The 57,671-nt window shown below is 61.3% G+C and carries 48 protein-coding genes (1 of these 48 running past the window's edge); 6 read left to right on the top strand and 42 right to left on the bottom strand.

The window, feature by feature from the left end:
• The 4 genes from Q5H33_RS03700 to alr all read right to left on the bottom strand — a co-directional run.
• Positions 1-1,031 (bottom strand): SLC13 family permease (locus Q5H33_RS03700; protein ID WP_302423113.1); only part of this gene is annotated, 1,031 nt, incomplete at its 3' end.
• Between the two features lie 295 nt (positions 1,032-1,326).
• A complete protein-coding gene (gene dnaG / locus Q5H33_RS03705) occupies positions 1,327-3,405 on the bottom strand; it encodes a DNA primase (RefSeq protein WP_193350684.1) in 2,079 nt (692 codons plus the stop codon).
• Between the two features lie 234 nt (positions 3,406-3,639).
• Positions 3,640-4,899, bottom strand: coding sequence for a deoxyguanosinetriphosphate triphosphohydrolase (locus tag Q5H33_RS03710; protein ID WP_033499215.1), 1,260 nt, complete (start codon positions 4,897-4,899; stop codon positions 3,640-3,642).
• A 50-nt stretch (positions 4,900-4,949) separates the two neighbouring features.
• Positions 4,950-6,308, bottom strand: a complete 1,359-nt coding sequence (gene alr, locus Q5H33_RS03715; protein ID WP_302423115.1) for an alanine racemase — start codon at positions 6,306-6,308, stop codon at positions 4,950-4,952.
• A gap of 234 nt (positions 6,309-6,542) precedes the next feature.
• Here alr and Q5H33_RS03720 point away from each other — a divergent pair, with 234 nt between their 5' ends.
• On the top strand, positions 6,543-7,970 hold the full coding sequence (locus tag Q5H33_RS03720) for an amino acid permease (RefSeq protein WP_003808495.1): 1,428 nt from the start codon (positions 6,543-6,545) through the stop codon (positions 7,968-7,970).
• An 80-nt stretch (positions 7,971-8,050) separates the two neighbouring features.
• On the opposite strand, the gene Q5H33_RS03725 is transcribed toward Q5H33_RS03720, so the two are convergent.
• The 10 genes from Q5H33_RS03725 to Q5H33_RS03770 form a co-directional block, all read right to left on the bottom strand.
• Positions 8,051-8,536, bottom strand: a complete 486-nt coding sequence (locus Q5H33_RS03725) for a GNAT family N-acetyltransferase (RefSeq protein WP_229043385.1) — start codon at positions 8,534-8,536, stop codon at positions 8,051-8,053.
• A 128-nt stretch (positions 8,537-8,664) separates the two neighbouring features.
• Positions 8,665-9,150 (bottom strand): S-ribosylhomocysteine lyase, encoded by a 486-nt coding sequence (locus Q5H33_RS03730; RefSeq protein ID WP_003808491.1) that lies wholly within the window; start codon positions 9,148-9,150, stop codon positions 8,665-8,667.
• A 94-nt stretch (positions 9,151-9,244) separates the two neighbouring features.
• On the bottom strand, positions 9,245-11,200 hold the full coding sequence (recQ, locus tag Q5H33_RS03735) for a DNA helicase RecQ (protein ID WP_035010467.1): 1,956 nt from the start codon (positions 11,198-11,200) through the stop codon (positions 9,245-9,247).
• A 105-nt stretch (positions 11,201-11,305) separates the two neighbouring features.
• Positions 11,306-12,487: a cystathionine gamma-synthase gene (locus tag Q5H33_RS03740; protein ID WP_302423122.1), complete on the bottom strand. Its 1,182-nt coding sequence runs from the start codon at positions 12,485-12,487 to the stop codon at positions 11,306-11,308.
• 102 nt (positions 12,488-12,589) lie between these two features.
• The gene (locus Q5H33_RS03745) at positions 12,590-13,600 is read right to left on the bottom strand and encodes a pyridoxal-phosphate dependent enzyme (RefSeq protein WP_021913663.1); all 1,011 of its coding nucleotides are present in this window, start codon (positions 13,598-13,600) and stop codon (positions 12,590-12,592) included.
• A 435-nt stretch (positions 13,601-14,035) separates the two neighbouring features.
• Positions 14,036-14,812 carry an ATP-binding cassette domain-containing protein gene (locus Q5H33_RS03750; protein ID WP_195526579.1) on the bottom strand — a complete coding sequence of 259 codons (777 nt, stop codon included), beginning with the start codon at positions 14,810-14,812 and terminating at the stop codon, positions 14,036-14,038.
• A complete protein-coding gene (locus Q5H33_RS03755) occupies positions 14,805-15,635 on the bottom strand; it encodes an ABC transporter ATP-binding protein (protein WP_055308973.1) in 831 nt (276 codons plus the stop codon). Before Q5H33_RS03755 ends, Q5H33_RS03750 begins: the two co-directional genes overlap by 8 nt.
• A complete protein-coding gene (locus Q5H33_RS03760; protein ID WP_254878211.1) occupies positions 15,632-16,516 on the bottom strand; it encodes an ABC transporter permease in 885 nt (294 codons plus the stop codon). The genes Q5H33_RS03755 and Q5H33_RS03760 overlap by 4 nt, the downstream gene beginning before the upstream one ends.
• Positions 16,517-16,578: 62 nt before the next feature.
• Positions 16,579-17,559 (bottom strand): ABC transporter permease, encoded by a 981-nt coding sequence (locus Q5H33_RS03765; protein WP_217717078.1) that lies wholly within the window; start codon positions 17,557-17,559, stop codon positions 16,579-16,581.
• A 15-nt stretch (positions 17,560-17,574) separates the two neighbouring features.
• Positions 17,575-19,230 carry an ABC transporter substrate-binding protein gene (locus Q5H33_RS03770; RefSeq protein WP_217717079.1) on the bottom strand — a complete coding sequence of 552 codons (1,656 nt, stop codon included), beginning with the start codon at positions 19,228-19,230 and terminating at the stop codon, positions 17,575-17,577.
• Positions 19,231-19,431: 201 nt separating this feature from the next.
• On the opposite strand from Q5H33_RS03770, the gene coaBC reads away from it, so the two are divergent.
• Both coaBC and Q5H33_RS03780 read left to right on the top strand, forming a co-directional pair.
• The gene (gene coaBC / locus Q5H33_RS03775; protein ID WP_117762436.1) at positions 19,432-20,712 is read left to right on the top strand and encodes a bifunctional phosphopantothenoylcysteine decarboxylase/phosphopantothenate--cysteine ligase CoaBC; all 1,281 of its coding nucleotides are present in this window, start codon (positions 19,432-19,434) and stop codon (positions 20,710-20,712) included.
• Between the two features lie 91 nt (positions 20,713-20,803).
• Entirely contained in the window at positions 20,804-21,574 is a 771-nt protein-coding gene (locus tag Q5H33_RS03780; RefSeq protein ID WP_003808472.1) for a type III pantothenate kinase, read from the top strand.
• Between the two features lie 113 nt (positions 21,575-21,687).
• Here Q5H33_RS03780 and Q5H33_RS03785 read toward each other — a convergent pair whose 3' ends face one another.
• The 19 genes from Q5H33_RS03785 to map form a co-directional block, all read right to left on the bottom strand.
• Entirely contained in the window at positions 21,688-23,055 is a 1,368-nt protein-coding gene (locus Q5H33_RS03785) for a sugar ABC transporter substrate-binding protein (protein WP_223108741.1), read from the bottom strand.
• Between the two features lie 255 nt (positions 23,056-23,310).
• Positions 23,311-24,603 carry a serine/threonine transporter SstT gene (sstT, locus tag Q5H33_RS03790; protein ID WP_302423130.1) on the bottom strand — a complete coding sequence of 431 codons (1,293 nt, stop codon included), beginning with the start codon at positions 24,601-24,603 and terminating at the stop codon, positions 23,311-23,313.
• A gap of 108 nt (positions 24,604-24,711) precedes the next feature.
• Positions 24,712-25,437, bottom strand: coding sequence for a pseudouridine synthase (locus tag Q5H33_RS03795; RefSeq protein WP_270555402.1), 726 nt, complete (start codon positions 25,435-25,437; stop codon positions 24,712-24,714).
• A gap of 19 nt (positions 25,438-25,456) precedes the next feature.
• Positions 25,457-27,349 carry a glutamine--fructose-6-phosphate transaminase (isomerizing) gene (glmS, locus tag Q5H33_RS03800; protein WP_302423133.1) on the bottom strand — a complete coding sequence of 631 codons (1,893 nt, stop codon included), beginning with the start codon at positions 27,347-27,349 and terminating at the stop codon, positions 25,457-25,459.
• Positions 27,350-27,578: 229 nt separating this feature from the next.
• On the bottom strand, positions 27,579-28,373 hold the full coding sequence (locus Q5H33_RS03805) for an amino acid ABC transporter ATP-binding protein (RefSeq protein ID WP_026646299.1): 795 nt from the start codon (positions 28,371-28,373) through the stop codon (positions 27,579-27,581).
• A gap of 11 nt (positions 28,374-28,384) precedes the next feature.
• A complete protein-coding gene (locus Q5H33_RS03810; protein WP_055680218.1) occupies positions 28,385-29,368 on the bottom strand; it encodes an amino acid ABC transporter permease in 984 nt (327 codons plus the stop codon).
• A gap of 34 nt (positions 29,369-29,402) precedes the next feature.
• A complete protein-coding gene (locus tag Q5H33_RS03815) occupies positions 29,403-30,332 on the bottom strand; it encodes an ABC transporter substrate-binding protein (RefSeq protein WP_302423136.1) in 930 nt (309 codons plus the stop codon).
• Between the two features lie 187 nt (positions 30,333-30,519).
• A complete protein-coding gene (locus tag Q5H33_RS03820) occupies positions 30,520-31,455 on the bottom strand; it encodes an ABC transporter substrate-binding protein (RefSeq protein WP_302423138.1) in 936 nt (311 codons plus the stop codon).
• A gap of 110 nt (positions 31,456-31,565) precedes the next feature.
• Entirely contained in the window at positions 31,566-32,513 is a 948-nt protein-coding gene (locus Q5H33_RS03825; protein ID WP_302423140.1) for an ABC transporter substrate-binding protein, read from the bottom strand.
• 126 nt (positions 32,514-32,639) lie between these two features.
• Positions 32,640-33,119 (bottom strand): SsrA-binding protein SmpB, encoded by a 480-nt coding sequence (smpB, locus tag Q5H33_RS03830; protein WP_003808431.1) that lies wholly within the window; start codon positions 33,117-33,119, stop codon positions 32,640-32,642.
• A gap of 128 nt (positions 33,120-33,247) precedes the next feature.
• Positions 33,248-34,672 carry a CHAP domain-containing protein gene (locus Q5H33_RS03835; RefSeq protein ID WP_302423141.1) on the bottom strand — a complete coding sequence of 475 codons (1,425 nt, stop codon included), beginning with the start codon at positions 34,670-34,672 and terminating at the stop codon, positions 33,248-33,250.
• Positions 34,673-34,759: 87 nt separating this feature from the next.
• Positions 34,760-35,683, bottom strand: a complete 924-nt coding sequence (gene ftsX, locus Q5H33_RS03840; RefSeq protein WP_003808425.1) for a permease-like cell division protein FtsX — start codon at positions 35,681-35,683, stop codon at positions 34,760-34,762.
• Positions 35,683-36,939, bottom strand: a complete 1,257-nt coding sequence (ftsE, locus tag Q5H33_RS03845) for a cell division ATP-binding protein FtsE (RefSeq protein ID WP_302423142.1) — start codon at positions 36,937-36,939, stop codon at positions 35,683-35,685. Before ftsE ends, ftsX begins: the two co-directional genes overlap by 1 nt.
• A 23-nt stretch (positions 36,940-36,962) precedes the next feature.
• Positions 36,963-38,093, bottom strand: coding sequence for a peptide chain release factor 2 (gene prfB, locus Q5H33_RS03850; protein WP_003808420.1), 1,131 nt, complete (start codon positions 38,091-38,093; stop codon positions 36,963-36,965).
• Positions 38,094-38,277: 184 nt separating this feature from the next.
• Positions 38,278-38,409 (bottom strand): hypothetical protein, encoded by a 132-nt coding sequence (locus Q5H33_RS03855; RefSeq protein WP_003808418.1) that lies wholly within the window; start codon positions 38,407-38,409, stop codon positions 38,278-38,280.
• A gap of 57 nt (positions 38,410-38,466) precedes the next feature.
• Entirely contained in the window at positions 38,467-38,946 is a 480-nt protein-coding gene (rlmH, locus tag Q5H33_RS03860; protein WP_035010471.1) for a 23S rRNA (pseudouridine(1915)-N(3))-methyltransferase RlmH, read from the bottom strand.
• 49 nt (positions 38,947-38,995) lie between these two features.
• The gene (gene dapD, locus Q5H33_RS03865; protein WP_003808416.1) at positions 38,996-39,988 is read right to left on the bottom strand and encodes a 2,3,4,5-tetrahydropyridine-2,6-dicarboxylate N-succinyltransferase; all 993 of its coding nucleotides are present in this window, start codon (positions 39,986-39,988) and stop codon (positions 38,996-38,998) included.
• 141 nt (positions 39,989-40,129) lie between these two features.
• On the bottom strand, positions 40,130-41,425 hold the full coding sequence (locus Q5H33_RS03870; RefSeq protein ID WP_302423143.1) for a citrate synthase: 1,296 nt from the start codon (positions 41,423-41,425) through the stop codon (positions 40,130-40,132).
• Positions 41,426-41,565: 140 nt separating this feature from the next.
• Entirely contained in the window at positions 41,566-42,339 is a 774-nt protein-coding gene (gene map / locus Q5H33_RS03875; protein WP_003808410.1) for a type I methionyl aminopeptidase, read from the bottom strand.
• 130 nt (positions 42,340-42,469) lie between these two features.
• On the opposite strand from map, the gene Q5H33_RS03880 reads away from it, so the two are divergent.
• On the top strand, positions 42,470-44,560 hold the full coding sequence (locus Q5H33_RS03880; RefSeq protein WP_021913637.1) for a M13 family metallopeptidase: 2,091 nt from the start codon (positions 42,470-42,472) through the stop codon (positions 44,558-44,560).
• Positions 44,561-44,598: 38 nt separating this feature from the next.
• Here Q5H33_RS03880 and Q5H33_RS03885 read toward each other — a convergent pair whose 3' ends face one another.
• Both Q5H33_RS03885 and Q5H33_RS03890 read right to left on the bottom strand, forming a co-directional pair.
• Positions 44,599-45,177, bottom strand: a complete 579-nt coding sequence (locus Q5H33_RS03885) for a single-stranded DNA-binding protein (RefSeq protein ID WP_003808407.1) — start codon at positions 45,175-45,177, stop codon at positions 44,599-44,601.
• Between the two features lie 393 nt (positions 45,178-45,570).
• Positions 45,571-47,406: a proline--tRNA ligase gene (locus Q5H33_RS03890; protein WP_085407574.1), complete on the bottom strand. Its 1,836-nt coding sequence runs from the start codon at positions 47,404-47,406 to the stop codon at positions 45,571-45,573.
• Between the two features lie 162 nt (positions 47,407-47,568).
• Here Q5H33_RS03890 and Q5H33_RS03895 point away from each other — a divergent pair, with 162 nt between their 5' ends.
• On the top strand, positions 47,569-47,955 hold the full coding sequence (locus tag Q5H33_RS03895) for a hypothetical protein (protein ID WP_042990081.1): 387 nt from the start codon (positions 47,569-47,571) through the stop codon (positions 47,953-47,955).
• Between the two features lie 14 nt (positions 47,956-47,969).
• Here the strand turns inward: Q5H33_RS03895 and Q5H33_RS03900 are convergent, their stop codons facing one another.
• From Q5H33_RS03900 to Q5H33_RS03915, 4 genes are all read right to left on the bottom strand, one after another.
• Positions 47,970-49,382, bottom strand: a complete 1,413-nt coding sequence (locus Q5H33_RS03900) for a PIF1 family DEAD/DEAH box helicase (protein ID WP_130081997.1) — start codon at positions 49,380-49,382, stop codon at positions 47,970-47,972.
• Positions 49,383-49,426: 44 nt separating this feature from the next.
• A complete protein-coding gene (locus Q5H33_RS03905; protein WP_021913632.1) occupies positions 49,427-50,326 on the bottom strand; it encodes a Cof-type HAD-IIB family hydrolase in 900 nt (299 codons plus the stop codon).
• 27 nt (positions 50,327-50,353) lie between these two features.
• On the bottom strand, positions 50,354-51,007 hold the full coding sequence (gene orn / locus Q5H33_RS03910; protein WP_003808399.1) for an oligoribonuclease: 654 nt from the start codon (positions 51,005-51,007) through the stop codon (positions 50,354-50,356).
• A 238-nt stretch (positions 51,008-51,245) separates the two neighbouring features.
• Positions 51,246-53,003 carry a glycoside hydrolase family 13 protein gene (locus Q5H33_RS03915; RefSeq protein ID WP_124917091.1) on the bottom strand — a complete coding sequence of 586 codons (1,758 nt, stop codon included), beginning with the start codon at positions 53,001-53,003 and terminating at the stop codon, positions 51,246-51,248.
• Between the two features lie 331 nt (positions 53,004-53,334).
• On the opposite strand from Q5H33_RS03915, the gene Q5H33_RS03920 reads away from it, so the two are divergent.
• A complete protein-coding gene (locus Q5H33_RS03920; protein ID WP_033499235.1) occupies positions 53,335-54,369 on the top strand; it encodes a LacI family DNA-binding transcriptional regulator in 1,035 nt (344 codons plus the stop codon).
• 163 nt (positions 54,370-54,532) lie between these two features.
• Here the strand turns inward: Q5H33_RS03920 and guaB are convergent, their stop codons facing one another.
• The 3 genes from guaB to Q5H33_RS03935 all read right to left on the bottom strand — a co-directional run.
• Entirely contained in the window at positions 54,533-56,077 is a 1,545-nt protein-coding gene (gene guaB / locus Q5H33_RS03925; protein ID WP_034984214.1) for an IMP dehydrogenase, read from the bottom strand.
• Positions 56,078-56,214: 137 nt separating this feature from the next.
• Positions 56,215-57,393: an MraY family glycosyltransferase gene (locus Q5H33_RS03930; protein ID WP_003808389.1), complete on the bottom strand. Its 1,179-nt coding sequence runs from the start codon at positions 57,391-57,393 to the stop codon at positions 56,215-56,217.
• Positions 57,390-57,671 carry the 3' end of an L-threonylcarbamoyladenylate synthase gene (locus Q5H33_RS03935; RefSeq protein WP_003808388.1) on the bottom strand. 381 nt of this gene lie beyond the right edge of the window, so the window shows 282 of its 663 coding nt (coding positions 382-663); its start codon lies off the right edge, out of view; its stop codon occupies positions 57,390-57,392. Before Q5H33_RS03935 ends, Q5H33_RS03930 begins: the two co-directional genes overlap by 4 nt.

Here is a 57,671-nt window from a genome sequence, read left to right on the forward strand (position 1 = left end):
AGGTTGGTGCCGATGATCAGTTCACGCCACTGGTCGCAGAAGCCGGACAGCAGCAGCGTGGTCGGCACGTTGGAGATGAACTGGCTGGACACCACGGCCACTTCCAGCGGATGCGCGCCCACCAGCGAGGCGGCCAGCTCGTAGAATTCCGGCACGCGTTTCATGTTGCCGATGAAGATGAAGAACATGCAGAACGTGAGCGGCAGTCCCCAATCGACGTTGCGGAACACGCGGCGGTCGCATAGCAGGAACGCCACGAACACGATGACGCACATCAACCACAGCGGAATGAAATCGCTCACCGCCAGCAAGCAGACGACGAACAACGCCGTGTATACGATCGTACGCCAGCCGCCATAACCGGCACCGTAGCCGGTCACGCGAATCTCGTCAGGCTGCGGCCGGTCGGAATGCGGGGCGAGTACGTTCTGTTCGATGTCGGAACCATCGATCGCGGAAAATTCGGAAACCGATTTGCTGCCGAAAATCACGCAGGTGATGATTATCAGCAGAACGGCTGCGGTAGCGGAATACGGGGCCATGATGCCGATCATCTCGGACGTCGGCATGCCCGTCAACGCTTTCAGATACAGGTTGTGCGCGTTGCCGATCGGGGTGAGCATGCTGCCCACGTTCGCGCCGATGGTCATCAGCGTGCCGACAAGCACCGCATGCTCTTCCATGTGCGCCATCGTCAACACCGCGATTGCGAACGGCACGAAGGTGACCAACGCCACATCATTGGTGATGAGCATGCCGGAGAAAAACGGCAATGCGATCAACGTGAGCACCAGGCCACGCGCGGTTTTGACGTGATGCAGCAGGCGCGAGCCGATGATGCGGAACACGCCGATGCGCTGGAAGCCGCACACCACAAGCATCAGGCAGATCAGCTGTGAGATGGTGCTGGCGTGGATGTAGCCGGCGTATTCCTTGTCTGGCGGCACGATGAAGCACGATATGAGTGCGAGTATGGAAGCGACTACGAGAATGGTCTCGTTCTTCAGGACCTTGACGACCAATCGCCGCATGCATTCCTCCGTCAATCCCGTTTGCAACCGCCTTGCACACCTTGCAAAACCCAAGCGATTTTCATGCAAACGCCTAGACCACTTTACCCAAAAATGCGACTAGCACGAACCCTCGGCGTGCTGCTTTTCCGACCATTCCAACGATTTTCATCCACTATTGCTTACTGCCGCATGCTTTTGCAAACCGGCAAAAGCGAAAATAAGACCCGCAAATCTTCACAAATTAACCCCGCGTGCGCCAAGATTTTGTCTAAAAATCATCTTCCGTTCGCCTTCGATTCACCATATGGGCGTGTCACGCAACGTTGTTGCCGAAAACACGCGACTGCAGGTCCTTGCGCAGCGTTTCCAGTTTGGTGATCTGTCCGAGCAGTTCGATTTTCTCTGCACCGTCCGGCAGTTGCGCCATGCGGCGCTGGGCCGCGCCGATTTTGCGCATGATGCCGGTATCAAGCAGTCTGACGATCAGTTCGGACGCGTACCGCCGCTCCTCCTGCGTCGGCTTGCGCAATTGCGCCGATTGTTCCTGCGACTCGCCTGCATTGCGGTTCGTGTCCGCTTCGCTCGGCGGCAATGGCAGCGGCATGACGGCCAGCTCGTTGATGACCGAGTCGAGCATCGGACCGCCCGCCTTCGTCAGATTGTGCATCCACAGTCCCTGCGGCACGTCTTCCCCTGGAAGCCCGCCCGCCGCGGCGACCGCTTGGAACAGCGTGCGGAACACCGGCGTCATGAAACTCGACAAGGTCAGGCTGGCGAACATCGTCGGATCGACTGCCAACGGCACCTGGATCAGCGTGGCCATGAACTGCTGTTCGCAGATGAACACGGCGTCGTCGATGCGATAGTAGCTTTGCTCGGCCGCGTCGCGATGCTCCAACGCCTTGCGTGCGGCGGGATTCGCATACGGATTCGCGCCACGTTCCGCATATGCTGGTTCAGCCGACGGCCCCGCATTGTTTTGGAATCGACGTTTCGGCGCGTACGCGTCCTCGTCACGCACGTTCAGTTTGCGACGCTGGTACGCCACTTCGCGTTGCATGATGTCCAGATCGACGCCGATGCGACGCACCGCCTTGCGTGAGTACAGGTCGAGCAGCGAACGGTCTCGGATTTGCGCGATCAGCGGGGCGACCGCCTTGACCGCGCCCATCTGACCTGTCGCGTACGTGGTGTCGAAACGGTCGATTGCCGAATCGATCACGAAATCGTACAGCGGCCGTGCATTGGCGATCAGCGCACGCACCGCCTCGTTGCCGCGTTTGATGCGCAGATCGCACGGGTCGAGGTTGTCTTCGGCGACCGCGACGAACGCCTGCGTCGAAAACGCGGCGTCCAAACCGAACGCGTGGATCGCGGCCTTCTGCCCAGCCGCATCGCCGTCGAATGTGAACACGACACGCGAGCTCAACGCCTGCCCCTCCACCTTCAGGGGGCCAACCAGCTGCACCGCGCCCAACGAATCGTCCGCGATCAATCGGCGAATGATCTTCGCATGCTCGGCGCCGAATGCGGTGCCGCACGTGGCGACCGCCGTGTCGATGCCGGCCAGATGCATGGCCATCACATCGGTATAGCCTTCGACGATCACCGCCTGGCGTTTCTTCACAATCGCCGATTTGGCAAGGTCGATGCCGTACAGCACCTGTGTTTTGCGGTACAGCTGCGTGTCGGGCGTGTTGATGTATTTCGCGTTGATCGTGTCATCCTCGTACAGCTTGCGCGCGCCGAAGCCAAGCGTACGACCGGTCGAATCACGAATCGGCCATGTCACGCGGCCACGGAAATAGTCGTATACGCCATGCTGGCCCTGACGGGCGAGTCCCGCGTCGAGCATCTCCTGCTGGGTGAAGCCTTTGCCGGCAAGGTGCCGCACCAGGTTATCCCATCCTTGGGGGGCATATCCGCAGCCGAACCGCTGGCAGTCGGCCTGGCTGAAATTGCGGCCGTCCAACAGCTTGCGCGCGGCGAGCGCCTCCTTGGTCATCAGCTGGGAGACGAAGTATTCCTGCGCCGCCTCGTTGGCTTCGAGCAGGCGTGCGCGTTTCGAACCGGTGTGCGCGGGCACGTTGTCGGCTTTGTCGTAATGCAGTTCGATATGGTATTTGTCGGCGAGCAGCTCCACCGCGTCACGGAAATCGATGTTCTCCTGATGTTCGACGTAGCCGAACACGTCGCCGCCGAGACCGCAGCCGAAGCAATGCCACACGCCGAGCGCGGGACGTACGGAGAAGCTCGGCGTCTTCTCGTCGTGGAAGGGGCACAGGCCTACGTATGTGCCGGTTCCCGAGGGTTTGAGCGTGACGGTCGCGGATACGATGTCATACAGGTCGGCGGTGGCGCGGACCTTTTCTATGTCTTCCTTCTTGATCATTCCCGGCATACGGTCCAGCCTACCAGCGATGCCATAGGTTATGGCTACGCGGCGTATGCAACGCGCGACACACTCAACTTTGCCTTAGGCACACAGCCAGCCGCTCCACGCCATGTATGTCATCCGACACACTCAAGGCCGTTCGGCCAAGCCTACGGTCGGACAACATACATGGCGCTACGCGGCACTTATGAATCTCATTGACTCGCCACACAGGAAACGGGGGTATACGCGTCAGCAGAGAAGGGAGTGGAGAGTCAGGGCGGACGTGTCGGTCAGGCTCGCCACCTGGTCGATGGCCACGCGCAGGCGTTCGTCGTCGCCGCCGGCCTCACGCCAATCGTCGAGGAACACATTCTCCAATGCGCTTGACGGTTTGGGATTGTCCGCCATGAACACGTCGACCAGGTCTTTGACGATTCGCTGTTCTTCGCCGTGCATCGGCTCACGTTCGCCGGGCTCCATGACGAAATGCACGGCGATGCCTTTCAAAACCACGATTTCGTAGCTGGTTTCCTCGGGAATCACCAAATCGCCGTTGTATCGCGTCAAAGGCTCGTTGCCGTACGTATCTCTTGTGGCATGTTCCACGGAACCGGCGAACCGACCGATCAGATCGCTGGTCATGTTCTTCAATGCGGCGAGCGCGCGGCGCGAACCGTCGAAATAGCCGGGAAACGTGTCGCGCCGGTGCATTCGTGCGAACGCGTCCACCAGTTTGTCGGCGTCCCATTGCGGACCATACCAGGCGCGCGCGTCCTCGACGACCGCGTCGATCACTCCGTTTTCGTGCAGTTCGCCCGGATTGAACGCGCCGGTGGCGATGGCGTCCTCCACGTCATGCACGCTGTAGGCGATGTCATCGGACAGGTCCATCACCTGGCATTCGACGGGACGGCGGGTGGTGTCGGGCGCGTGTTGTTTGAGCCAGGCGAACACGTCCGTATCATCCGGATAGACGCAGAATTTCGCACTGCGCTCCCCTTTCGGATGCGCGGCGGCTTCGGCAAGCGTCCACGGGTATTTGACGGCCGCATCGAGCGCGGCACGCGTCAGATTCACGCCTGCGGAACGTCCGTCGGGAAACAGTATTTTCGGTTCGAGGCGCGTCAATAATCGCAAGGTTTGCGCATTGCCTTCGAAACCACCGATATTGCCGGCGATTTCGGCAAGCGCACGTTCCCCATTATGGCCGAACGGCGGGTGGCCGAGGTCGTGCGCAAGGCAGGCGCAGTCGACCACGTCGGGATCGCAACCGAGCGAAGTGCCGATCTGTCGACCGATTTGCGCGACCTCCAACGTGTGTGTAAGCCGTGTACGTGCGAAATCGTCCGTGCCGGCCACCAGAATCTGCGTTTTCGCGCCGAGCCTGCGCAATGCGGACGAGTGGATGAGTCGGGCGCGGTCGCGTTGGAAGGCGGTGCGGGAGCTGGATTTGGGTGGTTCCGGAGCCCAACGCTCCTCGTCGAACGCGCTGTATCCTTCGCTCGTCATGATGCACCGCCTTCCTATGGGTGCGGCGGCTGCCGCCGCTTTTTACGGGATTACAGGATGCTTGCCGGGTCGAGCTTGGCGAGGTCCTCGACGGACAATACGTCCGTGACATGCTCGTACAGGCGCGGAATGCGGTTGCGCAGGCAGGTGAAGATCTCGTAGCTGATGGTGTCGGCGGCACGACCCCAATCGTCCGCGGTCGGTTCGGCGTAATCCTCGCCACGGCCCGGACCGAACAGTTCCACATTGTCGCCTTCGTGGATGCCGAGTTCGGCGGCGGAACCGTGCAGGTCGAGGATGAACTGGTCCATGCACACGCGGCCGGACACGTGGTACAGGCGTGGGCCTTCCGCGGTCATCACGCGCACCGGACCACCGGGCTTGGTCACGTGCTTGGCGCCTTCCATGTCGAATCCGGAGGCGGAGCGGTGGATGCCGTCCGCATAGCCGAGCGGCACGATCGCGGTGGAGGTGTCGGACGGGGTCAGATACGTACGGCCGTAGGAGATGCCATGGCCGGCTTCCACGTCCTTGACGGTGCCGAGCTGCGCCTGCAGGGTCATGGCGGGCTTCAGGCTATACGTGGACGGCGTGCCCATGGCCGGATCGGCTTCGTAACCGTACAGGCCGATGCCCGGACGGGTCAGTTCGAAGTGGATTTCCGGACGGGACAGCGTCGCCGCGGTGTTGGCGAGGTGGCGGATTTCCGGCGGAATGCCGGCCGCCTCCATACGACGGGTGAAGTCCTTGAACGTTTCGACCTGCATGTCGGTGGAGGCAACGAATTCCGGAACGTCCGGTGCGTCGGCGACCGCCAGATGGCTCCACTGGCCGACGATGTGCAGCACGCCTTCCTTGGCGAGCGGCACCAGTTTGGCGAGCGCCGCGTCGAAACCGGCGGGCGTGAAGCCGTTACGGCCGAAGCCGGAATCGACCTTCACATGCACGCGCGCCGTCTTGCCAAGCCTGCGTGCGGCCGCGGCGACACCGTCGATGCCGGCGAGCGAGCCGACGGAAATGTCGATGTCGTTGTCGATCAGCTCGTCGAACGGCACTTCGGCGCCGCTGTAGACCCATGTCAGAATATGGCAGCGATCGGGGCCGATGCCCGCCTTGCGCAACAACAGCGCTTCATGCGATTGCGCGGTGCCGAGCCACGTGGCGCCGCCTGCGAGCGCGGCAAGCGCGGCGGGGATCAGGCCGTGTCCGTACGCGTCGGCTTTGACGATGCCCATGACGGCGGTGCCGGAATGCGGTCCGCCGACGACACTCACCAGATGGCGCATGTTGTCGCGCAGTGCGGCGAGGTCGACGATGGCCTGCGCCGGATACCGCCGCTGGGCGGCCTTGTAGTTCGCTTTGCCTTGTTCGGAGGAGAAATCCCATTCACGTGTTGCGCTCAAAGTCATGGCTCCCATTGTCGCGCCGCTATGTGACAGGTATGGAACATCAGGGACATATGGTGAGACGATTCACGATGTTTTCACGATTTTGTCCGGCAGTGTTTTTTACACTTTCCATACACAAGGCTGTTGCGCATATCGCCGCGGCCTTTCTGATTTCTGGCGTTAAGGCGTGCCAGAGTCCCGGAAATCCGTCCGGTCCAGCCCATTTTTGAAACAATCACAGGGAATCTGACGACCATGGATCTATTTCGCAAGAAGTCGGTGGACCAACTTGTCTCCGAATCGACTCCGCTGAAGCGAACACTGAAAACCTTCGACCTGACCATGCTGGGCATCGGCGCCATCATCGGCACCGGCATCTTCGTGCTCACCGGCAAGGGCGCGCTCACCGCGGGACCGGCATTGTGCGTGTCCTTCCTGCTCGCCGCCGTCTGCTGCGGTTTTGCGGGCCTGTGCTATGCGGAGTTCGCCGCGATGGCACCGGTTTCCGGCTCCGCCTATTCGTACGCGTATCTGGCGTTCGGCGAGTTGATCGCCTTCGTGATCGGTTGGGATTTGATTTTGGAATACGCGTTGCAGGCGGCGACCGTGTCCGCCGGCTGGTCGGGCTATTTCAACAAGCTGTTGGAAGGCTTCGGCCTGCATCTGCCGGTCGAACTGACCGCCGCGTACGGCACCACGCCGGGAGTCACCACGTATTTCAATCTGCCGGGCTTCGTGATCGTGCTTATCATCACGTGGGTGCTGTCCATCGGCATCAACCAGACGAAGAAGACCAACGACATCATGGTGATGATCAAGCTGGCCATCATCGTGCTGTTCATCGTGTGCACCGTCTGGTACATCAATCCCGCCAACTGGAAACCGTTCTCCCCGTATGGCATCTACACGTTCCAGCCGGGTTCGACGCAGCCGTACGGCATCGTGCCGGCCGCGTCGATCGTGTTCTTCAGCTTCATCGGCTTCGACGCCGTCTCCTCCTCCGCCGAGGAGACCATCAATCCGAACAAGACGCTGCCGCGCGGCATCCTGATCTCGCTGGCCGTGTCCACCGTGCTGTACATCATCATGACGCTCATCATGACCGGCGTGGTGCCGTACAAGGAGTTCGCGAAGTTCATCGACGCTCCGGTGGCGGGCGTGATTCTCGAGACCGGCCTCAACTGGCTGGCGTTCATCGTGAACCTCGGCGCGTTGATCGGCATGACCACCGTCATGCTGGTGCAGCTGTACGGCCAGTCCCGCATCTGCTATGCGATGAGCCGCGACGGACTGTTCCCGAAGTTCTTCGGCGAAGTGCATCCGAAGTACCGCACACCGTTCAAGGGCACGTGGTTCTTCGGCATTCTGACGGCCATCGCCGGCGGTTTCATCAACATCAACGTGCTGTTCGAGCTGGTGAACATCGGCACGCTGTCCGCGTTCATCATCGTGTCGGCCGGCATCCTGTGGATGCGCAAGACCCAGCCGGACGCGCATCGTGGCTTCCGTGCGCCGGGCGTGCCGTTCACGCCAATCTGCGCCATCATCTTCTGCCTGATTCTGATCTTCGGTTTGAATTGGGAGACGTGGGTGCGTTTCGCCGTGTGGTTCGCGCTTGGACTGGTCGTGTATTTCACGTACAGCCGCAAGCATTCTCAGCTTAACGAGCCGGGACTGTTCTAATCATCCCTTCATATGGAAAAGGACGTCTCCCGCAGTTTTACGGGAGACGTCCTTTTTTCTACGTTTCTATGTATGCGCAATCACCATTCGTGACGCTGGTAGGCGATACGCGTGGTATCGGTGGGGCGGTCAAGCAGTTGGATCAGGCCGCAGCGGGCGAATCCGTTCGATTCGAGCACGTGCTGCATGGCCTTGTTGTTCGGATGCGTGTCGGCGCGCACGTTGCCGTAATGTTCGATGCACCAGTTGATGCAGTCCTTGGCCGCGCCTTTGACGATTCCCGACGAGGCGATGCGGTGGATGGTCACATACGAGTCGCCGTCCAGCCAGGCGCCGTCGATATGCGCGTAGGTGGGATCCTCGCCCGTGCACAGGGCGAACTGGGCGAGCACACGCTCCTTGCCGTCAGCCTCGTCCACCAGCAGCATGGTGCGCTGCTGGCGAATGTCGTCAAGGATCACTTCCTCACGTGGGAACGTGTTTCCCCATTGCGTGGGATTCCCGTTGGCCGCCATAAGCTCACGCGCATGCTGGTAGATTTTCAGCATGACAGGCAGATCATCCATGGTGGCACGACGGAACCGACGTTCGGAAGTGGTTTCGCTCAACCCTTTCACCTCAATTCGACTGTGTACCTCTCTCAAGCATTCCAGTCGTCCAAACTACCACGCCCACCGCACAGGCATGGTAACGCTCACACAAGGCGGCGTTCGAACGGGTCGGAGCTGATGCCCTTGGCGAGGATGTCCTTGCACCATTCCTTGGCGGTGAACAGGCTGTGGTCGCGGTAGTTGCCGCAGCTTTCGATGGTGGTTGCCGGCACGTCGTCCCATGTGGCCTCGTAGGCGATGAATTCCAACGATTCCTTCAATGCGCGAGCCACATCCTCGGTGGAATGCTCGCCCCACGTCAGCAGGTGGAAGCCTGTGCGGCATCCGAACGGCGAGCAGTCGATGTAACCGGGGATGCGTTCGCGCAGCAGCACCGCGATGGTGTGTTCGATGGTGTGCAGTCCGCCGGTCGGAATGGCGTTCTCGTTCGGCTGCACCAATCGCAGGTCGTAGTTCGAGATCACGTCGCCGTGGGGGCCGGTTTCCGTATCGATGTAGCGCACATACGGCGCCTTTACTTTGGTGTGGTCCAACTGGAAGCTTTCCACCACCGGCTTGTCTTCCGCCATGTTCTGTCCTTTCGTTGTTGTGTTCACATTCCACTATTCACGGTTCGCGGGCTCAACGTCAACCGTCGTGCCATGCGTGTCGGTTATGGCCGGTTCAAGCCTCGTCGCCGGAATCCTCCCGAATCGCGGCCATGAACCGTTCGCCGTACTGTTTGAGCTTGCTTTCCCCCACACCGTTGACGGCAAGGAACTGGTCGTCAGTGATCGGCTTGACCCGTACCATGTCACGCAACGTCTTGTCGGAGAACACGATGTACGGCGGTTTGCCGAGTTCGCGCGCGATGTCCAGTCGCAGTGCACGCAGCTTCTGGAATAGCGCCTCGTCGCCGTCATCCGGCACGTACGATCCGACAGCGGGAGTGGACACGTCGGGCGTTCGACGCGCACGGGCGTCAGCACGTTTGATCTTCTTGATGTCGTAATGGAATTCGGGTGCGACCGTTTCCGCCGCACGGGGTCCGAAGCCGACGATCGGCAGGCGTCCTTCCGCGATCGTCAGGAAGCCGTCGGTGGCCATCTGGCTCAGCACGTCGCGGATGCGCGCTTCCGGCACTTCGTCGAGCATGCCGAACGACGGCAGGCTTTCGGGGTTGAGATAGCTTAGATCCTGTGCCTTCGAGCCGCGCAGCACCTTGACGATTTTGCCGCTGCCGACATGCTGGTTCACATCGTGCACGCAACGGCTGATGGCTCGGGCGATGTCGGTGACGTCGATGGTTTCGAATGTGTGCTCGCAGTTGGCGCAACCGCCCACGCATTTGCCGTCCGTTTTCGCCGCCGCGCCCGCGGTTTCGCCGAAATACCGGGTCATGTACGCGTGCAGGCAGTCCGTGGTACGGCAGTAGCCGACCATCGCGTCGAGCAGCCGGCGTTTCGACGCGCGTACGGCCTCCTGCTCTTCGGGAGTCAATCGTTCGTTTTCGTAATCCGAATCGAGCAGCCGGCGGCGGGTGACGATGTCCGATTCGTTCCACAACAGCGTGCAGCGGCTTGGTTCGCCGTCTCGTCCGGCGCGACCCGCCTCCTGGTAGTACGCTTCGATGGATTCGGGCATGTTGTGGTGGATGACGAACCGCACGTTGGATTTGTCGATGCCCATGCCGAACGCGTTGGTGGCCACGACCACGGGCACACGGTCGGTGACGAAATCGCGTTGCGCCTTCTCTCGTGCGTCGGCGCTCATACCGCCATGGTAGGCGACGGCGATGGTGCCGATATCCGACACATCCGCACCCCCTGCGGCACGCAATTCGGCGACGGCGCTGTTAAGCGATTCGGCGAGCGCTTCCGTTTCCTTGCGCGTGGCGCAGTAGACGATGCCGGATTCGTCCGGATGGCTGGCGATGTAGGACGCCACCCAGGATGCTTTGTCTTTGCGTGGCATGCTGATGACGTCGAAATACAGGTTCGGCCGGTCGAAACCGGTGACGGTGATGGACGGTGTGTGCAGGCCCAGAATCGAAACGATGTCGCGGCGCACGCGTTCGGTGGCGGTGGCGGTGAACGCGGCGACCGTTGGACGTGTGGGCAGTCCGGCGATGAATTCGCCGATGCCAAGATATGAGGAACGGAAGTCCTGCCCCCATTGGGAGACGCAGTGCGCTTCGTCGACGGCGACGAGCGAGATCGGCACACGGACGGCGAAGTTGCGGAATCGTTCGGTTTCCAAACGTTCCGGCGCCACGTACAGCAGTTTGATCTGGCCGGAGAGCGCCTGCGCGAAGACGAGATCCTGTTCGTCCGGCGTCTGAGTGGTGTTGATGAACGCGGCCGGAAGGCCCACGTCGTTCAGGGCGTCGACCTGGTCGCGCATGAGTGAGATCAGCGGCGAGATGACGATGGCGACGCCCGGCAGGATCGCTGCGGGAATCTGATAGCAGATGGATTTGCCGGCGCCGGTGGGCATGACGCCAAGCACGTCGTGTCCGGTGAGGATGGCCGAGACGATGCCGGATTGTCCAGGACGGAACGAATCGTAGCCGAAATAGCGGTTCAGCGCCTCCAATGCGCGGGGGTCTACGGAATCGGCGGAATCAACAGCTTGCGTCATGGTTTCCAAGTGTAGCAATGCCGTGCGTTGACCGCGGAGAGCGAAACGGCCGGCGCGGGTCTTGCCCATGCCGGCCGTTTCATGCTTCTATCGGAAATAGGGAATTCAGATCTGGCGGAACGCCTGCTCCAGGTCGGCGATCAGATCGTCCGCGTCCTCAAGGCCGACGGACAGGCGGATCAGGTTGGCGGGCACTTCGAGCGTGGTGCCGGCCACGGAGGCGTGGGTCATGGCGCCCGGATGCTCGATCAGGGATTCCACGCCGCCCAGGGATTCGGCCAGGGTGAACACTTCGGCGGCTCCGGCGAACTTCTTGGCCGCTTCGAAACCGGCGGCGATCTGGATGGAGATCATGCCGCCGAAACCGCCGTGCATCTGGCGTGCCGCGATGTCGTGGCCCGGGTGGGATTCGAGCCCCGGATACCATACGCGTTCCACTTCGGGGCGGGTCTCCAGCCACTGGGCCACCTTCATGGCGTTGCGGCTGTGCTGCTTGACGCGCAGGTCGAGGGTTTTGAGGCCTCGGATGTCCAGCCAGGAGTCGAACGGGGACGGAACCGCGCCGGCCGCGTTCTGCAGGAAGGCCACCGCGTCGCGTGTTTCCTTGTCGTTCAGGACCACCGCGCCGCCGACCACGTCAGAGTGGCCGCCGATGTACTTGGTGGTGGAGTAGACGACCACGTCGGCGCCGTCTGCGAGCGGATGCTGCAATACCGGGGATGCGAAGGTGTTGTCCACGACCACTTTGGTGCCGTGCGCGTGCGCCACGGCCGCGGTGGCGGCGATGTCGGTGATGTTGAGCAGCGGGTTGGACGGGGTTTCCACCCAGATGTACGCGTACTGCTTCTTGGCGAGCGCGGCTGAGACGGCGGCCGTGTCGGTGATGTCCACCACGTCGAGGCCGATGCCCCACGGCACGAACACCTTGGACAGCAGACGGTAGGTGCCGCCGTACACGTCGTTGCCGAGCAGGATGTTGTCGCCGGGCTTCAGGGTGGAGCGCAGCAGCACGTCGATGGCGGCAAGTCCGGAGGAGAAGCTTAACGCGTATTTCGCGCCTTCCACGGCGGCGAGCTGCTCGTCGAAGCTGTTGCGGGTCGGGTTGATGGAACGGCTGTAGTCGTAGCCGTTGCGCAGGCCGCCGACACCATCCTGCTTGAAGGTGGAGGTCATGTAGATGGGGGTGACCACGGCTCCGGTGGTCGGGTCGGGTTCCTGACCTGCGTGGATGGCGCGGGTGGCGAGAGCGGTGGCGTTGAGGGCTTCGGTGTTGGTCGAGATGGTCATGATGGGAACTCCTTGGAAGTATCGGATGGTTTGGGTTGTTCGGATGATTGGCATTGGTTTCAAAGGTGCGATCGGGCTGCCGGACAGTCGTTTGACGGTCTTTTACAGGTACTGTTCGGCGAGGCTGGGCTTGGTGGTGCGTTCCACGACGTCGGCGAATCCGTTGGCGCGCATCCAGTCGTCGTTGAAGATCTTCTCCATGTAGCTGCGGCCGGAATCGGGCATCAGCACCACGACGAGCTGGTTTTCGTCGAGGTCGTGCTCGCGGGCGTATTTCAGCGCGGAGAACACGGCCATGCCGGATGAGCCGCCGACGAGCAGTCCTTCCTCGTTGGCAAGGCGTCGGGTCATTTCGAAGGCTTCCGCGTCGGTGACCTGCACGATCTCGTCGGGAAGGCTCCGATCAAAGGCCTTCGGATAGAAGTCCTCGCCGACGCCTTCGATCTGGTATTGGTGCACATCGTTCGGGTCGGAGTAGATGGAGCCTTCCGGATCGGCGCCGATGACCTGCACCGCGCCGTTGGACACGTCCTTCAGATAGTGTCCGGTGCCGGAGATGGTGCCGCCGGTGCCGATGCCCGCCACGAAATGCGTGACCTTGTGGTCGGTGGCCTCCCAGATTTCCGGACCAGTGGTGTGATAGTGGCTTTCGGGACCGTTCGGATTGTCGTACTGGTTGGGACGGTAGCCGCCGGGAATCGCCTTGGCGAGACGGTCCGCCACCTGGTAGTAGGAGCGCGGGTCGTCCGGGCCGGCGTCGGTGGGAGTCACGACCACTTCGGCGCCATAGGCGCGCAATACCGCACGCTTGGCTTCGGACACCTTGTCCGGCAGGGTGAAGATCGCACGGTATCCGCGCTGCAAAGCCACGAGCGCGAGTCCGACACCGGTGTTGCCGGAGGTCGGTTCCACGATCACGCCGCCGGGCTTCAGTTCGCCGCTACGTTCGGCCGCGTCGATGATGCGTTCGGCGATGCGGTCCTTGGACGAGCCGCCCGGGTTCAGGTATTCGACCTTCACCGCGATGGTGGCTTTGATGCCGTCGGTCACGTGGTTGAGTTTGACGAGCGGGGTGTTGCCGATGAGTTCGGACAGGGAATTGTGGATGGTCATGACGTTTCCTTTGCGCGGTGCGGTTCGTGGGCTTTTCGAATGGTTTTGGTTTCGTATGTTCGAGAAGCTCGCGTCCGTCGCGTGCAGTTGTTGAAACGGGACCTGTTGCGATGCTGCCTTGCTCATTCGCGTGCGTCGCGTGCGCCAACCTCGGCTGATGCGCTGTTTCGAATGATCGTTTGGCGATTCGCATACGGCCTGCGATATGCGCGGCCGCTTGTTGGAATGTCCTATCTCAAGTTATGCGTCGATGAACCACGCGTCCCTCGGGCGGTTGGTTAGCGACAGCAACAACATGAGAAATTGAACATGGCTCATACGATAGCACGGACGTGGACACCGGCATGTCGCGCCCGTCCACGATATGGAACGCCCGACGTCCGGCACATAACGACGTCAATCGTTTGACGCCATGTGCGGCAGGAGATGGCGAAATTACAGCGAAGCGGCTTCCACCAGGCGTTTCGTGTATTCATCCCGCGGATGGCCCAGCACCTGGTCCGTCGGGCCGACTTCGACCGCGCGCCCGTCGTGCAGGACCAGAATGCGGTCCGCGATGTGTTGCACCACGCCCAGATCGTGGGACACCATGATGATCGCCATATCGGGTTCAGCGTTGCGGATGGCTTCGAAGGATTCAAGGATCCGGACTCTTGCGGCCACGTCGATGGCGCTCATCGGCTCGTCGGCGAGCAACACCTTCGGCCCGTCCACGATGGCGCGGGCGATCGCCGCGCGCTGCGCCTGCCCGCCGGACAGGTCGACAGGGAAACGGTTGGCGAACGTTCCCGGATCGAGGCTCACCATTTCCAGCACTTCGGCCACGCGTTCCGCGACGCGTTCCCGTGGCCAATCCGGATGATGCATTCGCAATGGCTCGCCTATGGATCGGCCGATGCGCCATCGCGGATCCAACGAATCGAACGGGCTTTGGAACACCAATCCGGACTGCATGCGCAACTTGCGCGCCACATCGCCACGAACCGGCTCGCCGCAGTATTCGACGCTGCCGCCGTCCGCGGATTCAAGTCCCAGCAGCACGCGGGTCAGCGTGGTCTTGCCCGATCCGGAGCCGCCGATCACGGCGAGGCACTCCCCCGCACGCACGTCCACATCCACGCCGAACAGCACCTGACGGCGCTCATGTTTCGCGCCATACCATTTGTCGAGGCCGCGGCCGCACAGCACCATGTCCTCATCTGTGTCAGTCATGGTCCACCTCCTTGTGCATGGGATTCCGCACGGGTTTCTGCCCGACATCCTGCCCTGCGTGCAACGACAATGCGCGTGCCGACTGGACCAGCCTGTGTCCCGCGTCGGTGTGCGGATGGTCCAGAAGCGCGGTCGTATCGCCGGATTCCTCAATCCGCCCGTTTTCAAGCACGTAACAGCGCGTGGTGGCCCTGTTCAGCACCGCGAAATCGTGCGTGATGAACAGCATCGACGCGCCCGACTCGTCCACCAGCGACGTGAGCAGGTCCACGATCTGCCGTTGCGTGATCGAATCCAATGCGGTGGTCGGTTCGTCGGCGATGATCAGCCGTGGCGAGGTGACGAGCGCCGTGGCGATGCCGACGCGTTGGCGTTGGCCGCCCGACAGTTCATGCGGGTATTTCGCCAGCACGTCCTCGCCGAGGCCGACCTTGGCAAGCATCGCTGTGACGCGTTCCGACCGTTCGGTAAGCGACAGATCGTAATGCAGGTACAGCGGAAGACCGACCTGTTGCGCCACGGTCATCACCGGATTCAACGCGGCGGACGGATTCTGGAACACCATGCCCACGTACCGTCCGCGCAGGTCGGCGACCGCTGCGTCCGACGCGCCGACAATCTGCGTACCACCCAATTCGACGCTGCCCGTCACCTGTGCGGTCGCCGGCAGCAGACCCATCATGGCGCGGGCGATCATCGATTTGCCGGAACCGGACGAGCCGACCAAGCCGACACGTTCGCCGTCGGCGATGTCCAAATCGACATCATCGACGATCGGCTTGCCGTTGATGGCGATGTTCAGATGGCGTATGACGGCGCTCATGCGGCCTCCCTCAACGCGGGATTGGTTAGCGGATCGAGCGCGTCGCGCAACGCGTCGCCGAACAGGTTCAACGCGACCACCACCATGGTGACGACCAGGCCGGGCCATAGGACGGCCATGGGATAGATGCTGATGAATTTCACGGACGTGGACAGCGAATGCCCCCAACTGGGCACGCCGGCTCCGACGCCGACGCCCAGATACGTGAGTCCCGCCTCCGCCAGCAGCGAGGTGCCGGCGCTCATGGACAGCTGCACGCACAATACCGGCAGCGTGTTCGGCACGATATGTGTGAAGAACACGCGCACGGAGCTTGCCCCCGACCATAATGCCGATTCGACGTATGCCGAACGTGCGGCGAGCAGTGCGGAGGGCCGTAGGATGCGTGCCAGGTTCAGCCCGTACGCGCAACCGCAGGCGGCGATGACCACCGCGGCGGACGCGCCGAACGGCACGGAAAGAATCAATGCGATGAGCACCGTCGGAATGGAGATCAGCGCGTCGACCACCACCACCGATGTGGACGCGAGCGCACCGGAACGCGATACCATGGCGGCGACCAGCAGCAGTCCGATCGCGGCGGCGACGATGACGGTGAGCACGGCGATCATGAGATTCGTGCGGGAGCCGGCCATCAGCCAGCTCAGCACGTCGGCACCGGTGCCGTCGGTGCCCAACGGGTGCGCTGCGGACGGGGAAGCCCACGCGTTGAATCCGTTGGTGTCGAGCAGCGAATACGGCGTCCATACGAGGGACAGGGCGGATACGAGCAGCCATGCTCCGATGACGATCAGCGCGTATTTGCCGCCGGCCTTGGCCCAGATGGTCGAAAGCACGGTTTTCATGGTGGCAGTGGATGTCACGTCGGTGACGGATCGCATGGGTCTCGACGTAGTTTGCGCGGACGACGCCGGTTGCGAGGATGGTGCGGGTTTCGATGCGTTCATGCTTCCGCCTTTCCCGAAACGACGCCGGAATGCTTCAACCGCGGGTCGAGCGCGCGGTGCGTCAGATCGACCACGAGACCCAGCAGCAGGAAGAACGCAGCCAGCAGGAACAGTTCGCTTTGCACTGCGATCAGGTCGCGGTTGCCGACGTCGGTGACCAGCATGGCGCCAAGACCCGGCAGGGCGAACAGGTTTTCCACCACCATCACGCCGGTGATCATTTGCGCGAAGGTCAGGCCGACCACCGACACCAGTTGCGCAGTGGCCAGACGCAACGCCACGCGCAATACCGCCTGTTTGCGGGTCATGCCGCAGGCCATGGCCATGTCCACCGCCTGCGATGAGGCCATATCCCCCACTGCGGCACGCGTGTAGCGCATGATGGACGCGCCGGCTGTGATGCCGGTGGTGAGCGCCGACATCAGCAGACAGGACAGGGCCTTTCCCGGCGTGGCCCAGCCGGTGTCGGGGAAGCCTTGCGCGGGCAGCAATCCCAACAGTCCCGTGCCACGGGAGAACAGCAGGATCAGCAGTAGGCCGCCCCACAATGCGGGCACCGCGCCGCCCACGATCGCAATGCCGTGAAACAGGCCGCGCAGCCGCGGATTGCGAGTCAGGACGGCCGCGCAGCCAAGCGGCAGGCCGATCGCCAGCGCGATCAGCAGGCTCAGCACAATCAGAGGGAACGTTACGGCGGCGCGCATGGCGATCTGCCGCGCGACCGGCCGTCCGCCGACTGTGGACACGCCGAGGTCGCCATGCAGCAGGCCCGCCATCCAATCGCCATATTGTGCGACGAGCGGCTTGTCCAAGCCGAATTCGGCGCGCAGCGACGCAATGCGTTCGGGGGTGGCGTTCGTGCCGGCGATGACCGCGGCGACGTCTCCCGGCAATACGCGCAGCATCACGAACACCAGCGCGGACAGGCCCACCAAAGCCGCTACGAACAGCGCCAGCCGCTTTCCCACGAATCGCATGGAAATACCGTTCCCTTACTTATTCTTGGAGATCTGCCACAACGGCAGCACCGTCTGGCTGAGCTTGCTGGGGAAGCCCTGCACGTGCTTGTCGACGGCCACCGTCACGCGGTAGCCGAACAGCCAGTCCGCCGGCGCGTCCTCGCTTACGGCCTTCGCCGCCTGCTTCAGGTATTTCGCGCTGTCGGCCTCGTCGGTGGCTTCCAAAGCCTTGGCGTACAGTTCCTGCGCCTGCTTGCCGTCGTAATGGTAGTAGTAGTCCGGCGTGGTCCACTTGTAAAAGTCGTGGCTTTCGGCGTGGTCCACCAATGACAGCTCGTAGTCGCCGTTGGCGTGCACGTTCTGCAGCCATGTGGAGAATTCCACATAGTCGATCTTCAAATCGATGCCGATTTTGGCGAGCTGGCTTTTAAGCTGGTCGCCCAGTTCGGTGCCGTACGTGTTGGCGTAGGTGAGGGTGAGCCGCAACGGCTTGTCGGTGGTATAACCGGCTTCCTTCATAAGTTCCTTGGCCTTGTCCACGTTGTACGGGTACAGGCCGGTCAGGTCCTCGTAACCGGGGTCGACGGACGGGATCGGACCGCCGAGCGCGTAGTCGACGTTGCCTCGGGAGGCGATAATCTCCTTGTGGTTGATGGCGTAGCGGATGGCCTGACGGACGCGCTTGTCCTTGAGTTTGGCGTTCGTGCAGTTGAAGGCGAGGACGAACTTGTCGCTGCCGTCGGCCGCGGACACCGTGTATGTGCTGGCATCCAATGATTTGGCGAGCGTGGCGTTCACCGGGGAAAGCACGTCGACGTCACCGCTTTTCAGCGCGTTGACCGCTGCGTTGTCGTCGGTGAGGAAGCGGATCACCACGTTCTGGGTGGCGGGCTTGTGTGCGGTTCCCCAATATTTCGGATTGGCTTTGAGCACCATTTTGCTGGCCGAGTCGAAGGATTCGACGGTATACGGGCCGGAGCCGACCGCTTCGGTTTTCGCGTTGTATTTGGCGTTTTTGTCGAACACGAGGCCAGGACGTCCGGTCAGATACCACAGCAGGTTGGAGTCGGGGGTGGAAAGGGTGAGCTTGACCGTGTTGGCGTCCACCGCTTCGGCTTTGCTCAGGCTTTCCACCTGGTTGGCGTTGTAGTACTGCTTCTCCTTGAGCTGGTTGATGGACCAGGCCACGTCGTCAGCGTCGAGCTTGTCGCCGTTGGAGAAGGTCATGTTCTGGTTGAGATGGAAGGTGTAGGTCTTGCCGTCCTTGGAAATGTCCCAGGATTTCGCGAGGCCCGGCTGCACTTTGTTGTCGGAGTCGCGCGACAGCAGCGCTTCGTAGACGTTGCCGATCAGCACCTGTTCGATGGCCGATCCGGACTGGTGGCGGATGTCGAGGCTGACCGGGGCGAGTTTGAGCCCGATGGTGACGGTGTCGGCTTTAGTTACGCCGGAAGTGTTCGCGTCATCGTTTTTGCCGCGCGTCACTGCAATGGCGACGATCACCGCGACGGCGGCGATGATGGCGATCAACGCGATAAGCCACTTCTTCGGGCCTTGCGATTTCGCGCCGTTCGACGATTTCGCACGCGCGTTCAGAGTGGCGTCGGTGCTTGCCGTGGACTGCGGCTGCTGTTCGTTCTCCTGTTTGGTTGCGTCGGCTTCGCCGTGCGCACCGGTAGGTGACGACATGGGATTTCTCCTCTTCGTATTTTCGATTATGTGTTGTGATTGCGGTTGACCGCCTGCGTGAGGTCGATCACCACGGCCTGATTCTACTGTCCGCCATACCCGCGGCCCGTTCGGATTCGCCTGCAAAGCGCGCGGAGGCTTCGGCCCGGTTATATACTTGACGCAGTCGCGGCAGGTCACAACGAGAAGGACGGTTGATCCATGGCGCATATTCTTTTGGGGGTCACCGGCAGCATCGCCGCGTTCAAGGCCTGCCATCTCGCCTCCGATTGGAGCAAGCAGGGGCATGAGGTGCGTGTGGTGATGACCGCCGCCGCACAGGAGTTCGTCACTCCCCTGACGTTCAATTCCCTCACCCACACGCCGACACGCACGTCCATGTTCGCCGCCGGACATCGTCCCGGCGCTACGGCCGACGTGGCACCCGGACCGGACGGTCCGCTGCAGATCAGCCACGTGGCCGACGCGAAGTGGGCGAATCTGCTGGCAGTCGCTCCGGCGAGCGCCGATATCATCGCGAAAATCGCCTGCGGCATCGCCGATGACCAGCTGACCAGCACCATACTCGCGTACGACAAGGGACCGAAGATCCTGTGCCCCGCCATGAACGTGCATATGTATGAAAACGCCGTGACGCAACGCAATCTCAATACCTGCCGTGAGCTCGGTTGGACGATTGTGGAGCCGGAAAGCGGCATGCTGGCCTGCGGCGACGCCGGCAAGGGACGTATGGAGGAGCCGGCACGCATCGAAACGGCGGTGGAAGCGCTGCTGCTTGCGAATCGTCCGGAAAGTGAGCTGCCGCTTAAGGGACTTGCCGTGCTCGTCACCGCCGGCCCGACGCAGGAGCCGCTTGATCCGGTGCGGTTCCTCACCAACCATTCCACCGGCAAGATGGGGTATGCCTTGGCCGAACAGGCACGCGATCTGGGCGCGCAGGTGACGCTTGTGTCCGGTCCGGTGGCGTTGGACGCCCCGTATGGCGTGGATGTGGTCGATGTCACGACCGCACGGGATATGTTCGATGTGGTGACGAGCCGTTTCTCGGACACGGACATCACCGTCATGGCCGCGGCCGTCGGCGATTTCCGTACGGTCGAGCAGGCCCGGGACAAGATCAAGAAGAACGGGCGCAGCGGCATCGAGCTCGAGCTCACGTCGAATCCGGATATTCTGGCTTGGGCCGGCGAGCATAAGCGGCCGGACCAGACATTGTGCGGATTCGCCATGGAGACGCGCGACCTTGAGGCCAACGCGGCGAAGAAGCTTAACGGCAAGCATTGCGACATGCTGGTGGCCAACAATCTGCGCACCCCCGGCGCCGGTTTCGCAGCGGACACGAACGTGGTGACGGTGCTGACGCCGGGCGAAACCGCAGACAGGCCAAGCATCGAACGATGGAGCAAGATGGGCAAGGACGCACTTGCGAAACGTATTCTTGTCAAGCTCGCAGCCATGCGTGCGGACGGCGAACGGCGCTAACCGCAGCATTTTCGAATCGCAATAACCGTATCAATCGCAATAATCGCAATATTTCAACGGAACTTCCGCAAAACGCGAAGGAGAACGCAACATGCTTCTGATGGCTGTGGATATCGGCAACACGAACGTCGTGATCGGTTTCATCGACGATGGGCGCATCGCGGGCACGTACCGCATCACCACGAAGGCGAACCACACGTCCGACGAATACGGGCTGATGATCACGCAGTTCCTGGCTTTGAGCGGCTACAAGCCGGCGGATGTCGATGATGTGATCATTTCGTCCGTGGTGCCGAAGGTCATGCATTCGTTCCGTGCGAGCATCGTGAAGTTCCTCGACATCGATCCGATGATCGTGGGACCGGGCATCAAAACGGGACTCAACATCCGCATGGACAATCCGCAGAACATGGGCGCGGACTGCATCGCCGACTGCGCGGGCGCGTATTACGAGTATGGCGGGCCGATTCTGGTGGCTGATTTCGGCACGGCCACCACGTTCAACTACGTCACCGCGGACGCGTCGGTGATTTCCGGACTGATCACCACCGGTATCCGCACCGCCGCGGCCGCACTGTGGGAAGGGACGGCGCAGCTGCCGGAAGTGGAGATCACCCGTCCAAAGTCGATTCTGGCGAAGTCCACGAAACCGGCCATGCAGGCGGGCCTGTACTACAACTTCCTCGGCGGCATCGAACGCACGATCGCGCAGTTCCATAAGGAGATCGACGAGGATTTCCGTGTGGTGGCGACGGGCGGATTGAGCCGCGTGTTCGCCGACGACACGAACATGATCGACATTTACGATCCGGACCTGATTTTCAAGGGCATGCGGCACATCTACGACCGAAACGTCCGCTGATTCAAGAGCCAGCGACGCGAACCGGCGATCATAGCCCGGCAATCTGAAAACCGACGGCCTGCGGATAATGCGCTATCCGCAGGCCGCAATCGATTAAACCAATTACACAGACGCTATTGGATGGTGAAGCCCTGGTTGGCTCCGTATTCTTTCAGGTCCTTCTGCCATAGGGCTATGCCGCCCTTAAGTTTGATGCGGTCGGACGATTCGGTGTTCTTCAACGCATCGCCGATGTTGGAGGTGTCGGAGACCTGACCGCCTGCGGCGATGATGTTGAGCCTGTTCTGCTCTTTGCGCAGCAGGCTCGACCATTTGTAGGCCTTGCCCACCGTGGACCGGAAGTCGCTGCGCGCATACACTTCGAACGGCAGATACTGGTATCCGGTCGACACGTTCTCCGCGGCCTGGGACAGCACGCGGTTGTATTCCTGCCCGCCGAAATAGGGCACTTCGATGCCACGGTCGTCGGTCACCGTGGTCTTGCTGAGGAATTTCGAATCGGATAGGGTGTTTTTGTCGGCTGGGAACGCGCCGCCATCCACGCGGGTTGTGATGCCTTTGGCATTGTGGCAGGCGTATTCGATGAAACGGTATGAGGCTTCGGGTTTGCGGGAACGTTGCAGCACGGCAAGGGCCGAACCGCCGTTTTCCGATGTGGTGGCCTTGCCGTCGGGCGTCGGCATCTGGGCCACGCGCCACAGGCCGGCCGCGCCGGGAATGTCGGACATGAGCAGCGAAGGCAGCCATGCGCCGGAGAACAGCGAGGCGACTTTGCCTTGTCCCACGGCCGATTTCCATCGATCCGACCATGACGTGAGGTTTGTTGCCACCAAACCCTCATCGATCATCTTCTGCCAGAATTCGGTGAATTCGCGGGTGCCTTTATCTTCGGTGAGTCTGATGGTCACGTTCTTGCCATCGTTGGACGTGGAGAACGGGCGTCCGCCGGCGAGCCAGATCATCGTGTCGTAGAAGCTGGCGTCGCCGGAATCGGCGGTGATGTACACGCCGATTTTCTTGAGTTTTTTGGCGGCCTCGTAGTAGTCGTCCCATGTGCGGATCTTGGACGCGTCCACGCCAACCTGTTCGAACACGCTGTTGTTATAGAAGAAGGCCATCGGGCCGGAGTCCATGGGAAGCCCGTACACCCGTCCGTTGAGCTGCACCGACGCCCAGGTGCCGGGCGTGTAGAAATCGGCATAGCCTTCGGTTCTGCCGGTGATGGGCACGAGCTGGCTGCTGACCGCGTACTGGCGCAATGCGTAATATTCCAGCTGCACCACGTCGGGAATGCCGTAACCGTCTTGGATGGCGTTGTTGAGTTTGTCGTAACCGCTGGTGTTCTTCCAAACCACGTGGATGTCGGGATTGTCTTTTTCGAAGCCGGCGATGACCTGTTTCATGCTCGGCTCCCACGACCATACGGTGATCTGTGTGCGTGTGTCCGTATTGGCCCCGCATGCGGCGGCGCTGGCCGCCATGACGCCCGCGCAGCAGATGGCGATGAGCTGCTTCACCAGTTTCGCCGATTTCAGCACCACGCCCACGGACCTCCGTTTTGTATTTCGCCTGCGATTACCACCATAAGATTATACGGGTCATGCGGAAGCCACGCACAAGCCTGGAAAGACTCCCCATATCCACCCAAATACGCCGAATGCGGAAGAACCGCTCCGGAAGCGAACTTCCAAAGCGGTTCCCTGCGATATCGCATCGGCGGCTAAGCCGGTACGCAATCAAGCTTCGATGCCGAGCTTGGCGCGTTCCTTCTTGGAATACATGAAGGCCGGCAGCTGACGGCCCTGCTTGAGCCAGGCATGGTATTCGGCGGTGGCCGCGAACTCCACATCGGACGCGGAGTTCAGGCAGGTTTCCACGGAATCCTGGATGACGCCGATGATGAAGCCGACGCCCACCACCTGCATGGCGATGTCGTTGCTGATGCCGAACAGCGAGCAGGCCATCGGGATGAGCAGCAGCGAGCCGCCTGCCACGCCGGACGCGCCGCATGCGCCGAGCGCGGAGACCACGGACAGCAGGATGGCCGCCGGCAGGGAGATCTGGATGCCGAGCGTGTTGGCGGCAGCCATGGCCATGATGGTGATGGTGATGGCCGCGCCGTTCATGTTGATGGTGGCGCCCAGCGGAATGGACACGGAGTACATGTCCTTGTCAAGCCCGAGCTTCTCGCACAGCTGCATGTTGACGGGGATGTTCGCAGCGGAGGAGCGGGTGAAGAACGCGGTCAGGCCGGATTCCTTGAAGCAGCGGTAGACCAGCGGGTACGGGTTGCGGCGCAGGAAGATGAAGATGACGAACGGGCCGAACACGAGCACCATGAGCAGCATGGTGCCGACGAGCAGGAGCAGCAGGCTGCCGTACTTGGTGAACGCGGACAGGCCGTTGTCGGCCACGTTGGTGAACACGAGGCCCATGATGCCGAACGGGGCGAGGTTGATGACCCAGCGGATCACCTGGGACACGGCGTCGGCCACGTTGGCCATGAACGCTTTGGAGCTTTCGTTGGCGATGGACTTCATGGCAAGTCCGAACAGGCAGGCCCACATCAGGATGCAGATGTAGTTGCCATCGATGATGGCCTGGATCGGATTGGCCACGATGTTGGTCAGCAGCGTCTGGATGACTTCGGAAAGGCCTTGCGGCACCACGTCGGCTTTGGCGGCCTTGCCCAAGGACAGGGTCTGCGGGAATAGACGGGATGTCAGCACGGCCACGACCGCTGCCAGGAACGTGGTGAACAGGTACAGGAACAGCACGGTGCCGAAACGGCGGTCGAGTTTCGACGTGCCCTGCGCAAGGGCGCTGGCCACCAGTACGAACACCAGAATCGGTGCCACGGCCTTCAACGCGGCCACGAACAGGGTGCCGAATTCGCCGATCCAGGTCACGTGGGGCATGGCCAATGCCAGCACGGTGCCGATGATCAGGCCGACGATGATACGGACGATCAGCGATGCGCCGTTGTAGATGTCGGCGACGCCGCGGACGGCTTTCGAGATTTTACCCATGGTTCTCTCTTACTCTCGTGATGCCGGAAACGCTCCGGCAAGTCAACAGAACGCCATGATAATCGGGCGTGTCGGACGAGATAGGGGAATGTCCAAAATCGTGGGTTTCTATAAGCCCGCGCCCAACGGCACGTGCGATACGAATCGACGTGGCTCGCCGTTGAGCGGGTCATCGAATCGCAGTTCGCGCGCCACCAATTCCAAGGGTTGCGAGAAGTCGTCGTACGCGCGCTGCACGATGTCCGGGTAGAAATCGTCGCCAAGAATCGGCAGACCGAGCGAATTCATATGGACGCGGAGCTGATGCGTCTTGCCGGTTTTTGGATGCAGCGTGTAATTCACGTACGGTCTGCCGGCAACGAAGCGGATGCCGCTTCCCCGTTCGATCAGCGTTTCCGCGTTGGGCACGTCGGCGCTTTCGTACGCCTGCAATCGTCCGCGATCCTTGTTGATATGCGACCTGCGTACCAGCGGAAACGGCAGGTGCCGGTCGATGCGCACCGCCGTTCCATATCGCGGCCGCTGCGTCGGGGCGAGCGGTGCCAGGCATTCGTAGGTTTTGACGGTTTTGCGATTTTGGAACAGCATCTGGTACGCGCCTCGCGCAGACGGATTACGTACGAACACGACGACGCCTGCGGTCAGTCGGTCCAAACGGTGCGCCGGCGTGATGTTCGGCTCGTCGTACCGCTCGCACAACCGGACCAGCGCGGTTTCGCGATACCACATGCCGCGTGGCGTGGTGGCGAGGAAATGCGGCTTGTCGATGACGATGATGTTCTCGTCCTCGTACAGAACCTCATATTCGAAGGGAATATGAGGTTCCTCGAGCACGTAACGGTGCCTGCGTTCGTTACTCAACGGTGACTGACTTGGCGAGGTTGCGCGGCTTGTCCACGTCGTAGTTCTTAAGCTTGGCCATGTCCATGGCGAACAGCTGCAGCGGCACCACGTCCACCAGCGGGCTCATCAGCGTCGGGCATGCGGGACGCCAGAACACCACGTCGGCGTAACGCTCCACATCCGGATCGTTCTCCTCGGCCACGGCGATGATGTAGGCGCCGCGGGCCTTGACCTCCTCGATACCGGAGATGACTTTGGCGTGCAGCACGTTGCGTCCGCGCGCGGGCGGCACGATGAACACGACCGGCTCGCCCTCGTCGACCAGCGCGATCGGACCATGCTTGAGCTCTCCCGCGGCGAAGCCCTCGGTGAAGGTGTAGGCGATCTCCTTGAGCTTCAGCGCGCCTTCCATGGCGACCGGATACCCCACATGACGTCCGAGGAACAGGAAGGACTTCGCGTCCACCATCTGCTTGGCGGCCTCCTGCACGGTCTTGGTCTGGGTGTCGAGGACCCACTGGATCTTGCGGGGCATGTCCTTCAGAGAGTCCAAAGTCTGGGCGATTTCGTCTCGATACATGGCACCCTTGACTTGGGCCAGATACAGGCCGAGCACGTATGCGGCGGTGATCTGCGCCACGAACGCCTTGGTGGAGGCGACCGCCACTTCCGGACCGGCGTGGGTGTAGAGCACCGCGTCGGATTCGCGTGGGATGGATGCGCCCTGCGTGTTGCAGATGGCCAATACCTTGGAGCCCTGCTCACGGGCGTGACGCAACGCCATCAGCGTGTCCATGGTCTCGCCGGACTGGGAGATGGCCACCACCAACGTTCGGGGGGTGAGGATCGGGTCACGGTAGCGGAATTCGTGCGCGAGCTCCACCTCCACGGGGATGCGCACCCAATGCTCGATGGCGTATTTGGCCACCATGCCCGCGTACGCGGCCGTGCCGCAGGCGATGACGATGATCTTGTCGATGGCTTTGAAATCATGCTCGTCGATGCGCACCTCATCGAGGTTGATGTTGCCGTTCTCGTCGAGACGTCCCAGCAGGGTGCGCTGCACGGCGGCCGGATCCTCGTGGATCTCCTTGTCCATGAAGGAGTCCCAGCCGCCTTTTTCGGCAGCCGAGGCATCCCAATCCACGGTGTAGGTCTTCGGATGTTCCACGATGTTGCCCATGAAGTCGGAGACGACGACCTTGTCTGCGGACACCATCACGGCCTGGTCCTGGTCGATTTCCATGGCGCGCTTGGTGTAGGCCACGAACGCGGCCACGTCGGAGCCGAGGAAGTTCTCGCCTTCGCCAAGACCGACCACCAGCGGCGAATCGTGACGGGCGCCAACCGCGATGTCCGGCTGTCGCACGTCCGTGGCGAGGATGGTGAACGCGCCTTCCAGCATGCGGGCCAGACGGCGGATGGCCTTGAACAGGTCAGGCTTACCGGTTTCCTCGATGATCTTGTCGCTGATTTTGCCCAGCAGCTTCGCCGCGACCTCGGTATCGGTTTCGGAGACGAAACGATAGCCCTCCGTCTGCAGGTCGAGACGCAGCTGGGACGCGTTTTCGATGATGCCGTTGTGGATGATGGCGACCTTGCCGTCACGCGACGTGTGCGGATGCGCGTTAGTGTCGTTCGGCACGCCGTTCGTAGCCCAACGCGTATGGCCGATGCCCACGGTGGCGTCCGGCATCGGATCACGTTCGATGTCCTGCACCAGGTTGGCCAGACGTCCGGCCTTCTTACGGACGGCCACACGCTCCATGCCAGGCGCCGTCAGCGCCACGCCGGCCGAATCATATCCGCGGTATTCCAATCGCTGAAGTCCTTGGAGACACACCTCCAAAGGCTTGCCGCACGCGGTCCGAACATTTCCTGCATATCCTACGATTCCACACATAGCTCCTTAGCCTATCGGGTAAGGATGTCAATCATGAAACCAAGCCGCGCGTCCTTACAAATCTTTGCCATATATGCGAAATCCCACTCCCCCAGGGAAATCGTGCGAACCAGTGGCGCACGCAACGCGCCCATCGTCGGCAGCAAAAAGAAAACCCAACCCACCGGACGTCTGCGGACGCTTGACGTCAGTGGATTGGGAATTTACGGCAGTACGACAGCCTTACTTGCTACAGGACGTGCTGCAGGAAGTCCTTGAAGCGCGGCTCGCTCGGATGGTCGATGATTTCCGGACCGCCTTGTTCGACGACCACACCACCGTCCATGAAGACGATCTGGTCGGCGACCTCGCGCGCGAAACCGATCTCATGGGTGACGACCACCATGGTCATGCCTTCCTTGGCGAGGTCGAGCATGACGTTGAGCACTTCGCCGACCAGTTCCGGATCAAGCGCGGATGTCGGCTCGTCAAACAGCATGATCTCCGGCTTCATGGCAAGCGCGCGTGCGATGGCCACGCGCTGCTGCTGACCGCCGGAAAGCTGCGCCGGATAATAATCGAGGCGCTCCCCCATGCCGACGCGGTTCAGCTCCTCGATGGCGAGCTTGCGAGCTTCCTTCTTGTCCATGTGCTTGACGTGGACCGGAGCCTCCATGACGTTTTCAAGAGCCGTCATATGCGGGAACAGGTTGAAGCGCTGGAACACCATGCCCAGTTTGGAACGCTGTTCGGCCACTTCCTTGTCGTTCAGGGTCTGCAGCACGCGTTCGCCGCCCTTGTCGACGTATTTGTAGCCGATCATCTCGCCGTCAACGTCGATTTCGCCGCCAGTCAGCGTCTCCAGCTGGTTGATCAGACGCAGGAACGTGGATTTGCCGGAGCCGGACGGACCGAGGATCACGGTGACGGTGCCCGGCATGACGGTCATGTCGATGCCTTTGAGCACATGCAGATTGCCGAAGGCCTTATGAACCTGCGTCGCCTTGACTGCAGGAACGATTTCGTTGGTTGTGATTTCGCTCATGGTCGTTCCCCTCACGCGGTCATTCCCGCGAACGTGGCTTCGTTCTGCTTGTCGATGTCATCCTTGGGCTCGCCGAAGGTCTTGCCTGGCAACGGCGTGCGCTTGCCGCGGGCGCCGGCCGGACGGGCGTCGAAGCCCTTGCCGAAGTGCTTTTCGAGTCGGGACTGGATGACCATCAGGATGGACGTGATGACCAGATACCAGATGCAGGCCACGATCAGCAGCGGGATCGGCTTGTACAGACGGGTCGCGATCGCCGTGGTGGCGAACTGCAGTTCCAGCGTGAACGGCACGGCGTTGACAAGCGACGTGGTCTTCAGCATGCCGATGAACTCGTTGCCGGTCGGCGGGATGATGATGCGCATGGCCTGCGGCAGCACGATGCGACGCATGATGAGCGTGCGCTTCATGCCGAGGGCCTTTGCGGCCTCCGTCTGCCCCGGGTCGACCGCCTCAAGTCCGGCGCGCACGATTTCAGCCAGGTAGGCGGCCTCATTCAGGGCCAGGCCCAGCCATGCGGCGTTGAATGCGGTGATGACAGACTGGGAGTCAATGCTCCAGAATTCGATTGAGGTGAACGGGATGCCCACGCCGATGCGCGGCACCAGCACCGCGAACAGACCCCAGAAGACCAGCTGCGTGTACACAGGGGTTCCGCGGAAGAACCAGATGTAGAACCAGCTCACGCCGCGCAGCACCGGGTTGATGGATTTGCGCATGACCGCCAGAACGACCGCCAGAATGATGGCGATGACCATCGAGATGACGGTCAGCAGCAGCGTGTACTTGATGCCTTCCAGTACGTTCTCGTTGAACAGGTATTTCCAGACCACATTCCATTCGAAACGCGGATTGGTGACCAAAGCCTGCACCAGCATCGCGGCGAAGAGCGCGACGATGATGGCCGCCACGATCGGACCCGTACGCTTGACAGGCAAGGCTTTAATGCGATTGGGAATATCGAGGCCGTCGCCGTCGACTTGTTTCTTCGCCATGATGCTGTTTCCTTTTTCTATCTATCTGATGAGATCAGTTGAGGTCGGTCGGATTGATCTCAGCCTTGTCGAGAGCGCCGGACTCGACGCCCCAATGCTTGAGGATCTTCATGTACGTGCCGTCATCCATCAGCTTCTGCATGGCCGCCTGCACCGCCTTGGCCGTGTCGGAATCACCCTTCTTGATGGCCACGGCCTCCTTGGTCACGCCGACGTCCTCACCGAGGGCCTCAAGCTGGTCGTCGGTCTGGGAGATCGCATAACCCGCGACCGGCGAATCGGCGTAGAACACGTCGGCCTTACCGGTGGCCACTGCGGTGGCGGCTTCGGCCTGACGCTTGTAAGACATCACTTCGGCCTTCTTGTCGGCCTTGCAGCCCTTGGCGATCTTGTTGGCCTCGTCCTCCTGGACGGTGCCGGTCTGCACTGCGATCTTCGCGCCGCACATGTCGGAGGTGTCGAGCTTCTTCGGGTTGCCCTTCTGCACGGCCCACGTGGAGCCGGCGCGGTAGTAGCTCACGAAGTCGACGGACTGCAGACGCTCTTCGGTGATGGTCATGGCGGTGATGCCCAGATCGTACTTGGAGCCGATGGACGGGACGATGGTGTCGAACATGGAGGAGACGATCTTCGGCTTCAGGCCCAGCGTCTGGGCGATGGCCTTGGACATGTCCACATCGTAGCCGACCGGGGTCTTGCCGTCTTCGGCGTAGAATTCGGCCGGAGCATAGGACAGTTCCATGCCGACGGACAGCTCGCCGTCCTTGACGGTCTTCGCAGAGGCGGCCAGCTTGGCCAGCTCGTCATCCTTCTTGATGGTGCTCACATCGTAACCAACGGTGGTGTTCTTCGCCTTCGAGTCGCTTTTGGCGTCACCGGAATCCGTGGTGCCGCATGCGGCGACGGAGAACATCATGGCCGCGCTCAGCGCGAGAGCGGCAAACGATTTGAATTTCAACGACATAGTGGGTTCTCCTTCTATTCTCTTCCCATCCACTGAACGGTAATCGTCCATTTGCCAATCAGACGTCCAGTATTCCAAAGGCACACGATAAAACCGCAATGCTACGCTGACGTTAATCGGCAAAAAGCGTAGGGGCATCGATCTATATACATCCGATGCCCCTACGCCCGCAGCGTCAGTGCGCCGATCAGCCCAAATCGGTCGGGTTGATCTCGGCCTTGTCGACGGCGCCGGATTCGACGCCCCAATGCTTGAGGATCTTCATGTACGTGCCGTCATCCATCAGCTTCTGCATGGCCGCCTGCACCGCCTTGGCCGTGTCGGAATCACCCTTCTTGATGGCCACGGCCTCCTTGGTCACGCCGACGTCCTCACCGAGGGCCTCAAGCTGGTCGTCGGTCTGGGAGATCGCATAACCCGCGACCGGCGAATCGGCGTAGAACACGTCGGCCTTGCCGGTGACGACGTTGGTGGTCACATCGGTCTGCAGCTTGTTGGACAGGATCTGGACGTCAAGCTTGTTGTCCGCCTTGCACTGTTCGGCGCCCTTGTTGACTTCCTCCTCCTGTGTGGTGCCGGTCTGCACCGCGATCTTCAATCCGCACAGGTCGGACGTGTCGATCTTGCTTGGGTTGCCCTTCTTGACCACCCACGTGGAACCGGCCTTGAACATGCTGACGAAGTCGACGGCCTTCATGCGTTCCGGGGTAATGGTGAACGACGAGACGCCGATATCGTACTTCGAACCGATTGATGGAATGATCGAATCGAAATTCGACGTCTGCGGATCCGCCTCGAGGCCGAACGTTTTCGCCAACGCCTTGACGATGTCCACGTCGAAGCCGACCGGCGTCTTGCCGTCCGCGGCCAGGAACTCGGCCGGCGCGTACGACGTATCCATGCCGACGGTCAGCTTGCCGTCCTTGGTGACGGAGGACGGCAGCATCTTGGCGATCTTCTCGTCCTTCTTCACGCCGGACACGTCGTAACCGGTGGTCGACGACGAATTCGAATCGACGGAAGCTTGGGAATCCGTTTTGTCGGAGGTTCCGCAGGCTCCCATCGAGACGACCATCGCCGCGCTCAACGCGAGCGCCGCCCAACCTTTCAGGTTCCTCATCATGGCAAGTCCTCTCTTCAACCCAGCCAAATCAACCAGCCAAACGTGGCTATGGCATAACCTAAGAGCGGATTGCTACGAGCGTATTAACGGACGCAAAAGTTCCGAAACATTCACTCGTTGATGCCGGGGGTGTTGATCTCCGGCTTGCTGATGGCACCGTCCTGAACACCCCAGTACTTGAGGATCTTCATGTAGGTGCCGTCGTCGATGAGCTTCTGCAGGGCCTTCTGCAGGGCCTCGTCCATCTGCTGGTCGCCCTTCTTGACGACGATGCCTTCCGGGGCGATGCCTTCGGTCTTGCCAAGCGTTTCGAGTTCGCCGTCGGTCTGCGCGATCGCGTAGCCGGCGACCGGCGAATCGGCGTAGAACACGTCGGCCTTGCCGGTGACGACGTTGGTGGTCACATCGGTCTGCAACTTGCTGGAGATAACGTCCATCTCCGCCTTGCCGTCGGCCTTGCATTGCTTGGCCATCTTGTTGGCGGCGGTCTCCTGCATGGTGGCGGTCTGCACGGCCACCTTCTTGCCGCACAGATCGGACGTGTCGACCTTGTTCGGGTTACCCTTCTTCACGGCCCATGCGGAGCCGGCGTTGAAGTGGCTGACGAAGTCGACCGCCTCGAGGCGTTCCTTGGTGACGGTGAACGACGAGATGCCGATGTCGTACTTGGCGCCGACGGCCGGAATAATCGAATCGAAGTTCGCGGTTTCCGGATCGGCCTCAAGACCGAACACTCCGGCCAGCGCCTTGGCGATGTCCACGTCGAAGCCAACCGGCGTCTTGCCGTCCGCGGCCAGGAATTCGGCCGGCGCGTACGACGTATCCATGCCGATGGTGAGCTTGCCGTCCTTGGTCACATAATCCGGCAGCATTTTGGCGATCGCGTCGTCCTTCTTCACGCCGGAAACATCGTAACCGGTCAGTTCGCTGGACTTCGAACTGGATTTCGACGCCGAGGCGTCGCTGTCGTCGCTGGTGCCGCATGCCGCGCCGGTGGCGAGCATGGCCACGCTCAACATGAACGCGGCGGCGGTTTTCAGGGCTTTTCCTGCTTGCATGTTCCCTCTCCTATGGATTCATATCGGCCTGTTCAGCCGAACCGTATCCTAGCGTAAAGAGGGTGTGTTACAAAAATTTTCCTGAATCGGCGTTCTTTCACTATGTGAAACCGGAATTTTTCCGATTTATCGCACCTGCTTGTTGGCGTATCGCATGGCTCGCAGCGCCTCACGCTTGTCCTGCTCCTCGCGAAGCGACTGGCGCTTGTCGAATTCCTTCTTGCCTCGGGCGAGCGCGATCTCGACCTTGACGCGGCCGTCTTTGAAATACAGGCTCAGCGGAATGATGGTGAATCCCTTGGCCTGGGTTTGGCGGGCCAGCTTGTCGATCTGCGCCGCATGCAGCAGCAGCTTGCGCTTGCGTTTGGGTGCGTGGTTGTTCCACGTGCCGTTGAGATATTCGGGAATGTTGGCTCCCTCAAGCCACATCTCCCCACGACGGTCGATGGTGATGAACGATTCGGCCAGCGACGCCCGTCCTTCACGAAGCGACTTCACTTCGGTGCCGGTCAACACGAGACCGGCCTCATACTTGTCTTCGATGGCGTAGTCGTGACGCGCCTTCTTGTTCTGCGCGATCGGTTTGGTTCCCTGTTCTTTGGCCATGTCGGACCTCCTTCCCGGTTCTTTCGATCAGTGTATGCAACGCGACTCCGTCGACCATATCACGAAAGCGCGTCGCCCGACGATGCGGACGGCGCGCTTGCCGTGGTTTCATGTCTGGAACGGAACCGTCAGTAGTGGACGTACTGGTAGGCTCCGGCGTTGGAGATCGTTTCCCAAGCCGGGAACGTCGCGAAGCCAGTGCCGCCTTCGGAGATCAGAACCGAACCGTCGGCGTTCACGCGTTCCACGACGGCCACGTGGCCGTACTGCCAGTCGGCGGTCCAATGTCCGCCTACGCTTTGGCCGCGCGCGAACACCATCGCCGCGCCGACATGCGGGGTGTTGTTCACCAGGTATCCGAGTCCACGAGCGGTATTGGCCCAATCGGCGCCGTTGCCCATGTAGGAGCCGACCGGAAGGCTCAGCTGGGAACGCCTCAGGTATGCCCACAGCGTGCACTGGCGGGACGGATACGCGGCACCGCCGACCGTGTTGCCGGTGTTGTGTCCGTAGCAGTATCCGGAACCGGCCGGGCAATTGCCGGGCACCGCATAGTTCATGCCGCTGGCGCCGCCGGAATTGTTGTTATTGGGCGTCGGAGCCGGCGCAGGTGCAGGCGCGGGAGCGGGATTGTAGTTCGTGTTGTTGTTCGGACGCGACTGCTGCTGGTTGTTATTGGGGTTGACAGCGGCGTTGTTGGAATTGTTGTACTGGTTGTTCCATGAATCGATCTGCGATTTCATGGCGACGATGTCCGCCGCTTCCTTGGCGCTCTGCGTTGTCAGCTGGCTCTTCTGCGATTCGAGCTTCTCACGTTTCGCCGTGCCCTCGTCACGCAGCTTCTGCAGGGCGGTCTGCTTGATGCTGGCCTCGCTTGCCGCCTGCTGGGCGCTTGCCGCCTGCTGGTCGGCCTGCTCCTTGAGCTGGGTGATCTTCTGTTCGATGGCGCCCAGACGGTCCTTGCGGTTCATCGACGTGTTCAGCTCGTTCGCCGCGTCGGTTGCCGCGTTGGATTCGCTTCGCGTGACCGCGGCCTGCGACTGCATCTTGTTGACGAAATCGTCGGCGGTCGTCGAATCGGTGACGAAATCCAGCACATCCGACGTGCTGGAGCCGTGGAAGCTCTCGCGGGCGAGCTGCGCGACGGCGGCCTTGGCGTCATCATAGTCGGAGCCGGTCTGCTTGATCTGCTCCTCAAGGTTCGCCTTGTCCTGCTGGGCCGCTTGCAACCGCTGCGTGGTCGCTTCCGCCAGGCTCTGCGCCTGTTCTGCCGCCTGCTGGGCAGATTCCGCGGCCTCGACCGCCGCAGGAATCTGGTTGTCGTTCAAATCGGCCAACTGCAGAATCGTGTCGGCGAGATCGCTGCTCACGCCGGCAAGCTGCGACTTCAGCTTGGCGTGGTTCGACACCTTCGCCTGGTATTCCGACATGCTCACGGCATGCGCCTGCGGAGCCGGCGCGGCGACGACCGCGACGCCGCCGGCGCAGAACATAGCCGAAGCAAGCATCAGTCCAACGATGGGCCGCACCTGTCTCGTCATTTTCCTAGACATGTATTCCCTTCCCGAAATCCACCTATTTCGACATTGTATCCAGCAAACTTCAAATATGCTGAACATCTCGTTCAGCACCCCGCCGGTTTATGCCTTCAGGTACTTCCTCAGCGAGATGCTGGACGCGACGATCGACAGCACGACGGCTCCCACCACAAGGGCCGGTGCAAGCAGCCATACCGTCTTCTGGTTGATCAGAGGCATCCACTGCACGCTCTTCGACAGCCAATCCGTGATGAACAGCTTCACCATGGCGCTCAACGTTCCGCAGGCGAGCAGCGAACCAATCAGCGACGCGAACACGCCTTCCAACACGAACGGCAGGCGGATGGTCCAGTTCGAGGCTCCCACCAGTCGCATGATCTCGGTCTCGTTCTTACGCGAGGCGGCACTCATGCGAATCGTCGTGCCGGTCAGCATGATGGCCACCAGGATCATCACGCCGGCGAGCGCCACGGTGACCGCCGTCGCACGGTTCAGCACCGAGAAGACCGGGTCGAAGATCTTGCGTTGATCCTGCACTTCCTCGACACCGGTGCGGCCGCTCAACACTTCGGATACCACTTGGTATTTGGTCGGGTCCTTCAGTTTCAGACGCAGCGACCCCTGCATGTCGGCGGCGGTGAGCACGCGTCCTTGGTATTCGCCGTTCGGATACTGCTTGAGGAAGGTGTTCTTGTAGAAGTCCTCACGGCTCACATATGTGATTTTGGAGACGATGTTGCCGGCTTCCTCGTTGATCACGTTCTCCAGATCGACAATCTCCTGGTTGGAAGGCGCCTTGCCCGACGAGCAGGACGCCGCCTGGCTGGCACCGTCCGGGCACAGCCATACGACCACTTCGACCTTGTCGTACCATTCGCCCTTCGCGGCGGTGATCTGTGCCTGCATCAGGCCGGATACGCCGATGAACAGGAAGGAGATGAATGTGACCAGCATGACGGAGATGATCATTGAAACATTGCGCTTGAGGCTGTTCCATGTTTCGGAAAGGATGAAACGAAAACGCATCAGTCGTGCTCCTTGGTGTCCTCAGGGTTTTCATCGGACGGTGCCGGCGGGACGGGCGGTTCGGACGGTACCGGAGGCTCGGGCGGTGTCGGAGGCTCGGTTTGGGTCGGTGGAACGGGCGGTGCAGGCGGAGCGGACAGCGCCGATGCTTCGTCGGCACCAGTCTCGGAGGCATCATTTTCAGCGGAGGTCTTGGCCTGTTCGTTCCGTTCGGTTTGCTCGGCCTGTTCCTGGTCGGCCATCTGTTCGAGGCTCAGTCCCTTGCCCCAGGTCAAGGTGGTCTCCACTGACGCGAAGGCCTCGCCGTAACGGCCGGTGCGTCCGGAATGCACGGATTTGGCAAGACGGGCGATGCCGTCGTTCCCCTGTCCGTCATGGACGGCAGCGGCGACCACATCCACGGCGTTCACCACGGTTTCGGCGCGCGTCGCGCCTTCCACGTCGACGGTGTCGTCAGGAGCGTTCGTTGAATCGATGGCGTTCTGTCGACGGTATTTCGCGTTCGGGTCGGAAGTGCCCAATGCCTGGTGCGATTTCGACTCGACTTCGGCGTCCGGGAAATACAGCGCGGAATCGTAGGATCCCTGCTGCTCGTCGCGCACGATCTTGCCGGTGTGCAATTCGACCACGCGTTTGCGCATGGAGTTGACGATCTCTTCGTTGTGTGTGGCCATGACGATGGTGGTGCCGGTACGGTTGATGGCGTCTAACACTTCCATGATGCCCAGCGATGTGGTCGGGTCGAGGTTGCCCGTAGGCTCGTCGGCGAGCAGGATCTGAGGATGGTTCACATACGCCCTTGCGATGGCGACGCGTTGCGCTTCGCCGCCGGACAGCTCATGGGGGTAGTTGTTTTCCTTGCCCGTGAGCCCCACCGTCTGCAGTACTTTGGGCACCAGCGATTTGATGGTGGAACGGCTTGTGCCGATCACTTCAAGTGCGAAGGCGACGTTCTCCCATACCGTCTTGTTGTTGAGCAGCTTGTAATCCTGGAAGATAAAGCCGATCTGCCGGCGATAATGCGGCACCTGCCGTGCGGACAGGCGTCGCAGATCGTTGCCGGCGACGCGGATCTCGCCATCCGTGGCTTCCTCCTCGCGAAGCAGCAGGCTCAGCAAGGTGGTCTTGCCGGAACCGGACGCGCCCACAAGAAAGACGAAATCACCTCGATCGATGTCAAGATTGATGTCATCCAATGCGGGACGCGTGCCCTTTGGATAGACTTTGCTCACATGTTCAAGCGAGATCAGCGCCATCGTGTTTTCCCTCCGCCTATCGCTTAGGCTTCTTGTTCCTCGGCTGCCGCGCGACGCTGTTCGTGACGCCAGCGGATGCCGGCTTCGATGAACTCGTCGATGTCGCCGTCGAAGACAGCCTGGGTCTGCGAGGTCTCATACCCCGTGCGCAGGTCCTTGACCATCTGGTACGGATGCAGCACATACGAGCGCATCTGGTCGCCCCAGCTGGCCTTGATGTCTCCGGCGAGCTCCTTCTTCTTCTTGGCTTCCTCCTCGTGGCGCAGCACCAGCAGTCGGGACTGCAGCACGGCCATGGCGGCGGCACGGTTCTGAATCTGAGAGCGTTCGTCCTGCATGGTCACCACGATGCCGGTCGGAATGTGGGTGATGCGCACCGCGGAATACGTGGTGTTCACGCCCTGTCCGCCAGGACCGGACGAGCAGTAGGTGTCGACGCGGATTTCGGAATCCGGCACGTCGATGTGATCGGTCGCTTCGACCAGCGGCACCACTTCCACGGCGGCGAAGCTGGTCTGACGGCGGCCCTGGTTGTCGAACGGGGAGATACGCACCAGACGGTGGGTGCCACCCTCCACGCTCAGTCGCCCGTATGCGTACGGGGCGTCCACCTGGAACGTGGCCGACTTGATGCCGGCTTCTTCCGCGTAGGAGGTGTCCATGACCTTGGCCTTGTATCCGTTGCGTTCCGCCCAACGCAGGTACATGCGCAGCAGCATCTGCGCGAAATCGGCCGCATCCACGCCGCCGGCGCCGGAACGGATCGTCACCACGGCGGAACGTTCGTCGTATTCGCCGTCAAGCAGCGTCTGGATCTCCATATCGTCGAGATCCTTTTGGATGCTTTCGACTTCGGCCTTCGCCTCGGCCAACGTGTCGGCGTCCTCTTCCTCCTGGCCAAGCTCGACCAGGGTCTCCACGTCCTCGATGCGCTGGTCGGCGGATGCCAGACGCTTGAGCTGCGACTGCACCGCGGACAGCTTGCTGGTCACTTTCTGTGCGTTTTCCGGATCGTCCCACAATCCGGGTTCGGCCGCTTTCACTTCAAGGTCCTTGGCCTCGGCGGTCAGTCGATCGACGTCGAGGGCCTTGGAAATGGACTCGTATTTGGCGCGCGCTTCGCTGATCGCCTCGGAGTAATCAAATTCTGCCATCGTTTACACCATACATTTCTATTACGTTCCTGACTATTCTGACATGGAGCCGTCCACGGCTCCCGCACAATCCATAAGGTTTTTCCACGTGCCCACATCCATTTCCCACATGGACGGACCGCGAACCTGTCCGCACGCATACGGGAAACCGGGGCCCGTTTCGGATCATACGGGCCCGAAGGCGTCAAAGCCCCGCGTAGATCGCAGGAATGACCAGACTCAGCAGCATCGCCGCGGCGATGACGATGCACACCGTGCGCACCATGGTGCGGCGACGGCGTTCTCGCTGCTCGCGTTCGTCCCTGTAGTCACTCATACGCGCCACTATACCGGCTCGCCCCTACTTAGCGTTTCTTGCGAAACGCCTCGAAAATCACTTGTGGTAAGGTTCTCCGGCGTTGATTTTGTATGCGCGATAGATCTGCTCCAGCAGAATCACCCGCATCAGCTGGTGCGGGAACGTCATTTTGGAAAAGCTCAGCAGGTAGTCGGCTCGTTTGAGGATCGCGGGGTCGAGTCCCAATGAGCCGCCGATGATGAGCTGGATATGGCTGGTGCCGTGAAGTCCGAGGTCGTTGATTTTCGCGGCGAGCTGTTCGCTGGTGAGCTGCTTGCCTTCGATGGCGAGGGCGATGACGAACGCGTCGTCACGAATATGTTTGGCGATGCGTTCGCCCTCTTTGGCCTTGATCTGCCGTTCGAGTCCGTCGCTGGCGTGCTCCGGTGTCTTCTCGTCGGCCACTTCGACGATGTCGAGCTTGCAATACCGGCCCAGTCGTTTCGAATATTCCGCGATGGCGTCGCGCAGATACTTCTCTTTGACCTTGCCGACGGTGATCAGTGTGATTTTCACGAGTTTCCTCTTGCGGAGAGCGCGGATGACGCTCTCCGCCATTCCGTTTTCAGTTCTTGTGGAGTTTCTCGTTGAGCTCGATGCCGGTCTTGCGGTAGCGCGCCTCGATGCGGCCGGACACGGAGTTGCGGATGAACAGGATGTTGTCCTTGCCGGACAGTTCGGCGCCCTTGACGGTTTCGAGCGGTTCGCCGGCTGCGACCTTGGCCTTGTCGTAGATGGTGACCTTGGTGCCGGCGGTGACGTACAGGCCCGCTTCGACCACGCAGTTGTCTCCCAGGGAGATGCCGATGCCGGCGTTCGCGCCGAGCAGGGAGTGCTCGCCGATGGAGTTCTTGAGCTTGCCGCCGCCGGACAGGGTGCCCATGATGGACGCGCCGCCGCCGATGTCGGAGCCGTTGCCGACCACGACGCCCTGCGAGACGCGGCCTTCGACCATGGAGACGCCGAGGGTGCCCGCATTGAAGTTCACGAAGCCGGCGTGCATGACGGTGGTGCCTTCGGACAGGTGCGCGCCCAGTCGCACGCGGTCGGCGTCGCCGATGCGCACGCCGGTCGGCACGACGTAGTCGACCATACGGGGGAACTTGTCAATCGACAGCACGTTCACATCGACGTGCGGCGCCAACACGGCTCCGGACTGTCGGGTGGCGGCCATCACGTCAAGCTTGCGCAAAGCGAAATCGTCGACGGCGAACGGACCGTAGTTGGTCCACACCACGTTGTTGAGCTTGGCGAAAATGCCGTCGAGATTCAACGTGTTCGGCTTGGCCAGACGCATGCTCAGCAGGTGCAGACGCAGATAGGCGTCGGCGGCGTCCTCGATCGGCTCGTCCAGCTTGGACACGGTGAACACGGGCATGCGGCGCACGCCACGCGCGTCGGCCTCGTCATGCGCGATGGCGCCGAAGTTGTGATTCGGACGCGAGGTTTCAGCCGGAGCCTCGCCCAACGTGAGTTCCGGATACCACACGTCAAGGGTGTTGCCGGCCGCATCGATGCTTGCCAGACCCCAACCCCATGCGGTGCGCTGTTCAGTCATGTGTACGCTCCTTTGACCATGCCGGAGCCGTAGACCGGTTCCAGCGATTCGTTAGGTTCTTTCGTTCCTTGAAACACTGTAGCGGCAAGCCATGGCAGGCGCATGCGCACGTCCGAAACCGGAGCCGCGTGTCAATATCGTTCAGTGGCGCTGGTCCATCGGCACGTAATCGCGTTCCGTGTAGCCGGTGTACACCTGGCGCGGACGGCCGATCTTCGTGTTCGGATCGGCGAGCATCTCACGGTACTGCGCGATCCAGCCGGGGATGCGGCCCAACGCGAACAGCGTGGTGAACATGGACGGATCGAAGCCGATCGCACGGTAGATCAGTCCCGTGTAGAAGTCGACGTTCGGATACAGATGACGAGACACGAAGTAATCGTCGCTCAATGCGATCTGCTCCAGTTCGGTGGCCACGTCGAACAGCGCGCGCTCGTCCGCCGGCAGCTTCAACGTGTCGGCGCGTTCCATGATCTTCTGCAGATAGGTCTTGGCGATCGCCGCGCGCGGATCGTACGACTTGTACACGCGGTGGCCGAGGCCGGAAATGCGATACCCGTTGGCCTTCGCGTCCTCCACGAATTCCTTGACGGTTTTGCCGGAGTCGCGGATGGCTTTGAGCTGGCGGAGCACCGCCTCGTTGGCGCCGCCGTGCAGCGGGCCGGACAGCGCGTTGATGCCGGCCGCGACCGCGGAATACAGGTTGGCGTGCGCCGAACCGGCGATGCGCACCACGGACGTGGAGCAGTTCTGCTCGTGGTCGGCATGGATGATGAGCAGACGGCCAAGCGCGTGCACATACAGAGGATCGGATTCGAACGGCTCATACGGCACGGCGAAGCACATGCGCAGGAAATCGTCGACATAGCCACGCGAGTAGTCCGGGTACAGCATCGGCTCATCGCGACGGCGGCGGAAGATGTAGCTGACGATGGTGCGCGCCTTGGCCATGATGATGGTCGCCGTTTCGTCCAGCTGGTCGGAATCGTTGATGTCCGTGGTGTCCGGGTAGAACGTGGCGAGCGCGTTGACCGCGGACGCCATCACACTCATCGGATGCGCGGTGCGCGGGAAGGAGCCCATGAACGTACGGAAGTCCTCCCCCACCATCGTGCGGTGGTTGATGTCGGAGATGAAACGGTCGTACTGGTCCTTGTTCGGCAGTTCGCCGTGACGCAGCAGCCAAGCGACTTCAAGGAAGTCGGACTGTTCGCACAGCTGCTCGATCGGATAGCCGCGATAGCGCAGAATCGAGTTCTTGCCGTCGATGTACGTGATTTTCGATTCGCATTGCGCGGTGGTGAGGAAACCGGGGTCGAGTGTGACCCAGCCATCATTGCGCAGCGTGGACACCACGATGCCGTCCGCGCCCGCCGTGGCTTCGACCACCGGCAGGGTGAAGTCCTTGGATTCCACACTCAGATTGGCTGTGGCCATACTCGTTCGCTCCTTACCAGTTCAAAAAGTACCGCCCACTATATGGCATGCGCGTTTCGATATGTGGGTTCCGTCTCAAAACGGGCATGAAAAAACGGGCTGTGCGTAATCGCACAAGCCCGTTTTCATAAGGTTTTGGACTAGTCGCGGACGGTGAGGATCACCGGACCGTTTTCGGTGATGGCGATGGTGTGCTCGCTGTGTGCGCCACGGGAGCCGTCCTCGCTCTTCAGCGTCCAGCCGTCCTTCGGATCCTGGTAGATCTCGTCGGTGGTCTTGAGGAACCACGGTTCGATGGCGATGACCAGGCCCGGACGCAGCTTGTAGCCGTGATGCGCCTTGCCGTCGTTCGGCACGTGCGGATCGCCGTGCATGATATGGCCGACGCCGTGTCCGCCGAACTCCAGGTTGATCGGGTAGCCGTATTCGCGTGCCACGTCGCCGACGGCGCAGGAGACGTCGCCCAGACGATTGCCCGGCTGAGCGGCTTCGATGCCGGCCGCCAAAGCCTCTTCGGTGCACTTGATCAGGCGCAGGTCGTCGGGATGCTGCGTGCCGACGCAGAAGCTGATGGCGGAATCCGCGACCCATCCGTCGACGTTGATCGCCAGATCGAGGCTGACCAGATCGCCGTCCTTCAGGTTGTAGTCGTACGGAACGCCGTGCAGCACGGCGTCGTTCACGGACGTGCAGATGTAGTGCGCGAACGGACCGGTGCCGAAATCAGGCGCATAGTCGACGTAGCAGGACGAGGCGCCCTTGCGGTCCACGATGCGCTTGTGGACGAATTCGTCGATTTCCAACAGATTGGTGCCGACCTTGGTGAATTCCTTCAGGTCGCGCAGGATGCCGCCGACGAAGCGGCCTGCGGGCTTCATCGCTTCAATCTCTTTAGGGGTTTTCAGTTCGATCATGCCTTCAACCCTACTTCGCGGGCCATACACCGGCGAACGATGTTCTCCTTTCTGTATTCCACCTTGCGTTCCACCCGAATATTCGATTCGAATACACGATGTTGTCACCAAAGATGGATAGTGTGAAGCCATGAACAACACTTCGAATTCTTTGGTTTCGGGTATCGATCCGGCATCGTTCTCCGCCGTGACCGGCCCGTCTCAGGACTTGTTCCGCTTCGTCAACGGCCCGTGGGTCGACATGTACCGTCTTCCCGACGACCGTTCCCGGTATGGTTCCTTCGACAAGCTCGCCGAGGATGCGGAAAACCAGATCCGCGACATCCTTGAAGAGGATGATTGCCCAGCCGTCAAGTCGCGCGCTTTGTACCATAGTTTCCTTGACGTCGATGCCATCGACGCGGCCGGACTCGCCGCCATCGAAGACCAGTTGGCTTCCATCGACGAGGCCGAAGACAAGGCCGCGCTCACCCGCGCGCTTGGCGCCATGAACCCGACCGGCGGTCCAGACCTGATCGGCATCGCCGTTTACGGAGATCCGGGAGCGCCGGAGACCAATGTCGTGCACATCGAACAGGACGGTTTGGATCTGCCGGACGAGGCCTACTACAGGGAAGACCATTACGCGCCAATCCGTGAGGCGTATGTCGAGATGGTCGCCAAGCAGCTGAAGAACGCGCATCTTGCGGCCGATGACGAGGATGCCCATGCGCAGGCCAAGCGTTTCCTTGACGTGGAGACGCGCATCGCGGCGAACCATTGGGACAACGTGTCCACGCGCGATTCGGTGAAGACCTATAACCCGACGGATTACGCCGACCTGTGCGCCATGCTCGCCGATGTTGACCTGGACGCTTGGATCGACGCCTGGCAGAACGCTTACGACGCGACCACCGCGGCTGCCGTGCAGCCGTTGGATTTCCGCGGCTGTTTCAGCCACACGATCGTGCATGAGCCAAGCTTCCTCACCGGACTCAACGCGTTCTGGAAGGAAGCGTCGCTGGATGATCTCAAGCTGTGGGCCCGCGTGCATGTGGTGATCGGCTCCACATTGGAGCTTCCCCACGAATTCGACGAAACGAATTTCGACTTCTACGGCAAGACGCTGTCCGGGCAGAAGGAGCAGCGTGTGCGTTGGAAGCGTGGCGTCTCGCTGGTCAACGGCATCTGCGGCGAGGATGTCGGCCGCGAATACGTGAAGCGTCACTTCCCCGAAACCTCCAAGCAGCGTATGGAGCAGCTGGTCGGCAATCTCATCGACGCCTACCGTGTGTCCATCTCCAATTCCACTTGGCTTGGCGACGAGACCAAGGCCAAGGCATTGGAGAAGCTGTCCAAGTTCGTGCCGAAGATCGGCTACACGAACCATTGGCGTGACTATTCCGCGCTGGATGTGCGCGAGGACGCCGGCTTCGCCCAGAACATGCGTGCCGCGAACCTGTATGAGACCGGCTACCAGCTGGCCAAGGTGGGCAAGGCCGTCGACAAGGACGAATGGCTGATGAATCCGCAGACGGTGAACGCCTACTATGAGCCGTCCATGAACGTGATCGTGTTCCCGGCCGCCATTTTGCAGCCGCCGTTCTTCAACCCGGATGCCGAGGATGCCGCGAACTACGGCGGCATCGGCGCGGTGATCGGCCATGAGATCGGCCACGGTTTCGACGACCAGGGCTCGCAATACGACGGCGACGGCAAACTCAACGACTGGTGGACCGAAGAGGACAAGGCCAATTTCAAGGCGCTCACCCAGAAGCTCATCGACCAGTACAACGAGTTCGTGCCGACGCAGCTCGCCGAAAAGTATTCGGATGACCCGTCGAAGGCCCCTCATGTGAACGGCGCGTTGACCATCGGCGAGAACATCGGCGATTTGAGCGGTGTGAACATCGCTCTCAAGGCCTATGCGTTCGCTCTCGATGAAGCGGCCGGCCGCGGCAAGGATGGTTCCACGGAAGCCATCGAAGCCGCGCTTGCCGATGCTCCTGAAATCGACGGCTTCACCGGCCTGCAGCGTTTCTTCCTGAGCTACGCTTCGATTTGGCGCACTAAGAATCGCGACGAGTTGGCGGAGCAGTATCTGCAGATCGACCCGCACTCCCCCGCCGAATGCCGTACGAACGGCATCGCCCGTAATGTGGACCTGTTCCACAAGGCGTTTGGCGTGCAGCCCGGCGACGGCATGTGGCTCGCACCGGAGCAACGCGTGCGCATCTGGTAACAGGCCATGCCAGCGATCGCATAAGCGTCAGGCAATCGTCAGAAGCCATCGCCGCCGAATTCCTCACGTAGGGGTTCGGCGGCGTTGCTATCCGCACCGGCCTGCGAGCCGCCTTGCTCGTCAACGCCGGAACTCTGCCCGCCCATCGCATTGACTGAAGTTTCGCCCCGCTGTTGGGCGGCTTGCACATATGGATCACGTCCTAAAGCCTGTCCAGGCTGCGCGTCTTGCTGGCCGGAATCGTTTTTCTTGGCGAGTTTGCGGAAGGTGGAGACACCGTAGCTCAAATCATGCCCCGCCGCATTCGCTTCCATGACGAGTTTCGACTGTTGCTTGCCGTTCTGGTCCACCCAGCTTTCCGCCGCCAGCACGCCGGTCACGATGACCGGTTCGCCTTTTTTGAACGATTGGCAGATGCTTTCGGAAAGGCCTCGATATGCCTTCACCGTGATCCATGTGGTGGGCAGGTCCTTCCACTGTTGCGTTCGGCCATCGAAATAATGTCTGGTGCTGGCCAGCCGGAATGAGCTGGCATGCGGCATGCCTTCCCGATTGAATTGCGTGGGCTGGCCGCCCACATATCCCGTGATGGTGAGGAGACCCTGCTGCTGCGCCATGTTCGGCCCTTTCTGTTTGACGAATGATGGACCGCGGAAAGCGCCGTTGACGGCACGGAAGCGACAGGCAGTGAGGTGGATTTATGGTGAGAGAGGGTAAACTGCATGCCCTTCCCGCATCTTCACGTTTCCGCGGTAAGACCACTATCGCCGAACGTTCCATCCGTCTGCAAGCCCAACCGGAGAATGTGGATAACTTGAGATCGTCGGGCGAGTCGTGGATTGTCGGTGGATAATTTCGACTTATCCACCGACATCCACAATCCTCATGTGCGTGAGATGCGCACGGTATTCCCCATGAAAAACAAAAAACGGAAGACCACCTGCTTGATGGTCTTCCGTTGCCGTATGTCGTTCGTCGGATCAAACCGACGCGCTACGGATTGCCGTATGTCACTTGAGCAGTGCAGCGACGCGGTCCGCGATCGCCTGCGCGGCGTCCGCGACCGGCACCGCTTCGGCGTTCTCACCGTTGCGGTCGCGCACTTCGATGGTGCCGTTGTTGACGGTGTCGCGGCCGGCGACGGCGATGATCGGCACGCCGATGAGTTCGGCGTCCTTGAACTTGACGCCCGGAGACACCTTCTTGCGGTCGTCGAAGATGACTTCGATGCCCTTGGCCTCAAGCTCACCGATCAGCTGTTCTGCGGCTTCGAACGCGGCCGCATCCTTGCCGGTGGCCACGACGTGCACCTGTGCCGGCGCGATGACTGCCGGCCACGCCAGACCCTTCTCGTCGTGATGGGTTTCGGCGATGCAGGCCATCACACGGGAGACGCCGATGCCGTAGGAGCCCATCCACACCGGAACGGTCTTGCCGTTCTGGTCGAGCACCTTCAGGCCGAGCGCGTTGGAATACTTGAGGCCCAGCTGGAACACCTGGCCGATTTCCACGCCGCGCTCGAAGCTCAGCGGGCCGGAACCGTCCGGGCTCATGTCGCCATGACGTACCTGCACGGCTTCGACGGTGCCGTCGGCCTCGAAATCGCGGCCGTACACCAAATCGTAGTAATCCACGTCCTGCTCGTCGGCGCCGGTGAACCATGCGGAACCGCGTGCCACGTGCGCGTCGATCAGGTAGCGCAGCGCGTCACCGGTCTCGGACGCGTTCTCGGCCTTCTTTCCGTCGCGCGCCTGCGGGCCAAGCGCCATCGGTCCGATGTAGCCCTTGACGAGTTCCGGATGCTTCTTCAGATCCTCGTCGGTGGCTTCCTCGATCTCGGCCGGGGTGAACTGCGCCTCAAGACGCTTCATGTCGACGGTACGGTCGCCCGGAACGCCTACGACCACGAGCTCGCGCCACGGCTCGTCGTGGTCTTCGTCCTGCGGATGCATGACGGCGATGACGACGTTCTTCAGAATGTCGGAGGCCTGCCAATCGCGGCCGTCGAAACGAGGATGGTTGGCGTTGGCGAATTCGACCATCTTGTCGATGGTGGCCGCGTCCGGGGTCGGGCGCTTTTCGGCTGCCGGCGTTGCGGTAAAGTCGATGGCTTCCGGTTCCGGAGTGGTCAGCGCCTCGACGTTCCAGGCCTTGCCGGACGGCGACTGGGCGAAGGTGTCCTCGCCGATCTCCATCGGAGCCAGGAACTCCTCGGATTCGAAGCCGCCCATCGGGCCGGCCATGGCGTGCACCGGCACGTACTTCAGGTCGAGACGGTTGAAGATGCGCTCGTATGCGCCGCGCTCGTCCATGTAGGCCTTGACGAGGCCTTCCTTGTCGAGGGTGAAGGAGTAGGCGTCCTTCATGATGAACTCGCGGCCGCGGATCAGGCCGGCGCGCGGACGGAACTCGTCGCGGTACTTGGTCTGGATCTGGTAGAGGGTCACCGGCAGGTCCTTGTAGGAGGAGTACAGGTCCTTGACCAGCAGGGTGAACATTTCCTCATGGGTCGGGGCCAGCAGGTAGTCGGCCTCGTGGCGGTCCTTCAGACGGAAGATGTTGTCGCCGTATTCCTCCCAGCGGTGGGTGGCCTCATACGGCTCGCGCGGCAGCAGTCCGGAGAAGTGGACTTCCTGGGCGTCGATGGACGCCATCTCCTCGCGGATGATGTTCTCGATCTTGTTCAGGACATTGAGGCCCAGCGGCAGCCAGGTCCAGATGCCCGGAGCGGCCTTGCGCAGGTAGCAGGCGCGCTGCAGCAGCTTGTCCGACACGACGTCGGCATCGGCGGGGTCCTCGCGCAGGGTGCGCAGGAACATGGTAGACATACGAAGTGCTTTGGTCATACGTTCCAAATTACTCAGGTAAGCCGACTTGGATGCGCCACACGTCCTCGAATCGCACACCAATACGCGAAAAACGTTATTTATAGAGTTATAAATAAGTCTAAAGCCGTTTCTATGATACTGGAATCAGCACCATATCGCTTCATAAGGAAAGGACGCAGCATGCGTCACGTCACCGCGCACATTTCGATTTGGAACGAACTCGGCTGGATCGGCATCATCTGCTATTTCGTCTTCGCGGCGGCAGCGCCGGAAGTGCTGACCGAAGGCAACCAATGGATCGTCCTGTGCCTGGCCGTATTGTGCGTCACGTTGATTTCCCCGCCATGGAAGAAGCCGTTCAATGCGATTGCGCTGGCCGGCATGGTGATATGGATCATCGTCACGCGGGCGATTCCAGGTCTTGAGTTCCTGCAGCGCAACCCGCTTTGGTTGCTCGTCGGACTGGCCTGCGTGATCGCCAGCTGTTGGGACCCCGATCCGGAAAGCGTCGAGGACGAAGTTGAGCTCGACCCGGATCTTGCGCGTTCCCTGCAGGCGATGGGCTGATATTTAGCAGCGGGTCAGAACAGCACGTCCTGCGCGAATTCGTCATCCTCACCGGCCGGTTGCGGCATGCGGGCGCGGAATGCTCCGACACCGTCGGAGGCAAGCGTATCGGCGGCCTGCGCCGACTCCAATCGCAATTGTCCATCAAGACGGACCGCGTCCGGTGAGACCAGGAACATGCGCTCGTTGACGCCTTGCAGATACAGGCCGTCGAGCCCTTCCACTCGCGACAGCGCCACGTATCCCATGCCCGGCGCGAATGTGCGTCGCAAATCCATGACGGCACGATCGAGCGTCATGCCTTGCGATTTGTGGATGGTGATCGCCCACGCGCAGCGCAACGGCACCTGTTTGACCGTGGCGAGCACGGTATCGCCGTCCTGCATCTGCCAGGAATTCGGCTTCATGGTGACGATGTTGCCGTTTTCGAATTCGACGATCGGCCAGCCGCCCTGCGATTGCGTGGTGAATCCACGCACGGTGCCGAGCGACCCGTTGACGTACTGGTGGTCGGTGTCGTTGCGCACCGCCATCACGGCCGCGCCCGTCTTGAGACACAACCGTTCGGGGGCCAGCATGTTCTTTTTGAGCCGTTCCACCAGATTCGCCGCGCCCTCGGATTCGGCGAGGTATTCGTGCGGCTCCTCCTTGATTTCGAACAGGCGCAGGTCATTAAGCGCGTCGGCCTGCCTGTTGACGGGGAACAGGTTCACCGCCTGCTGTCCGGGTTCCGGAATGGCCCCCAACCGGGTCAGCAGCACATTGCGGTCGCCATCGTCCACCGCGCCTTCGCGAATGTCGGTCAGCACGTTCAACAGCTGGCCGTCATCCTGACGATGCTGTTCGGTCAGATAGCAGACAACGGGGTTCAATTCGCGCCACACCAACGATTCGGTGACGAAACCTTCGGGATTGAGTCCGGCGCGCATGTACCGCTCGCGACTGGCCAGATATTCGGCGGACGGCGCGATCAGGTCGTTGTTGCGTCCCGATACCGAAACCGGCGGCAGCTGGAAAAAATCGCCGGACAACACCACCTGCAGCCCGCCGAACGGACGTTCGTCGCGGCGGATGATGCGGCAGATCCGGTCAACCATGTCGAACAGCCACGCGTGCAGCATGGAGACCTCGTCGATGATGAGGATGTCGGCTTCCTGCAGCCTGCGTTTGCGGCGTGTGCGAACGGTTTTGACCAGATTGTCGGTCAATGCCGTGGCCAAGCCGATGCCGCTCCAGGAATGGATGGTGGTGCCGTTGATATGCGTGGCAGCGATGCCCGTGGATGCGGTGACGGCCACGGATGCGCCGTCGGCACGCGCCTGCCGTATGAATTCGTTGAGCACGTAGGTTTTGCCGGAACCGGGCGCGCCCGTCAGGAACACGCTTGCGCCGGAACCCAGAATCGCAAGCGCCTCGGATTGCCTCATTACGCCACCTTCTTTACGTCACCGCGCCCCATGCAACGAAATCGTCAGGCAACCAGCCTGTCCACAACCTTGAGCACACCGTGCTCGACGTTCGACGGTGCGATGTAGCGCGCGGCGGCCTTCAAATCGGGGTGTGCGTTGCCCATGGCGAACGACCAGTCGCCCGCCTCAAGCATGAGCAGATCGTTGAGGTAGTCGCCGAACACCGCCGTCTGCGCGGGTGTGACGCCGAGCACGCGCTGCAACGCCTCGACGCCCTGCTTTTTGTCGGTTTCGATGTTCATGATGTCCACCCACAGTTTGCCGGAGACGACCACCTGGTAGTCCGCGCGCAGATGTGTGAGCTTTTCGTTGGTGAATCGTTCGGAGCCGTCAAGGTCGAGGATCGCGAGTTTCAGAACGATTTCGGCGTCGCCGTCAGGGGTGTAGGCGGACGGTTCCTGCGCGAAGTCGAGCACTTCGTGCAGATCGTCCACGATGCTCAGCGCCGCGTAGTATTTGCCGACTTCATCGAGGAACGGCTTGTCGGAACGCTGCACGTATGCCGATTTGAGGCCACACACCACCAGTCCCACGTTATGCTCGCCGGAGGCAGCGGCGTCGTCGACCAGGTCGATGACGTGACGCGTGACGTCCAAATCGACGCCATGCACTTCCACGACTTTGCCGTCGAGCGCCACCACATTGCCGTTTTCCGCGATATAGGACAGTTCTCCCCCGTCGAGAATCTCCGCGGCTTTGTCGGCGAACATGTTGCGCAGCGTGGCGTATTGGCGTCCGGACGCGGGTACGAATTCGACGCCACGGCGTTTGAGCCGGGCGAGCATGGGCCAGAATCCGTCGGGGATTCGGCTTCGTTCGTCAAGTAACGTGCCGTCCATGTCGGCGACCACAAGGCGGATATCCTGCGGTTGGCCGATGGTGGTCCAATCAGCTGCGGTCATGCGGTTCCTCTCGCTGGAGTCGTGCTGTCAGTCCTTGTTGAGCAGGCTGGTTTCCTGGATTTCAGAGGCGATGGCCTTCGCCTCCGCTTCGCTCGGACCGGGCACCGGGGCCATGAACGCCTTGCGGTAGTAACGCAGTTCGTCGAGCGATTCGATGATGTCGGCGAGCGCGCGGTGGCCGCCGTTCTTCGGCGGACGGTTGAGGTAGACGGCCGGATACCAGCGGCGGGCGAGTTCCTTGAAGGTGCTCACGTCGATGGTGCGGTAGTGCAGGTTCTCCATGAGTTCCGGCATGTAGTGGTCAAGGAACTTCTTGTCGGAGCCGATGGTGTTGCCGGCGAGCAGCGGCTTGACGCCGGCCGGAGTGAATTTCCTGACGTATTCGATGACCTTGGCTTGCGCTTCGTCGAGGCTCAGACCGTGTTCCCATTCGTTGATCAGGCCGGAACGGGTGTGCATGGCGCGCACGAAGTCATTCATGTGGTCGACAGCCTTCTGACTGGGCTTGATCACATAGTCGACACCTTCGTCGAGCACGTTCAGGTCGAAGTCGGTCGGCACCACGGAAACCTCGACGAGCTCGTCGCCGCCGAAGATATCCAGGCCGGTCATCTCGCAGTCGATCCAGATCAGACGTGAGCCTTCGGACGTGTATGTTTCGCCATCGTGTGCATCTACCATCGTTGCCTCTTTCGATTGGTCCGCGGTCGCGCCCTCTGCGCAGGCCGAACATATGAAGATACCGCAGGGTAGGTACGTCGGACCGTCATCGTTGGAAAACGGTCGTTGGAAACAGGAAAGCCGTCCGCGCCCAAATGGAGGGACGCGGACGGCTGGAGCGCGCTGCCGGTTCGATGGTTCAGCGCACGAGTGCGGTATCCGGCACGGACACCCTCAGATCGGGGCATCCTGCGTGCGGTCAATCGGCCAGTTTGAGCCAAGCGCTGGTATCTTGCGGCAGCTTGCCGTCGTCGGTAAGCGGTCCTGATGTCAGCAGCACTTCGCCTTGCGGCAACGTGATCGGTTCTTCGCCGAAGTTGGTGATCGAGGCCCAGCCGTTGGCACGGCGGTACGCGATGGTGCCACCCGGGAAACCGTTGGCGCCGTCATGCGCCTTGCCGGGCTGGTCTTCCGGAAGCCATTCGAGACTCAGGTCGGTGGTCTGCAACTCATGTCGCAATGCCAGCACGCGGCGGTACAGGTTCAGCATGGAATCCGGGTCGGCCGATTCGACATCGACCGCGAAATCCTTGTACCACTTGGGTTGCGGCAGATGCGGCTCGGCCTTCGCGTCTGCCGGCGAGAATCCGAAGGAGCCGCCATGGCCGAACTCATCGTTCGGATCGTCCAGCTGAGGAGCGTCGGCCGCAACCCACGGCAGCGGCACACGGCAGCCGTCACGGCCTTTGGTGCTGGCGGAACGGGAGGTGCGCCATGCGGACGGATCCTCCAGCTCATCCCACGGAATGTCGGCCACTTCGAACAGGCCGAGTTCCTCGCCTTGATACACGTAGGCGGAGCCGGGCAGCGCCATCTCCATCATGATCGCGGCGCGGGCGCGCTTGGTGCCGAGCGCGCGGTCCTCCCGGTATGTGGTGCCGTCGCGCAGCAGCCAGTCGAGCGGCAGTCGGTGGTATTCGCCGGTCGGCACCTGGGGCAGCGCGTAGCGGGTGGCATGGCGGACCACGTCATGGTTGCTCATCACCCAAGTGGCGGTGGAACCGGACCGTTCGGCGCTTTCCAGACCTTCCTCGATGGCGAGGTGCATGTCGTCGCGGATCCAATCCTTCTTGGCGAACTCGAAGTTGAAGATCTGGCCGAGATCGTCCGGGGAGGCGTACAGATGCTGGCGGCTTGGTCGGACCCACGCCTCAGCCACGGCGAACGCCGGCGGATCGTACTCGTTGAACACCTTGCGCCACTCGTGGTAGATGTCGTGCACTTCGTCGCGGTCGATCACCGGATGGGAGCCGTCTTCGGGCTGATCGTTGGTGCACCAGACCACATAATCGTCCAGATCATCGCGGTCGAGATCCTTGGCCAGGCCGTGCGCCACGTCCACGCGGAAACCGTCGGCACCGTGGTCAAGCCAGAAACGCAGGGTTTTGATGGAATCGGCGCGCACGTCCTCGTTTTTCCAGTTCCAGTCCGGCTGTTCCTTGGTGAACATGTGCAGATACCATTGGCCGTCGGGCACGCGCGTCCATGCAGGGCCGCCGAAGTGGTTCTGCCAGTTGGTCGGCGGCTCGTCGCCGTTCGGTCCCTTGCCGTCGCGGAAGATGTAGCGGTCGCGTTCCGGCGAGCCGGGTTTCGCGGCCAACGCGGCCTTGAACCATTCGTGCAGGTTGGAGCTGTGGTTCGGCACGATGTCCACGACGATTTTGATGCCGTCGGCATGCGCGGCTTTGGCGAGCGCGTCGAAATCGTCCATGGTGCCGAGTTTCGGATCGACGTTGCGGTAGTCGTCCACGTCATAGCCGCCGTCGGCCAGCTGGGACGGGTAGAACGGGCTCAGCCAGATGGCGTCGACGCCCAGTTCCTTCAGATATCCGATTTTCTCGGTGACGCCGGCGATCTGGCCGAGGCCCTCGCCGCGGGAATCCTTGAAGGAACGTGGATACACCTGGTAGACCACGGCCTGCTTCCACCACAGCGACGGATCGTTGACTTCGGTCATGTTGTCCCCTTTCATACAAACGCTTGTGCACCGTGCGCACGTATCACAACTCCGTACATAGAACGATTTTCGTTGATTTTCCTACGATGGTTATGTTGTGTTGTATAGCTTCGTTGCTGTTATCGCATTGCTTGACACAATCAATAATAACGCTTGTGCAAAAAAGCGCAAACCACAGGAGGCAGAACAAGGTGGCAGCACTTCAAAAAGCCAGCAATAACAACACCTGAAGCCATGCAAGCGTTTTTACAAAAGCAGCGTGTCGTGATAGAGTGAAGCAGTCGCGGGCAACCGACCGCCCGCATAGTCCACCCTAAGGAGCCATCCGACCATGCCACGAACCACCATCGCAGACGTAGCCCAGGCAGCCGGAGTGTCCGTCTCCACCGTGTCCCGCGCGCTTCGCGGGCTCGACAGGGTCAGTCCCGAAACCAGGGAACGCATCGAGCAGGAGGCGAAGCGCCTGCATTTCTCCTTTTCGAAAAGCGCGTCGTCCCTGGCGTCCGGCAAAACCATGCGAGTCGCCGTGCTGCTGCCGAACGAAATCAGCAGCTGGTTCAACGCCCACGCCTTCGAAGGCATTTACGAGGTGATGTCGAAGGCCGGATACGACATCGTTCCTTACATCGTGTGGACGCAGGACGATTTGGATGCGTTTTTCCAAAATCTTCCGGGCAACCGCAACGTCGACGCGGTCATCGAGGCGTCATTTGACTTCGACGAGGCGAAGAAGCAGGTGCTTGGCGATCTGACCATTCCGGTGGTCGGCATGAACGCGCCGAGCACGCACGGTCTCGACGCCGGCGTCGCCATCGACGACGAGGCTTCCATGGCGACGATTGTACGGTTCCTCAAATCGTTAGGGCATAAGACGCTCGCCTACATCGAACAGCCCATCAACACCACGCCGTTCGTCTGCTCCGACAGGCTGCGCAAGAAGGGATTCAGCGAAGCCTCACAAGCTTGCGGTTACGCGGATGAAGACATCATCGTCATGCCGTCACTATCCCATATCGATGCTCGCAGCGAGCAGGACATCTATTCCGGCATCGTCGCGCAGCTGCTCAGCGCTCCAAAGCAGCCGACCGCCATCTGCGTCTCCGTCGACGCCGTGGCCGCTCCCCTGCTGAAGGAGCTGCGGCGCATGGGATGGCGCGTGCCACAGGACGTGTCGCTGGTCGGATTCGATGATGACGACACCGCCACCGCATTGGATCTGACCACCATGCATCAGGATCCGGCGGAAATCGGCCGTATCGCTGCACGTAAGACGCTTGCGCTGCTCAATGGCGAGACGCTTGACGAGCCGTTCACCGTCATGCCGACGTCGCTGGTGCTGCGTGGCACCACGGAACGCGTAAGTTGACGTTCATACGGTGCCATCGGCATGGCTCAATTAACTAAACGTCACTAGACCAATGGCTGCCGAAAACGCACGAAACCCGTCCAGCGGCATTCCTGCCACCGGACGGGTTTCGTATTATCTAGCGTTTAGTCGCGTCGTATGCGTTTCGCGCGGTATTCGCCAATCACTGACGGCCGGAGTAGTTCGGCGCCTCGGCGGTCATGACGATGTCGTGCGGATGGGATTCGCGCAGGCCAGCGTCGGTGATGCGGATGAAGCGGCCACGTTCCGGCATTTCGGAGATGTTGTGCGCGCCAATGTAGAACATGGACTGGTGCAGGCCGCCGATCATCTGGTACAGCACGGCGTTGAGCGGTCCGCGGTACGGCACTTCGCCTTCGACGCCTTCCGGAACGACCTTGTCGTTGGAGGTGACGTCGGCCTGGAAGTAACGGTCCTTGGAGTAGGACTTCTTGCCACGCGGAGCCATGGCGCCCAGGGAGCCCATGCCACGGTACAGTTTGTACTGCTTGCCGTGCAGGAGCACCTTCTCGCCCGGAGCTTCCTCGCAGCCCGCGAGGGTGCCGCCGAGCATCACGGAGGATGCGCCGGCCACGAGGGCCTTGGCGATGTCGCCGGAGTAGTGGATGCCACCGTCGGCGATGCACGGCACGCCAGCGGCGCGGCAGGCCTGGGCGGCCTCGTACACGGCGGTGAGCTGCGGGACGCCGACACCGGCGACCACGCGGGTGGTGCAGATGGAGCCCGGGCCGACGCCGACCTTGACGGCGTCGACGCCGGCGTCGATCATGGCCTGCGCACCCTGGCGGGTGGCGACGTTGCCGCCGATGATGTCCACGCCATTGAACGCGGAATCGGACTTCAGGCGGCGAATCATGTCGAGAGCCAGCTTGGCCTCACCGTTGGCGGTGTCGACCACGAGCACGTCCACGCCGGCTTCCATCAGAGCGGAAGCACGGTTGTAGGCGTCGCCCAGGAAGCCGATGCCTGCGGCGACGCGCAGACGGCCCTGCTCATCCTTGGTGGCGTCCGGATACTGTTCGGTCTTGACGAAATCCTTGACGGTGATCAGACCGGTCAGGCGGCCTTCGGAATCGACCAGAGGCAGCTTCTCGACCTTGTGCTTGGCCAGCAGGTCGTGCGCGTCTTCCTTGGAGATGTCGGACGGACCGGTGATGAGGTTCTCGCGGGTCATGACCTCGGAGACCTTCAAACGGTCGTAATCCTCGGAAGCGATGAAACGCATGTCGCGGTTGGTGATGATGCCGACGAGCTTGCTGTCCTTGTCCACGACCGGCAGGCCGGAGATGTGGAAACGGCCGCACAGCTTGTCGAGGTCGGCGAGGGTCACGTCCGGGCTCACGGTGAGCGGATCGCTGATCATGCCGGATTCGGAACGCTTGACGATGTCGACCTGGGCGGCCTGGTCGTCGATGGAAAGGTTGCGGTGCAGCACGCCGATGCCGCCGTTACGGGCCATGGCGATGGCCATGTCGGATTCGGTGACGGTGTCCATCGCGGCGGAGATCGCCGGGACCTTCATCGTGATGTTGCGTGTGAGATGGGTGGTGGTGTCCACTTCGGACGGAATGACGTCCGTCTCGTTCGGCAGCAGCAGCACATCGTCATAGGCGAGGCCAAGCTGGGCGAAAATCGGAGGGAGTGGGGCGAACGTGGAATCTGCATTCATATCAGGAATTGTAGCCATAGACCCACTATATGAACGTGGGCTGACTTACTGCGACACGGCGCGAAAAGCCGAAATTATCAATCGTAATAAAAGCTGCTTATATCGTTTGGCAAAGCGTTTCATCAGTTTTTCTTGCGATTGCGCCGGACGGACGATCAGCGTCCACCGCGCGTTTTGTCGCCGCGCGCGCGTCCGACCGACGCGTGTTGCGCATCGGTTCCGGAGATTGCGTTTTCCTCACGGATTTCGGGAATGCGGTGTTTCAGATACGGGTACATCGTGGCGACCGTCAGCAGCGCCGCCGCAATGAGGAAGCCAATCAGCACATACTGCGCTTTGAAGAACAGAATCATGATCGAGCCGAATGCGATCAGCGACGCCCACCCCCAGAGAATCAGCACCGCGCCCTGCACGGTGTGTCCGATGCGCAGCATGCGGTGGTGCAGGTGCATGCGATCGGGATGCATCGGCGACTGGCCTTTGCTCAACCGCCGCACGATGGCAAGGCACATGTCGAGAATCGGCAGGAACAGCACGAGCATCGGCAGCAGAATCGGCATGAACACCGGCAGGTAGATGCTGGCGTGGATGGATGCCGGGTCGAGACGGCCGGTCATGACGATCGACGCGCAGGTGATCAGGTAGCCAAGCAGCATGGAACCGGAGTCGCCCATGAACAGTTTTGCGGGATGCCAGTTATGCAGGATGAAACCGACGCAGGTGCCGACCATGGCGATGTCGATCAGCGTTGCCATGGATGCGTATGACGGCGAGCTTCTTGCGATGATGTACGAATAGATGGCGAAGGCGATGCCGCCGATCGCGACGATGCCCGAAGCGAGGCCGTCAAGACCGTCCACGAAGTTGACCGCGTTGATGGACGCGACGATAAGGAACGCGGTGATGGCCATCGACAGGCTCGGCGACGCGGTGACGAGCGAGCCGAGAGGCAACGAGATGATCTGCAGGCCGCCCCAGGCCACAAACACGGAGATGAGCAGCTGACCGGCGAGTTTGAGCATCCAGTCAAGGTCCCACAAATCGTCGGCCATGCCCAGCAGGCTGATCATGATGGCGCCGGCTAGAATCACCCATGCCTGATGCGATTGGGCGAACAGGCCTTCGATGAAAGGGATGCGAGAGGCGAACAGCATGGCAACGGTGAAGCCGATAAGCATGCCCAGTCCACCCATGCGTGGCGTCGGCACGGTATGCACGTCGCGTGCACGCACTTCGCCGACTGCGCCGATTTCGATGGCGATGTGCCGGATCAGCGGCGTGAGCAGATAGGTGACGCCACCTGCGACCGCGGCAATGAACAGGTAGATTCTCATGCGCCCAAAGCACCGCCATTCAGTGTTAACGCCTTACGGATGACCAGCTCGCGAATCACTCCCTCCCGAAGAATCGCGATGCCGTCGCGCTCGTGCGGGTCGGCTGCAACCACCGTGGACGATACATGTCCCGGAGTCGCTCCCCCGTCCAAATACAGATCCACCGCATCTCCCAGCGCGTCCGCGGCTTCCTGCACCGTTTGTGCGCTTTCCTCGCCGGAACGGTTGGCGCTGGTGGCGGCCAACGGCCCGGTGGCTCGCAGAATACGCAGCGCGAC

Origin of the sequence: uncultured Bifidobacterium sp. (assembly GCF_959020145.1) — a bacterium.
In the GTDB taxonomy this organism is placed as follows: domain Bacteria; phylum Actinomycetota; class Actinomycetes; order Actinomycetales; family Bifidobacteriaceae; genus Bifidobacterium.

Excerpts from the sequence above, each read along its gene's own strand:
- dnaG (WP_193350684.1), bottom strand. The coding sequence starts at position 3,405 with ATGATCAAGAAGGAAGACATAGAAAAGGTCCGCGCCACCGCCGACCTG.
- Q5H33_RS03710 (WP_033499215.1), bottom strand. The coding sequence starts at position 4,899 with ATGACGAGCGAAGGATACAGCGCGTTCGACGAGGAGCGTTGGGCTCCG.
- alr (WP_302423115.1), bottom strand. The coding sequence starts at position 6,308 with ATGACTTTGAGCGCAACACGTGAATGGGATTTCTCCTCCGAACAAGGC.
- Q5H33_RS03720 (WP_003808495.1), top strand. The coding sequence starts at position 6,543 with ATGGATCTATTTCGCAAGAAGTCGGTGGACCAACTTGTCTCCGAATCG.
- Q5H33_RS03725 (WP_229043385.1), bottom strand. The coding sequence starts at position 8,536 with ATGGATGATCTGCCTGTCATGCTGAAAATCTACCAGCATGCGCGTGAG.
- Q5H33_RS03730 (WP_003808491.1), bottom strand. The coding sequence starts at position 9,150 with ATGGCGGAAGACAAGCCGGTGGTGGAAAGCTTCCAGTTGGACCACACC.
- recQ (WP_035010467.1), bottom strand. The coding sequence starts at position 11,200 with ATGACGCAAGCTGTTGATTCCGCCGATTCCGTAGACCCCCGCGCATTG.
- Q5H33_RS03740 (WP_302423122.1), bottom strand. The coding sequence starts at position 12,487 with ATGACCATCTCGACCAACACCGAAGCCCTCAACGCCACCGCTCTCGCC.
- Q5H33_RS03745 (WP_021913663.1), bottom strand. The coding sequence starts at position 13,600 with ATGACCATCCACAATTCCCTGTCCGAACTCATCGGCAACACCCCGCTC.
- Q5H33_RS03750 (WP_195526579.1), bottom strand. The coding sequence starts at position 14,812 with ATGACTGACACAGATGAGGACATGGTGCTGTGCGGCCGCGGCCTCGAC.
- Q5H33_RS03755 (WP_055308973.1), bottom strand. The coding sequence starts at position 15,635 with ATGAGCGCCGTCATACGCCATCTGAACATCGCCATCAACGGCAAGCCG.
- Q5H33_RS03760 (WP_254878211.1), bottom strand. The coding sequence starts at position 16,516 with ATGCGATCCGTCACCGACGTGACATCCACTGCCACCATGAAAACCGTG.
- Q5H33_RS03765 (WP_217717078.1), bottom strand. The coding sequence starts at position 17,559 with ATGCGATTCGTGGGAAAGCGGCTGGCGCTGTTCGTAGCGGCTTTGGTG.
- Q5H33_RS03770 (WP_217717079.1), bottom strand. The coding sequence starts at position 19,230 with ATGTCGTCACCTACCGGTGCGCACGGCGAAGCCGACGCAACCAAACAG.
- coaBC (WP_117762436.1), top strand. The coding sequence starts at position 19,432 with ATGGCGCATATTCTTTTGGGGGTCACCGGCAGCATCGCCGCGTTCAAG.
- Q5H33_RS03780 (WP_003808472.1), top strand. The coding sequence starts at position 20,804 with ATGCTTCTGATGGCTGTGGATATCGGCAACACGAACGTCGTGATCGGT.
- Q5H33_RS03785 (WP_223108741.1), bottom strand. The coding sequence starts at position 23,055 with ATGGCGGCCAGCGCCGCCGCATGCGGGGCCAATACGGACACACGCACA.
- sstT (WP_302423130.1), bottom strand. The coding sequence starts at position 24,603 with ATGGGTAAAATCTCGAAAGCCGTCCGCGGCGTCGCCGACATCTACAAC.
- glmS (WP_302423133.1), bottom strand. The coding sequence starts at position 27,349 with ATGTGTGGAATCGTAGGATATGCAGGAAATGTTCGGACCGCGTGCGGC.
- Q5H33_RS03805 (WP_026646299.1), bottom strand. The coding sequence starts at position 28,373 with ATGAGCGAAATCACAACCAACGAAATCGTTCCTGCAGTCAAGGCGACG.
- Q5H33_RS03810 (WP_055680218.1), bottom strand. The coding sequence starts at position 29,368 with ATGGCGAAGAAACAAGTCGACGGCGACGGCCTCGATATTCCCAATCGC.
- Q5H33_RS03815 (WP_302423136.1), bottom strand. The coding sequence starts at position 30,332 with ATGTCGTTGAAATTCAAATCGTTTGCCGCTCTCGCGCTGAGCGCGGCC.
- Q5H33_RS03820 (WP_302423138.1), bottom strand. The coding sequence starts at position 31,455 with ATGATGAGGAACCTGAAAGGTTGGGCGGCGCTCGCGTTGAGCGCGGCG.
- Q5H33_RS03825 (WP_302423140.1), bottom strand. The coding sequence starts at position 32,513 with ATGCAAGCAGGAAAAGCCCTGAAAACCGCCGCCGCGTTCATGTTGAGC.
- smpB (WP_003808431.1), bottom strand. The coding sequence starts at position 33,119 with ATGGCCAAAGAACAGGGAACCAAACCGATCGCGCAGAACAAGAAGGCG.
- Q5H33_RS03835 (WP_302423141.1), bottom strand. The coding sequence starts at position 34,672 with ATGTCTAGGAAAATGACGAGACAGGTGCGGCCCATCGTTGGACTGATG.
- ftsX (WP_003808425.1), bottom strand. The coding sequence starts at position 35,683 with ATGCGTTTTCGTTTCATCCTTTCCGAAACATGGAACAGCCTCAAGCGC.
- ftsE (WP_302423142.1), bottom strand. The coding sequence starts at position 36,939 with ATGGCGCTGATCTCGCTTGAACATGTGAGCAAAGTCTATCCAAAGGGC.
- prfB (WP_003808420.1), bottom strand. The coding sequence starts at position 38,093 with ATGGCAGAATTTGATTACTCCGAGGCGATCAGCGAAGCGCGCGCCAAA.
- Q5H33_RS03855 (WP_003808418.1), bottom strand. The coding sequence starts at position 38,409 with ATGAGTGACTACAGGGACGAACGCGAGCAGCGAGAACGCCGTCGCCGC.
- dapD (WP_003808416.1), bottom strand. The coding sequence starts at position 39,988 with ATGACTGAACAGCGCACCGCATGGGGTTGGGGTCTGGCAAGCATCGAT.
- Q5H33_RS03870 (WP_302423143.1), bottom strand. The coding sequence starts at position 41,425 with ATGGCCACAGCCAATCTGAGTGTGGAATCCAAGGACTTCACCCTGCCG.
- map (WP_003808410.1), bottom strand. The coding sequence starts at position 42,339 with ATGATCGAACTGAAAACCCCTAAAGAGATTGAAGCGATGAAGCCCGCA.
- Q5H33_RS03880 (WP_021913637.1), top strand. The coding sequence starts at position 42,470 with ATGAACAACACTTCGAATTCTTTGGTTTCGGGTATCGATCCGGCATCG.
- Q5H33_RS03885 (WP_003808407.1), bottom strand. The coding sequence starts at position 45,177 with ATGGCGCAGCAGCAGGGTCTCCTCACCATCACGGGATATGTGGGCGGC.
- Q5H33_RS03890 (WP_085407574.1), bottom strand. The coding sequence starts at position 47,406 with ATGACCAAAGCACTTCGTATGTCTACCATGTTCCTGCGCACCCTGCGC.
- Q5H33_RS03895 (WP_042990081.1), top strand. The coding sequence starts at position 47,569 with ATGCGTCACGTCACCGCGCACATTTCGATTTGGAACGAACTCGGCTGG.
- Q5H33_RS03900 (WP_130081997.1), bottom strand. The coding sequence starts at position 49,382 with ATGAGGCAATCCGAGGCGCTTGCGATTCTGGGTTCCGGCGCAAGCGTG.
- Q5H33_RS03905 (WP_021913632.1), bottom strand. The coding sequence starts at position 50,326 with ATGACCGCAGCTGATTGGACCACCATCGGCCAACCGCAGGATATCCGC.
- orn (WP_003808399.1), bottom strand. The coding sequence starts at position 51,007 with ATGGTAGATGCACACGATGGCGAAACATACACGTCCGAAGGCTCACGT.
- Q5H33_RS03915 (WP_124917091.1), bottom strand. The coding sequence starts at position 53,003 with ATGACCGAAGTCAACGATCCGTCGCTGTGGTGGAAGCAGGCCGTGGTC.
- Q5H33_RS03920 (WP_033499235.1), top strand. The coding sequence starts at position 53,335 with ATGCCACGAACCACCATCGCAGACGTAGCCCAGGCAGCCGGAGTGTCC.
- guaB (WP_034984214.1), bottom strand. The coding sequence starts at position 56,077 with ATGGCTACAATTCCTGATATGAATGCAGATTCCACGTTCGCCCCACTC.
- Q5H33_RS03930 (WP_003808389.1), bottom strand. The coding sequence starts at position 57,393 with ATGAGAATCTACCTGTTCATTGCCGCGGTCGCAGGTGGCGTCACCTAT.